This window comes from Ruegeria sp. BG6, from assembly GCF_056538465.1.
Map to the genome: position 1 here is coordinate 1 of NZ_JBQFTB010000014.1, position 53,219 is coordinate 53,219.

A 53,219-nucleotide genomic window follows, 5' to 3' on the forward strand; every position below is an offset into this window, starting at 1 on the left:
CGGGGCCAGAATGTGGCAACGATCCGACATTTCGGAGTGGATATTTTTAATTTAACATTAACAGCTTAGCCGTTACTCCCAAAAGAATCACCTGGGAACATAAGACTGTTGACAATGGCGGTAATTTTAAAGTTTTTGTCTCCAAAAGAGATCAAAAAAAATCGCTAAAACGGAAATAATAGGGGCGTTAACACTCGGTTAATGTGAGGTCTGAAAAAGAATAAATAGTTTTTACGAGTTGACTATGGTTAAGCAAAGCAAAAGGGAGCTATTCCCACCTTTAAACGACGACGAGGTCGAAACGTTTGGGCCGAACAAGAATAGCTCCCTAAAACTTATGATAAGAAAAGCTATATTTGCGGCCCCAATATTGTTGTTTTTTCTTCTACTGGCCTTTTTTCTAAATAGAGCGTCCGTCGCAAGCTATGTATCGATCCTGTAGTAGAAGAAGGCTTTTGCCCTGAGATAGACAATGAGAATCCGCGCTTTTAGACCAAACAGCGAAAGATAGCTCTGTTCGTTCACTCCGTCTGCTGAGCAATCATTCAATTGAAACCGGAGCTCTGCGCCGCAGCAAACGGCCTCTGCGTCTGCACTGCCGTCTTTGGTTCAGCCCTCGACGAATCTCCTCTCTCGTTTCGGCGACGAAAAGATGCGCTTCTTGTGGAACGCGCAATACTCCGGACTTGTCGTACTGGGCCGGCTCAGCGGCCACTTCTGCCACAACCGCTTCAGCAATATCGTCACTCGCCTTTCTGAGGTCCACCTCCCGCAGGTCTTCAAAAACGGCGTTCAAGCACAAAGGCGTCATGACGGCTGATTTGGAAGCCTGCGTCCGTCAGAAGGTTCGAAATTAAGTCTCCATCGCGGAACGAAATCGGCGCCTTCTCCATTGTCGCTTGCGCCAGTGGTCCAAACATAGCCGGCACAATATGGCTGTCACATTTGAGAGTAGCTTCTTTGGTCAGTCGGAAATTGTCTGCTGCCATCAACCTACCTTTCTGGCATTCGCCGATAGTATAGAGTGGTTTATTACTCTGGGAGGCGAGAGTGGATTTCAATCGGAGCAATCAATCCACCGGCGATGTTCCGAACCATGTGTTGAACCTTAAGCGCGGTATCATCGCCCATGATAAGATGAAGACCCAGTGGTGGAGGGCCATCTGCACGGCTTTGCGCGGCAGCCAGATCGGCGAAGAACTGTTTGGCAAATTCAGTGCGGTCGATCCGGTCACTCACCTCGAAACCAACGGACTTCAAAGCAGCCTCATACGTCTCTGGTGATGCAAGTGAGCTTTGATCTGAAGAAAAAGCCCAAGGCGCCGGATAGTCCATTTGTCCCTCTCCGACTAGCATCACATCGTAAATTGCAAAGATTCCTCCTGGCTTGAGGACCCGTTTCGCCTCGCGCGCTATGCCTAGTTTGTCCGCGATGTTCATGCCAACGTGGATCATATAAGCGGCGTCCATGGAACCAGCTTCTATCGGCAAATCGAGCACGCTGCCTTCGATAAGTTGAACCCGATCCGATAACCCTGTCCATTCTGTGAGTGTCCGTCCGGTTTCCACAAACTCAGCGGTCAAATCAACGCCGGTTACGTGCGCTCCGGTAGCTGCCGCGACATAGCGTGCCGGACCGCCGAGACCGCATCCAAAATCGATAACCCGGCTTTCGGGCGTAAGGCCAAGAGCCTTCACAAACGGTTCGGTTGCGAGGCGCCCACCAACGTGAAACTCGTCAACTGGAGCCAAGGCGTCTTGAGAAAATGGTGGGGTTAGGTTCAGCGCAGCGCAACCATCAGAAATCTGCTGGAGCAGGTGTCCGGAATGGTAATGGTGCGCGACTTCATTCGGATTAGTCATTACACAGCCTCTCTAATCGATGCAGTTAGGGTACACGCGGTTATCCGAAATGTCTGCCTTGTCCGCGGTGCGGATGTTCAGCGATAGTTTGATGTCTGTTCTGCTCCTCTTTTCGGAGTTCCATGAACGGTGTAGAAAAAGTCTGTTTACAGCCCTAAGTGCACAATTCGTGGGACCCCCCCCCTTAAAAGTTTCACGCGAAAAAATCTGACTACCCCCACCGGTCCCTAGCTTTTAGCCCTAAGACTTTTGATGCCCCCCCAAGGAGACCTTCATCGAGTTGGCGACGGTGCAGTACCAATGCTCTGTCCTTTGCTGAGAATGACTTCGCCAAAGAACCGAACATACCGATCTGCTTCTTCAGATTTTGGGAAACGTGCCGGCAAAGCAATAGAACCATCCTTTCTCAGCAATTGCGCCAACGCCTCAAAATTGAAGGCGGTCTTGGCAGTTACGAACGCTTCCCATTCACGAAGAGCAGATGCGTCTCTTTCGTCGAACCAATGATACGCACCACCACATGTCGCACCGAGCTTGATTTCTATGTTCTTTCCTATGTTCTTATTTTGCGCGACAACGTTGTCGCCTTTCCGGTACAGGTCTGTCGCCCTTTTGCGTATTTCAATGTCATGTTCAGTGTCGCATTCGGCATCTCGCGGCACGCTGATCTGAAATGTGCGACGAACGCCGCGTCGACGAACACGCGTGATCCAACCGCACACTTCGAGTTCCCGAAGATAACGCTGGATGCTGCGCTCATGAACGCCAAACGCGCTGGCGAGCGTTGTATTTCTGGCCCAGAAGCAACCATTCGCTTTTGACACAAACTGATCGCAGACGAACATTGCAAAGTGCTTGGTTCGTGGTGCCAGATGAGCTGAACTTTGAATTCGCCTCTTCCAATGGTAGCGAAGTTTCGTAAATGGAGCCGTTCGAGCCATTAGCCCTCTCCCCCGACACCTTCGCTTCGCGAAATCATCCACGCATCGAGATCAGAGCGCTTGTAGCGGATGGATCGTAAACCGATCCGAATAAACCTCGGTCCCGTAACGCTACCGATACCCATGCGCAGTTTTGCGAGATAGCTTTGGCTTATTCCGGTGTATTGAGCAGCTTCTTGTGTTGTCAGATAGTGCGCCTGCATGGCCTTGCTCCTTTGAGTATGTCTAGGAACAAAAAAGGCGTAGGTGGCATTTTCGTCATGGGTCGTCAGAAAGAAAGAATCCTTCTAACGACCCACATGTTTTTTCCAGCCTCTAAATGCCGACGTTGGAAGCTCTTCAATACCAAACACCTCGAACATATCGCACAGGAATCGATAGAATGGACCACCTTCATTCATCGCTTTAGGAACTCGGATTGTGTCTGGGTGGCGCTCACAAAGCCTGACACAAGCCGAGACTAAGCGCCAAGCTTCAATTGCCTTCTTCCCGACCGGCTTGCCCTGAGCAGCAGCAGTTTCAGCATCTTTAATCAATTCAATATAGTAGCGAAGTCTCTTGAAGAACTCTACTTCGGCCATCATCGCCTTCCAATGTGGTGTTTCTTCAATTGCATCGTTTAACCAGACGTTACGAACATCAGCCACTTTGTTTTGATTTCGTAAACCACTCCGATTCAATGCGCCGATGCGAAACGCATCACTGACGGGCGTAGGAAGCCGATCCAAGATTTCTCCTGCTTCGTTTAGGCGTGTTCTGAGCCTAGCGAGGTCTTCCAGCGCCTCTTTAGATGACCAGAACTCGTCCAATTCATGAGCTTGGTCGAAATTTAGGTAATGGGCCATCCAGCCATAGCTTTCGTTATCAAAGCGTTCGTACTTATCAAAGTGCTTTCTCAGGAGGCGAATTAACTCCGTATTGAATTCGCTGGGCCCACTATTAAACTCCTCTGGATCTGGCATATCCAATTCAGGTAAGTCGGAATCGACAGGCCAAATCCAATCTCGCTTAGACATTACAATCCACCGCGTTCCTCCTTGTCCTGCGGGTCAATTCCCGACACACAGAATCCATCGCTGGTGTGAGGGCGTCTAGCGACGGCTTCACGTAGCGCTGACCGGTGATTGATAGCGGCGTGTGATTGAGAAGGCGTCCTACAATCTCTTCCAATATTCCAGCCTCCATGGCGACCGTCGCGAATGTCCGACGATGGGAATGAATGGACCATTGCATACGCTGGGGCCCTTTCAAATGGCCACTCGGTGACTTCGGAGAGGGAAAGACCCATTGGTGATGAAGGCCCCGTAAAGGAGCAAGTATCTCGTGATGCACTTGCGATATGGGGAGATCAAAACTGCGCCCGTTCTTGGTCATCGGCAAATGTATGTGATCTTTCTGCACGTTCTTCCATTCGAGCGTCAGTGCCTCGGTTTTGCGAAGCCCTGTGAACAAGAGCAATTCGTAGAATACCCTGTGGATCGGGTTGTAGAGCTCATCAACGGCCTCGCGCCACGCGTTCAAATCCTCAATTATCGAGCCATTTGGTTGTTCCTCAAACCACTCTATGGCCATCGTTGGGCTTTCCGGCAGATCATGCACCCGCCGCGCGTGATTCCAGACTGTCCGAAAGTACTTCAAAGTGTGATTTGCGGAGGACGGTGTCGCGGCCATCGACCTATGGCGCTCAACCACCATGGATTTTGTGATCTCATTCAGCGGCAGGCGTAGCCAATCTTTCAAATGAAGCTCGAACTGCTGCCGCAACCCGGACCGGTGGGCCTCAGACCGAAGCTTTGGACGTGCCAGATAAGTTTCCATAGCTGTATCAAGAGTGGGTGCTCCAATCTGCAGCTGCCTGCCTGCTCCCCTGCCCCAGTCCAACGCAAAACCCAATGCAGTTTGTCGTGCGACGTCCGCAGAGATCAGAGGGTGCCGACCGATTAAAACCCGCCGGGTTTGCCCTCCAACATCTTTCTGGAAGTACCAGGTTTTGGACTGCTTGCCGACGAATAGAACGAGCCCTTTGACCTCGCTATCCCAGTGCTTGGCAGTGCCCTTTTTTGTCTGTGGAACCTTGCGGGCGAAGGTCTCTGTGAGCTTTGGCATTTTGTCAGTTTTTTGTCGGAAGTGAATTGAAACTCAAGGAAACTCGAGGAACGAGTATCAATAAAATAAATACATAGTATGAATGGCTTGGCAACTGCAGGAATGCCTGGGAAGCTCATAACGCTTGCTTGGAAGGCTGAGGTAATAGCCAGTATACGACGCCCGCTCAGCAGGTGGCGGTTTAAGCGATGCATCAGACCGCGTCAAGCGCAGTTCGCCGGGTGGAAATCAAAAAACCTGCCTCAGGCAGAGGGCAGGCTTTCGGACAACCACGTGCAGGATTTCAGGTCAGAAGATATCCGGATCAATGTGTCCGCCTGCAAGGGCGCAGGCGGCAACCCGATCATCCGTGCAGGTGTTGTTGTCGCGGCCACAAGAGCGTCCTGCAAGGGCACACCGACCTGTTCAACCAGGGTTCTGACAGCGGTCGTCAAGTCCAGATCGGCGCCAGCCAAAGTTCCATCGCCAAGGGTCAGCCGCCCATCTGTGCGCGTAATGCGACGCCCCTCCAGATTGAATTCCGTTTGATCCGTTCCAGCCATAGCCATTGCATCACTGACAAGAAAGATCCGGCCGGGTCCGGTTTTGGCAGCCCAGGCGGCCCGCATTACTTCAGGATGCACGTGGATACCGTCGGCAATCAGACCTGCAGACAAACCACCATTGGCCAAGGCGGTGCCGACAAGGCCAGGTTCACGATTGCCCATCTGGCTCATCGCGTTGAACAGATGAGTGACGCAAGATGCCCCAGCTTTGGCATAGCGCTGGCAGGTTTCGAAATCCGCATCGCTATGGCCCAGCGACACCAATGCGCCGACCTGCTTGAGTTCCATGACCTGTTCCAGTGTCACTGCCTCGGGGGCGAGCGTCACTTTCAGGCATGGCAGCAACTCGGCCGCCCTGATCAGCGCATCAAGGTCCGCATCCCCCATGGACCGGATCAAAGAAGCGTCATGCGCCCCTTTTCGGGCAACCGACAAATGCGGTCCTTCCAGATGCAGACCGGCAATGCCGGGAACACCTTTCCGAAACGCCTGAACAGCGGCCTCGATGGCTGCCGCCGTCTTCTCTGCCGTGTCCGTGATCAGCGTCGGCAACAGGTGCGACACACCAAGCCGCTTGTGTGCCGCAGCTATCCGGCCAAGAGTTTCGACGGAGGGGTCGTCATTGAACATCACCCCGTCCCCGCCGTTGATCTGAAGGTCGACATATCCGGGGCTCAGGATATCTCCGCCCAGATCAACGATGACCCCTTCACCGGATGCATCCGATTCGCGCCCAAGAATAGTCAGGTTCCCATCGACGAGCCGCACCGGCCGATCGCTCAGCAACTGCGTACCGTCAAATATTTTTCCGTTTCTGAATGTTATCGCGCTGGCGCTCATACCGTCTCGGTCACTTTCTTCAGATGTCGTGGGGTATCGGGATCAATTCCGCGATTGTCAGCTACGGCTTCGACCATGCCATAAAAGGCCGTGATCGCCGTTATCGGATCTGTCAGCCAGTGATCGGTGCGCACAACCGGCAAAGGTTCGGCCCGTTTGACCTTGTCCGTCGCTGCAAACACGGTCGCTCCTTTTTCTGCCAGCGCATCGGCCGCTTCAGCCGCATTTTGCTCGGCGGCGTCGCGGGCGGCAAACACAATCGTTGGAAACCCCTCGTCGACAATGGAGACAGGCCCATGCAGCACTTCGGCGGCCGAGTAGCTTTCGGCGTGGATTTGGCAAGTTTCCTTGATCTTGAGGGCGGCTTCGTTGGAGATCGCCAGTGAGGGTCCGCGGCCAAGAGTAAACAGCGACCGCCCGTCGATGGCCGCGGCTGCGGCAGACCAGTCACATCGCGCGGCGGCGGCCAGATGATCTGGCAGCGCGTGAATGGCGCGCAACAGCGCACCATCGCCCTTGATCTCGGCCAGCAGCCACAGCCCGGCAACAAGCGATGTTACAAATGTCTTGGTGGCCGCCACGCTCAGCTCGGGGCCCGCGTGGATCGGCAACACCGCGTCCGCCACCTCGGCCAGGCGCGATTCTGTGTTGTTGGTGATCGCCATCGTAAGCGCGCCTGACGCCTTGAGCGATCGGGTCATTCCGACAATATCCGGGCTTTGACCCGACTGGGAGACCGACAGGCACAGCGTTCCGTCCGCTTTCAGATCAACGCCATAAATTGAGCTGACGGAAGGCCCGACCGAAGCCACCGGCAAACCCAGCAGTAGCTCGCTGGCGTATTTCAGATAAGTGCAGACATGATCGGACGAACCGCGCGCCACTGACACCAGAAAACGCGGATCGGCATCGCGCGCCAGTTGGGCCGCCGTTTGGATCTGGGCCGCGCCCTGAGACAGCAGCCGTTCGACCGCGTCGGGGATTTCCAGAATCTCCCGGCGCATTTTTGTGGTTTCTGCGGACATAAGAGTACCGGCCTTTCCGTGTTACAACCGCAATTCGGCTACGAAGTCGTAGGCGTCACCGCGATAGAGGGATCGGGTCAGTTCCGCGACCCGTCCGTTTTTCAGAAATGATATGCGTTCTATGTTCAGCCCTGCCGCCCCTTCGGGAACAGCCAGCAAATCCGCTTCGCGCGCCGCCAGGTTAAGGGCTGAAATCTTCTGCACCGCACGAACCGGGCGATGCCCCAGATCGTCGAGCACTTCATACAGGGATGTGGTCACCTCGATCGGGTTGGGCAGGATGTCCAGCGGCAAGGCTGCCCGTTCCAACGCCAGCGGTCGGCCATCGGCCTCACGCAGGCGATAGATACGGGAAATCTGCTCGCCCTCGGACAGGTTCAGGGCGTTCACTTCCTCGACCGAGGGCTCAAAAACTCCGCGCTCAAGCCATTTCGAGGTGGTTTGCATGCCCCGGCTGGCCATATCTTCGGAGAAGGATGTCAGGTGCGTCAGCGACTGCTCGACACGGGGCAATCGCTGACGGATGAACGAGCCCGAGCCCTGCCTTTGCTCGATGACGCCCTCTTGCACCAGCTCCTGTATGGCCTTTCGGATGGTCACGCGCGAAAGATCTGTTATTTCAACCAGTTCCCGCTCGGAAGGCAGCGAAGAGCCCGGCGGCAGCACGCCGGTATCGACACCTTCCTGCAATCTGCGTCGCAGTTGCACATAACGGGGACCGTTGTCGCGGCCCAGCCACGCGTCGGGGCGCAGGAAATCAGTGATACTCATGCTGAACCTCCCTCGCCAGTTCCAGTGCCCCTGCCAAAGGCTCTCCCAATGGCGGGCGAATGCAGGATTGCATATCCGGCGGCAGATAGTCGGCATAGTGATTTGCAATACCGCCGGTCAGGCAAATCGTAACACCGCTTTGCCAGCCCAATTGACCGGCGGTTTCCACGACATAATCCGCCCCTGCCTGCATGATCCGCACCGCGACGACGTCGCCGTTTCCGGCAGCTTTCGTGACTTGGGGCGCGAGTTCGCCGAACTGAAATGGTGTGGCCCTGCCGGCAAACTGCACGATACCGGGCGCACCCCCAAGATCGGACAACAGGTTTCGCGTCAGGTCGGATCGGGGATGAACGCCATCAAGTGCGCTCAGCGTTCGGGACAAAGCTTGCCGGCCGACCCATTGCGCCGATGCCTCGTCACCGAGAACAGGGCCCCAGCCACCCGCGAACCGCATGACGCGGTTTCGCTGCGACGCCAGGAACGAACCGGTTCCGCAGTGGACCACAACGCCATCCTGCGCGCCCAGCGCGCCCCGAACCGCAGCAGGCCTGTCGTCTTCGACACGCGCGCAGGCAAACCCCACCGCATCTCTAAGTCTTTGCGCCAAAGTGGCATCTGTTACACCGGCGAGGCCGACAAACGCAGGCAGGCCGATCAATGTGCGGGAATCAACGCCAAGCTTTCCCGCCAACGCGTCAAGCCCGGCCCGAATCTGACCCACGGCACCGTTAAAATCCGTCGAAACATTCGCAGAGCCAGCCTCAACCTGACAGACACTTCCCGCAATGGCACAGGCAACGCGGCATCGCGTTCCACCGCCATCCACGGCCAAAACAGCATCTGCGAGGGACTCAGTCATGACAATACCATTATAATACCTTTAAGCATTTTGAAAGACTGAAATAGACCAGAATCAACAAAAACCCGCCAATTGCCCCACCAATCACCAAGAAATCGTGAAGAAAATAAAGTGTTGGACAATTGGTATTAAATAGGTATTGTAAACCGATCAACAGGGGGAATCCTTTGACGCTGCCATCAACAGAACAAGTGCACAGCGCTGCCGCCAACCTGGATTCGGGCGACCTTTCCGCCTCGGCATTGCTATTGGCCGAGGGCCAGATAGCAGCGGCGCAATCCGTACGTGACGCGGCCGACGCGATCGCAAAGGGTGCGCACACAATGGCACGGACGATTCAGGCTGGTGGGGTTCTGCATTACACCGCCGCCGGATCTTCCGGCCTGATGGCCGCAGCAGACGCGCAGGAACTGGGCGGAACCTTTTCGATACCGTCCAACCAACTGCGCATTCATATGGCCGGCGGCCTCCCGACCGGGGTAGAAATGCCCGGTGACGCCGAGGATCTGCAGGACGGGCTTGACCAGGCCCTCAGCGCGTTAAGCAAGCAGGATACGGTCATCGCGGTCTCAGCCAGCGGCTCAACGGCCTATACGGTGGCAGCCATCGAGATTGCCCGCGCGCGCGGCGCCTGCGTGATCGGTATTGCCAACAATGCCGGCAGCCCACTTTTACAGAAGGCCGACATACCGATCCTGCTGGCAACACCGCCCGAACTGGTTTCGGGTTCGACCCGCATGGGGGCCGGAACCGCGCAGAAGATCGCCCTGAACATGCTGTCGACGCTGATGGCACTGGAACTGGGTCATGTTCACGACGGCATGATGGTCAACTTGCACGCCGACAATGACAAGCTGCGCGCCCGGGCCACCGGCATCGTTTGCCGCATCGCCCGCGTCCACAGCGAAACGGCCAACCGGGCGCTGGCGATTGCAAAAGGCGAGGTAAAACCCGCCATTCTGATCGCGGCGCTTGACCTGACATTACTCGAAGCAACCGCGCGACTGCGCAATGCAAATGGAAACCTGAGCGCCGCACTGGCGCAGGACACATGACTGCTAACCAACTGGGAGAGAGAAATGACATATAGAAGTCTGAAACTGGCCTTGCTCGGCTCGACGCTGGCCGCGACCGGCGCCATGGCCGAGGATGTGACGCTGACCATCGAAAGCTGGCGCAATGACGACCTGACTTTGTGGCAAGAGCAGATCATTCCGGCGTTCGAGGCCGCAAACCCGGGCATCAAACTGCAATTCACCCCGTCGGCCCCGGCAGAATACAATGCGGTTCTGAACTCGAAGCTCGATGCAGGTTCGGCCGGAGATCTGATCACCTGCCGTCCTTTTGACGCTTCTCTGGCCCTGTACGAAGCTGGTCACCTGACCGATCTGTCCTCGGTCGAAGCGATGAGCAACTTCTCGGACGTGGCCAAGTCCGCGTGGCAGACGGATGACGGCTCGGCCAGCTTCTGCGTTCCGATGGCGTCGGTGATCCATGGTTTCATCTACAACAAGGATGCGTTTGCCGAACTGGGTATTGAAGTCCCAACCACAGAAGATGAATTCTTTGCCGCGCTCGACAAGATCAAGGAAGACGGCAGCTACATCCCGATGGCGATGGGCACCAACGACCAGTGGGAAGCCGCCACGATGGGCTATAACAACATCGGTCCGAACTATTGGAAAGGCGAAGAAGGTCGACAGGCCCTGATCGCGGGCGAACAGAAACTGACCGATGAGCCGTGGACAGCCCCCTACGCCACTCTGGCACGTTGGAGCCAGTATCTGGGTGACGGGTACGAGGCGCAGACCTACCCCGACAGCCAGAATATCTTCACGCTGGGCCGCGCTGCGATCTACCCTGCCGGTTCGTGGGAGATTGCCGGTTTCAACTCGCAGGCGGATTTCGAAATGGGCGCATTCAAGCCGCCGGTCCAAAATGTGGGCGACACCTGCTATATCTCTGACCACACCGATATCGGCATTGGCATGAATGCTGCCACCAAGCATCCGGAAGCGGCAGAAACCTTCCTGGCCTGGGTCGCAAGCCCCGAGTTCGCCGAGATTTTCGGCAACGCCGTGCCCGGCTTCTTCCCGCTGTCAAACACTCCGGTAGAACTGCAGGACCCGCTGGCCAAGGAATTCGTCGGCTGGCGCGACGAGTGTGAATCGACCATCCGCTCGACCTATCAAATCCTGTCGCGCGGCACGCCGAACCTTGAAAACGAAACCTGGGGCGCATCGGTCGCCGCCATCAAAGGTGCCAGCACCCCCGAGGAACTGGGCGCAGAACTGCAGGAGGGTCTGTCCTCCTGGTACGCGCCGCACCAGTAAGTCTGGCCTCAACCTTACCCGGGCGGCGATGATCGCCCGGGTATACCCGACACTCCATTGAAAGCAGTCCGATGAACCGCCCCCGCTTCCGCTGGCATATCGTTGTTTTTCTGGCACCCGCCGTGCTGGTTTACACCGCAGTGATGATCTTTCCGCTGTTCAACACGCTGCGTCTGGCGCTTTACACCGAGATCGATCAGAGCCGCGTCTTCGTTGGGTTGCAGAATTTCCAAACGCTGTTTTTCGACCCCATATGGTCTGAACAGTTCTGGAACGCATTGGGCAACAATTTCTGGTTCTTCCTGATCCACATGCTGGTGCAGAACCCCATCGGGATCGCTCTGGCCGCCCTGCTCAGCCACCCGCGCCTGCGATTTGCGGCACTGTACCGGTCGGCCATTTTCATCCCCACGATCCTGAGCTTCGTGATCGTCGGGTTCGCGTGGAAGCTTATCCTGTCACCGATCTGGGGCATCGCGCCGTCCATGTTGGACGCCATCGGCCTCAAGTCTCTTTACGCACCGTGGCTGGGGAAAGAGGAATACGCGTTGACCACGCTGGCGCTGATCTCGGTCTGGCAATTCGTGGGCATCCCGATGATGCTGATCTACGCCGCCCTACTGACCATTCCGGAAGAAATTCTCGAGGCCGGAGAGATCGATGGCATCACCGGTGCCGCCGCATTCTGGAAAATCAAACTGCCGCTGATCCTGCCGTCGATCGGGATTATCTCGATCCTGACCTTCGTAGGCAATTTCAACGCGTTTGACCTGATCTATGCGGCCCAAGGTGCGCTGGCGGGTCCGGACTTCTCAACCGACATTCTGGGCACATTCATGTACCGCACATTCTTCGGCTTCCAGTTGCAGCTGGGCGATCCGCATATGGGGTCCGCGATAGCCGGTGCGATGTTCGCCATCATCCTCGTCGGTGTCTGCATCTACCTGTTCGGCATCCAGACCCGGATGCGCCGGTATCAACTATGAGGGCCAAGCGATGAACAAAGCACGTCATAACCCCCTCAATATGTACGCCATGCACGGCGCGCTGATTCTCTACACGTTGATCGCCCTGTTCCCGGTCTTCGTGATCCTGATCAACAGCTTCAAATCCCGCCGCGCCATCTTTCGCGAACCGTTGGCTTTGCCGAATTCGGAAAGCTTTTCGATGATCGGCTATGAGACGGTGATGAAGCAGGGGGATTTCTTCCTTTATTTCCAGAATTCGATGATCGTCACCGTGGCATCGCTGTTCTTCATCCTGCTGTTCGGCGCCATGGCGGCCTATGCGCTGTCCGAATACCAGTTCAAGGGCAACCTGGTGATGGGCCTGTACCTGGCGCTTGGGATCATGATCCCGATCCGCATCGGCACCGTCGCAATCCTTGAGATGATGGTGGCAACAGGGCTGGTAAACAGCCTCTGGGCGCTAATACTGGTCTATACAGCGCAAGGTTTGCCGTTGGCGGTGTTTATCCTGTCCGAGTTCATGCGACAGGTCAGCGATGACCTGAAGAATGCCGGCCGCATCGACGGGCTGTCGGAGTACACGATCTTCTTCCGGCTGGTGCTGCCCCTCGTCCGCCCTGCCATGGCAACCGTGGCCGTGTTCAACATGATCCCGATCTGGAACGACCTCTGGTTCCCGCTGATCCTTGCCCCGGCTGAAGAAACCAAAACGCTGACGCTGGGCAGCCAGGTCTTCATCGGTCAGTTTGTGACCGATTGGAACGCGGTTCTGTCAGCGCTGTCCATGGCGATCCTGCCGGTGCTGATCCTGTACGTCATCTTCTCGCGCCAGTTGATCCGTGGCATCACTTCAGGAGCTGTCAAATGACCCGTGTTCTGATTGCAGGCCTTGGCAATATGGGGCTGAGCCACGCGCTGGCTCACCACCACCATCCCGACGCCCAGATTGTCGGATTGGTGAACCGGTCCGGCCGTGTGGATCACCCTGAGCTTGCTGGTTATCCGGCTTATTCGGACTTCGCAGCGGCGCTGGACGAAGCGAAACCGGATCTGGTGGTGGTCGCCACCTACTCGGACAGTCACGCCGACTACGCCTGCGCGGCGATGGAAGCCGGTGCGCATGTGTTCGTTGAAAAGCCTCTTGCCACCAACGTCGCTGACGCACGGCGCGTGGTTGAAACCGCCACTCGACTGAACCGCAAACTGGTCGTCGGGTATATCCTGCGCCACCACCCTTCATGGATGCGGCTGATTGCCGAGGCGCGTGATCTGGGCGGGCCTTATGTGTTCCGCCTGAACCTGAACCAGCAATCTTCGGGCGCAGAATGGGAGACGCACAAAGCGTTGATGCAGACCACCTCGCCCATCGTTGACTGCGGCGTGCACTATGTCGACGTGATGTGCCAGATCACTGACGCGCACCCTGTCCGCGTGCATGGCATGGGCTTGCGCCTGTCCGATGAGATCGCGCCTGATATGTACAATTACGGTCAGTTTCAGGTGATATTCGACGATGGATCGGTAGGCTGGTACGAGGCGGGCTGGGGCCCGATGATGTCCGAAACCGCGTTCTTTGTGAAAGATATCGTTTCCCCCAACGGGTCCGTTTCGATCACGGACGGCAACAAGGGCGCTTCCGCCGATATCGATGGCCATACGAAAGTCGGCGGGCTGCTGGTCCACACGCCGGAGGGAGACCGCACAATCGAAATGCCCGATGAACCCGGCCATCAGGAGCTCTGTGACGCCGAACAGGCCTATATGCTGCGCGCCATTGCCGAAGACATCGACCTGACTCGCCATATGACCGACGCCGTACAGTCGCTCGCCATCTGTCTCGCCGCGGATGAAAGCATCCGGACCGGCCAACCCGTTTCCCTTGAGGAGCCCGCACAATGACCGCTCTGACCCTGACCAATGTAAACAAGTCCTTTGGCAATGTGCATGTCCTGAAAGACATCACGCTTGAAGTTGAAGAAGGTGAATTTGTCGTCTTCGTCGGCCCATCAGGCTGTGGCAAATCAACCTTGCTGCGTGTGATTGCAGGGCTCGAGGATGCATCCTCGGGCGAAATCAGCATCGGTGGCCAGGAGGTCAACCTTGTTCCGCCCTCCAAACGCGGGATCGCGATGGTGTTCCAGAGTTATGCGCTCTACCCCCACCTCAGCGTGCGCGGAAACATGACGCTGGCGCTGAAACAGGAAAAACAGCCCAAAGCGGTAATCGAGGAACGCGTCGCCAATGCCAGCCGGATGCTGAACCTTGAGCCGTATCTTGATCGCTTTCCGTCTGAACTGTCAGGTGGCCAACGGCAGCGTGTCGCCATCGGCCGGGCGATCGTCCGCGAACCCAAGCTGTTTCTGTTTGACGAACCGCTTTCGAACCTGGACGCCGCGCTTCGCATGAACACAAGGATCGAGATCGCCAACCTGCATCGCGCTCTGGATGCATCGATGATCTATGTGACCCATGATCAGACCGAGGCCATGACGCTGGCCGACAAGATCGTCGTTCTGCGCGACGGTCGGGTCGAACAGATCGGCAGCCCGATGGAATTGTACAATAACCCGGCCAACCAGTTCGTTGCTGGCTTTCTGGGCTCACCCTCGATGAATTTCCTGCCGGAAGATCTGGTCCATGGCGAAGGGCAGAACACCATCGGCATCCGTCCCGAAGACCTGTTCCTGTCCGATGGCGGCCCCTTGGCCGCACGCGTGAGCCACGTGGAAAAGTTGGGCGGCGATACGAATGTCATTGCAAAAGTGGATGAGCATTCGGTGACAGCCCGGTTGTTCGGCCAACATGCCATTTCGGAAGGGGAAGAACTGCACCTGTCGTTCTCTCCGGATAAAGCCTATCGGTTTGACAGCGATGGAATGCGCCTGCGGTGACGCGCGGTGCCAACAACGTGTTCGGATAACCGCCGAGTATAGCGATCGGTGCTATTAGCAACGGCCTTGTCCCATACGCATCGAAGAAGGTTACCGGGGTATTCACTTTTTTAAGCCGCCCCGGACATTTTCACTGGATGACCAATTGTCAGATATCCTCGCCCGGGGGTTCCAGCGGTCCGCCCGGCCCGGCCAGATGACGCTCGGCCAGCCACGGATTTAGAACCAGCGCTTCATCAAGCGCTTCACGCGCCTGATCTATTCTGTGCAACCCAAGCAGTGTCAGCGCCCGGCCGCTGATCGCCGCGACATGGTTGGGCGAAAGCTCGATTGCCCGGTCAAGGTCAACCAGGGCCGCCTTGAAATTAGAACGCAGATAATTTGCGAAAGCCCGTTGATTGTAGCCTTCGGCGTAGGATGGGCAATAATCAATCAACCGATCAAATTCCTGTATCGCGCCTGACAGATCGCGACGTTGGATGCGCGCCATGCCGCGGTCCAGCATGGCTTGTGCATCTTCATCGGGCGCATCCCGCCACAACTCCCACATCAAGCCCGAAATCTCACGCGCGGCCTGTTCGCTTGGTGCCTGTTGAACCTGCGAGATCAGCAGGTCGACGTCTTCGACATGGTCGGGCGCTGGCGGACATTCTTCAGCGTTGGCAACCGAAGCGGCCAGTACGGCAATCAGAGGCAGGGCATGAAGTTTCATCTTCCAATGATGGTGCATCCCGGGGTTTCGTCAACCGATCCTTTCGATGGCCCCTGACAATCCGGTTTCCTTCACGGCCTCCATCGCGACAAAAGTCGATGTATTCGCCACGTGTGGCAGGGACGAGATCTTTTCCGCAAGGACCGCCCGGTATTCAGACATGGACCCTGTGCGGACTTTGAGAAGGTAGTCGAAGTTCGAGGCGATCATATGCGCCTGCTCGATCTCGGCCACCCGGCGCACCGCCGCGTTGAACTCGGCCAATGCCTTTTCTCGCGTGTCAGACATGCTTACCTCGACGAACGCAACATGATCCAGTCCAAGGCGGATAGGATCAAGCAAGGCGCGATAGCCCGTTATGATGCCTTCAGCCTCTAGCCGTTTCAGCCGCGCTTGTGTCGGCGATTTCGACAATCCGATCCGCCGAGCCAGATCCGCGACGGATACCCGTCCGTCCTCTGCCAGAATCGTCAGAATTGACTGATCGAACCGATCAATATCCAAAAAGTCTTTTTGCATCGCACTTACCCGAAAATACGGTCCATTTACCCAAGTATTGCCAATAATCAGGCGATTGTCCCGAAATTTCGACGGTATACTCATCAAAAGCCCGGAGGAAAGATGTCACACAACCTGCGCTCTGTCATCGACAGCCAAACTTATGCTGACCAGGACACTGTACTGGAACGCCTGACCGAACAGGCAAACCTGACGGTTGCCGACCGAAACGCCATATGCGCGGCGGCGGCGCAACTGGTGCGTGATATCCGATCCAGCACATCGCCGGGCATGATGGAGGTGTTTCTGGCCGAATACGGCCTGTCCACGGATGAGGGCATCGCGCTTATGTGTCTGGCCGAAGCCCTGTTGCGCGTTCCCGATGCCGACACGATCGATGCGCTGATCGAGGACAAGATCGCACCGTCGGACTGGGGCAAGCATCTGGGCCACTCCTCGTCCTCGCTGGTCAATGCGTCGACCTGGGCGCTGATGCTGACGGGCAAGGTGCTGGATGAAGACAAGGCCTCGCCCGTGGGTGTGCTGCGCAGTGCAATCAAGCGGCTGGGGGAACCGGTGATCCGAACCGCAGTCGGACGTGCGATGAAAGAAATGGGGCGCCAGTTCGTTCTGGGCGAAACCATCCAGTCGGCCATGTCGCGCGCCAAAGGGATGGAGACGAAGGGTTACACTTATTCCTATGACATGCTTGGCGAAGCCGCCCGGACCGAGGCCGATGCAGCGCGTTATCACCTGTCCTATTCCCGCGCCATCACCGCGATTTCCGATGCCTGCACCCATGACGACATCCGTGCCAACCCCGGCATTTCAGTGAAACTGTCTGCTCTGCATCCGCGCTATGAACTGGCGCAGGAGCAACGGGTGATGGATGAACTCGTTCCCCGCCTGCGCGCGCTGGCATTGCTGGCCAAAGCCGCGGGGATGGGTCTGAATGTGGACGCGGAAGAAGCAGACCGCCTGTCCTTGTCGCTGCAGGTGATCGAGGCAGTCATGTCTGAGCCCGCATTGGCGGGCTGGGACGGCTTCGGCATCGTTGTTCAGGCCTACGGCCCCCGCGCCGGGCTGGTTCTGGATACGCTTTATGAAATGGCCGAACGTCACGACCGCAAACTGATGGTGCGGCTGGTAAAAGGCGCCTATTGGGATACCGAGATCAAGCGGGCTCAGGTCGAGGGCATGAACGGTTTCCCCGTCTTTACTCGCAAAGCCGCAACCGACGTCTCGTACATTGCCAACGCCCGGAAGCTTCTCGGCATGACGGACAGGATTTATCCGCAGTTTGCCACGCATAATGCCCACACCGTCAGTGCGATTCTGCATATGGCCGACGACCAGCCGTACGAGTTCCAGCGCCTGCACGGCATGGGCGAGACCCTGCACCGGATCGTCAAGGACAAAAGCAACACACGCTGCCGTATCTACGCCCCGGTTGGCGCGCATCGCGATCTGTTGGCCTATCTGGTGCGGCGGTTGCTGGAGAACGGTGCGAACTCGTCCTTCGTGAACCAGATTGTGGATGAGGACGTCCCCCCGGAAGAAGTTGCAGCCGACCCGTTCGTATCCATTGAACACGCTGCCACGCCGCTGACCACCGGTCCCGATCTGTTCCAGCCCGAGCGGGAAAACTCGGTTGGGTTTGACCTGCATCACACGCCCACGCTGGACAGGATCGACGCCGCAAGGGACAGGTTCCGGGCCCATCACTGGTACGCACGGCCCCTGCTGTCCGACAACGCTGCGCCCGAAGCGGATGAGCCGGTCATAAACCCGGCGCAACCGATGGACCGGCCCGGAGCGGTTGCCCCCGCCAGCGCAGGCGATGTCGAACTGGCCCTTGCCTCAGCGGCGCCGTGGCAGGCCCCTGCTTCCGAGCGCCGGGAAACCCTGAACAGGGCTGCAGATCTTTATGAAAAGAACTTCGGGGAGCTGTTTGCCCTGCTGGCACGGGAAGCCGGTAAGACCCTGCCCGACGCGGTAGCCGAGCTGCGCGAAGCTGTCGATTTCCTGCGCTATTATGCGGCCAACATTCCCGATGCCAAACCGGCCGGAACCTTTACCTGCATCAGTCCGTGGAATTTTCCGCTGGCGATTTTCTCGGGTCAGATTTCGGCGGCTCTGGCGACCGGCAACGCCGTTCTGGCCAAACCCGCTCCGCAAACGCCGCTGATCGCCCATCGGGCCGTGCAATTGCTGCATGAAGCTGGCGTGCCACGCGACGCCCTGCAATTGCTGCCGGGTGGACCTTCGGTTGGCACAGCTCTCACCTCTGACCCGCGGGTATCCGGAGTGGCCTTTACCGGCTCGACGGCGACGGCACTGAAAATCCGCGCCACCATGGCAGAAAACCTGCGCCCGGGCACGCCGCTGATTGCGGAAACCGGCGGTTTGAATGCTATGATCGTCGACAGCACCGCGCTTCCGGAACAGGCCGTGCAATCCATCATTGAAAGCGCGTTTCAGTCCGCTGGCCAACGGTGCTCAGCCTTGCGCTGTCTCTACGTGCAGGAAGACATCGCCGACGACCTTCTCAAAATGCTCAAGGGTGCCATGAATGCCCTGCAGCTGGACGATCCGTGGCTGATTTCGACTGATAGCGGCCCGGTGATCGATGAAACCGCGCGGCGGGGTATTGCCGGCCATGTGGCCCGCGCCCGCGCCGACGGCCGCGTATTGAAAGAAATGCCCCTTCCGCCCGAAGGCACATTTGTTGCTCCGACCCTGATCGAAGTGTCAGGCATCGCCGCATTGGAGCGCGAGATCTTTGGACCCGTTCTGCACGTCGCCCGCTTCAAGGCCGCCGAAATCGACCAGGTGATCGCGGATATCAACGCGACCGGCTATGGCCTAACATTTGGCCTGCACACCCGGATTGACGACCGTGTTCAACACGTGACCGAGGCGGTGCATGCCGGAAACATCTACGTAAATCGCAACCAGATCGGCGCGATTGTCGGCTCGCAACCATTTGGAGGAGAGGGGCTATCCGGTACCGGCCCAAAGGCGGGCGGGCCAAACTACATGGCGCGATTCTGCGCGCCGGACAGACAGAAAAGCCCGGGTCAATGGGACTCAATCATGACAACGCTGCCCAAACCCGAAGGACAGGCCGCGCCAACTCGGACACGCTCCTTGCCCGGCCCGACCGGCGAATCCAACCGCCTGAGCGAAACACCCCGCGCGCCCCTGCTGTGCATGGGACCCGGTGAAGACGCCGCTCGGGCACAGGCGGATGCTGTAAAGGCCCTTGGCGGCACCGCCATCTGCGCAACCGGCAATCTGGACCTGCACCGGATCGAAAACCTGACCGGGATTTCGGGCGTGTTGTGGTGGGGTGACGAAGAAACCGCCCGGCAAATCGAACGCCTTCTGGCGCGACGGGACGGTCCGATCCTGCCCCTGATCCCGGGCTTGCCCGACCGCGCCCGCGTGTTGGGAGAGCGCCACGTTTGCGTCGATACAACTGCGGCCGGAGGAAACGCGGCCCTTTTGGGGGGTGCGGCGTAAGCATGTCTTGACGCTGGGCCGGGAAAAGCCCAGCGTCGCCCCATGTTTCCGATCCGAGATCATAACCCTTCGGGCCGCACGCCGTACGTCGTCTATATTCTGATGGCGGCCAATATCCTGATTTTCCTCAGCTATGTCGGCGTTATGGACAACGCACGACTGATCAACCAGCTTTACTACGACTATGCAGTCATCCCCGCGCGCATTGCGGACGGGTTCAGCTTTGAAACCCTGGTGACCTCGATGTTCTTGCACGGCGGCTGGATGCATCTGGCGGGGAACATGCTGTTTCTGTGGATCTTCGGCGACAATCTGGAAGACGAGATGGGCCACCTGCCCTTTCTGCTATTCTATGTACTGTCCGGCATCGGAGCAGGCCTGATTCATGTCCTGACCGCGCCAGACTCCATCGTGCCGACCATCGGAGCCTCTGGCGCCATTGCCGGTGTCATGGGCGGTTACCTCTTGCTGTTCCCCAAAGCGCGGGTCGATGTTCTTCTGATCCTGATCATCTATTTCCGCGTCTTCACCATTCCTGCCTTTATCATGCTGGGCATCTGGCTGGGGATGCAGTTTTTGGGAAGCCTGGCCAGCAACCCTGATGAGGGTGGTGTCGCCTACTGGGCGCATACCGGCGGCTTTGTGGTCGGATTGGTGCTGTGCATTCCGGTTTGGCTGCGCCGGGGCGGACCCGGTTTCTGGAACCGTACCCATGGCCACCCGCCCCACCCCGAACACAAGTACAAGCTGACCCAATCCCGCATTCCGAAAGTGCCTCGCAGATGACCAGAATGACAGCCACCTGCCATTGCGGCGCAGTGGAAATCGAGGCCGAGTTTCCTGAAGGCCTGTCCTCGGCCGCCCGTTGTGATTGCTCATTCTGCCTGCGGCGCGGAGCAGCGGCGGTCACTGCGACCACCGAAAGTCTGCGCGTATTAAAGGGTGCTGGGAACCTCAGCCTGTACACCTGGGGCACGCACACGGCCAAGCATCACTTCTGCAAGACCTGCGGCATCTACGTGTATCACCAGCGCCGGTCCGACCCCGCCGAATGCGGCGTCAATCTGGGTTGTATCGAAGGCGGCAATCCCCGCATGCATGGGCCAATACCATGGAACGACGGCGTCAATCACCCGTCTGACAGATCGGAGTGATCCGGGGGGCGCCCCCCGCTCAGGAACGTGATTTCAGCAGCGGCCTTTGTCACAAGGTCTGCCAGTTCCGGCGCACGTGTTTCGTCAAACCGCACCGACGGGCCAGAGACAGATATTCCCGCGCAGGGTTCACCCCGGTCATTGTAGATCGCGGCACCGATGCAGGACATGCCCTCATACCGTTCTTCCCTGTCCAGCGACCAGCCACGCCTGCGCGTTTTGGCCAAATCCAGCAACAACTGCGGTTCGGGCACCTGCGTATGCTGGGTAAAGGCGGTCAGTTCCGTGCCGCGGAGTACTTTTTGCAGGGAAGCTTCCTTCATGGCTGCCAAAATGGCTTTGCCTGTTCCTGATGCGTACATGGGTGTTCGCGCCCCGGGCGGAAAGAAAGCGCGGATCGGGTTCGATGTTTCGACCTGCCCGACAAAGACGACCTCGGCGCCATCCGGTACGGCCAGATTTGCCGTTTCGCCACTGTCCTGCATGAGACGGCGCAAAATGGGACGGCCGATCTCCAAAACACTGTTGCGCCGCAAAAAGGATGCGCCGGTCCGGTAGGCTTCGATCCCGATCATCCATTCCTGCCGCTCATCGTCAAAAGTCACATAGCCATGCTTTTGCAGGGTCGTCAGAATCCTGTGTGTCGTGGCCGTGGGCACATCGATTTCACGGGCCAGATCGCTGAGGGCCGCGCGTTCGAAACGGGCAACCGCGCTCAGAACGCCCAGCGCGCGGTCCAGCGATTGCATGGTCCCGGCAGAACTTTCCTTGAACAGGGATTTTGGTCTGCCGCGTGGCCGCTTTTGATTGTTCATTTCTGTTTCCTGTTCGCAATTTCGCCTGGTCATAGATTGGAAATTTTCAGGCCATATTCCGGCCTACAAATTTGAGAAACTGAAAATCTTATAATTTCAGGGTATTACATATTTAATTGCAAAAATGAAAATATTTTTCAAGAAAATTGCAAGCTGACGCCTGCGCAGTCACAATTCTGACAAAGCGGAGGACTCAGTCATGTCAAACCAGAATCCGGTCTTCATACCCGGCCCGACCAACATCCCCGATCGTCTGCGTCTGGCCATGCATGTTCAGACACAGGATCACCGTGCGCCGGATTTCGTCGAAACCTTTGCCCCCGTGCTGGAGGACACTAAGAAGGTGTTCGGCACCACCGAAGGCAAGATCATCACATTCCCGGCCAGCGGAACCGGAGGGTGGGAAGCGTCGATAACCAACACGCTCAGCCCCGGCAACAAGGTTCTGGTCGCGCGCTATGGCGTTTTCAGCCACCGCTGGATAGACATGTGCGAGCGGCACGGGCTGGACGTGCAGGTCATTGAATGCGCCTGGGGCAGCGGCGCGCCGGCGGATCAGTTCCAAGCTGCCCTTGCTGCAGACACGAACCACGAAATCCGCGCTGTACTGGTCACTCACAACGAAACGGCGACCGGTGTTCGCTCGGACATCGCTGCGGTTCGCAATGCTATGGAGGCGGTCGGCCATCCGGCGCTTTTGATGGTCGATTGCGTCAGCTCGCTTGCCTCGATGCCGTTCGAATTTGATCAATGGGGTGTCGATATCGCCGTGTCGGGCTCGCAAAAGGGGTTCATGCTGGCGACCGGAATGGCGATCCTGTGCGCCAGCCCCAAGGCGTTGGAAGCGATGCAATCCGCGAAACTGCCGCGCACCTTTTTTGACTTCCGCGACATGCTTGCGGCCAACGCATCCGGCGGCTTTCCATATACCCCGCCCCTGCAACTGATCTACGGCATGCGGGAAAGCCTGAAAATGTTGTTCGAAGAGGGGCTCGAAAATGTCTACGCCCGGCACTTCCGTCTGGCCGAGGGTGTTCGCCGGGCCGTGGATGCGTGGGGGTTGAAGCTGGTGGCACAAAGCCCGGATCTGTTTTCGGATACCGTCAGCGCGGTTTATGTTCCGGATGGGTTCGACAGTAACGCCCTGACCGACCACGCCTTCAACGCCTATGGTGTCTCGTTCGGAGTTGGTCTGGGGCAACTGAACGGCAAGGCCTTCCGTATCGGGCATCTGGGATCGCTGACCGACGTTATGGTTCTGTCTGGCCTCGCCACGATCGAGATGGCCATGGCCGATCTGAACTACCCCATCAAACTGGGCAGCGGTGTCGCCGCGGCACAGGATTACTATCGCAGTGGTCCCTCCGGCCATGCTCAGGCTGCAGCGTAGGAGGCGAAGATGCTGGATCAAGTCACCGCAGCCGATCTGACCATCGCCGACATGCGCGCGGCGCATGAGCGGATCAAACCCCATATCCGCCGCACGCCGGTCATGCGTTCGGAATATCTGGATGACCTCACCGGTGCGCAGTTGTACTTCAAATGCGAGAACTTTCAGGAAGCCGGTGCCTTCAAGGTACGCGGTGCGTGCAACGCCGTCTTCGGGCTGAGCGAAGAGAAGGCAACCAACGGCGTCTGCACGCATTCCAGTGGCAACCACGCCCTGTCCCTGTCCTATGCGGCGGGCCGGCGAGGCATTCCGTGCAACGTGGTCATGCCCCGCACTGCACCGCAGGCCAAAAAGGACGCGGTGCGCCGCTATGGCGGTACGATCACCGAATGCGAGCCGTCGACTTCGTCCCGCGAAGCAACGTTTGCCGAAGTACAGGCCCGAACCGGTGGCGAGTTCGTGCATCCCTATAACGACCCCCGCGTCATCGCGGGTCAAGCGACATGTTCGGCGGAATTGCTGGAACAGACGGATGGCGTGGATGCCGTCATTGCCCCGATCGGCGGCGGTGGCATGGTGTCGGGGACTTGCCTGACCGTCTCCAACCTGGCCCCGGAAACCGCGATTTACGCGGCTGAACCGGAACAGGCGGATGACGCATATCGCTCGTTCAAAGCGGGTCGGATCATTGCAGATGACGCGCCCAAGACGGTGGCCGACGGCCTGCTGGTGCCCCTCAAAGAAAACACATGGCATTTCGTTTCAAACCACGTGACCGACATTTTCACCGCGACCGAGGATGAGATCGTCGACGCGATGAAACTGACATGGAAGTACCTGCGCGTGGTGATGGAACCTTCGTCGGCGGTGCCGCTGGCGACCATTCTCAAAAACCCCGAAGTGTTCCGGGGCAAACGCGTCGGGGTGATCATTACCGGCGGAAATGTGGATCTGGACAAGCTTCCCTGGCTGGCAGGGTAAGGAGGATGACAATGAACAAACCTTTGAACATGGACGAACTGGAAGTTGGTTTTGACGTCCCCGCCGCCATTGGCATGGATGAAAGCGAAATCCAGACCCCCTGTCTGATCCTGGACCTTGACGCGCTGGAGCGAAATATCCGCAAGATGGGCGACTACGCCAAGGCACACGGGATGCGCCACCGGGTGCATGGCAAGATGCACAAATCGGTGGACGTTGCCAAACTGCAGGAAGAGCTCGGCGGCGCGGTTGGCGTGTGCTGCCAGAAAGTGTCTGAGGCCGAAGTGTTTGCCCGCGGCGGTATCAAGGACATTCTGGTGTCAAATCAGGTGCGCGACCCGGCCAAGATCGACAGGCTGGCGCGGCTGCCAAAATATGACGCCCACGTCATCGTCTGTGTGGATGACGTCGAAAACGTCGCCGATCTGTCCGCTGCGGCGGTGCGGCACGGAACGGAACTGAGTGTTTTTGTCGAAATCGACTGCGGTGCGGGGCGCTGCGGTGTGACGACAACAGCAGATGTGGTTGCGATTGCGCAAGCCGTGGATACTGCGGACAACCTTAAGTTTCTGGGCATTCAGGCCTATCAAGGCGCAATGCAACACATGGACAGTTTTGACGATCGCAAAGCCAAGCTCGATGTTGCAATTGCCATGGTGGCGAATGCGGTGCAGGGGCTGAAGGCCGTCGGACTGGAACCTGAACTGGTTTCGGGCGGTGGCACGGGGTCTTACTACTTCGAATCCAATTCTGGCGTTTACAATGAACTTCAGTGTGGGTCCTACGCCTTCATGGATGCCGACTATGGCCGGATCCTCGACAAGGACGGCAATCGGATCGATCAGGGGGAATGGGAGAACGCGTTCTTCATCCTGACCAGCGTGATGAGCCATGCCAAAGCCGACAAGGCGATCTGCGATGCAGGTCTCAAGGCCCAGTCAGTCGATAGCGGGCTGCCCTTTATCTATGAGCGCGACGATGTGGAATACATCAAATGCTCGGATGAACACGGGGTGATTTCCGATCCCGAAGGAGCGCTAAAGGTGAATGACAAACTGCGGCTGGTGCCCGGCCATTGCGACCCGACGGCCAATGTCCATGACTGGTATGTTGGTGTGCGCAACGGAAAGGTCGAAACGCTGTGGCCGGTTTCTGCCCGTGGCAAAGCCTACTGACCGGTATCCAATCTGACGGACGGGGCAGTTTGCAATCTGCCCCGTTTGCTACGTTCTTCGCCAACACTCAGGAAAGGCGCAAACGATGTATATCGTTCCCGAAAAGGAAATCGGAGCCCTGATGGGCCGAAAGGAAAGCTATGCGGCTGTCGAACAGGTATTTGCCGCGATGGCGTCTGGGGATGCCTACAACTTTCCGGTTGTGCGCGAAGCCATTGGCCATGCGGATGCGCTTTACGGGTTCAAAGGCGGATTTGACCGGGCAGGTATGACATTGGGCCTGAAGGCCGGGGGATACTGGCCCAACAATCTGGAAACGCACGGAGTGATCAACCATCAGTCCACCGTTTTCCTGTTTGACCCGGATACCGGACGGGCCAAAGCAATGGTTGGTGGCAATCTGCTGACCGCCCTCAGAACCGCAGCGGCCTCGTCCGTGTCAATCAACCATCTGGCCCGGAAGGATGCCAAGGTGATCGGCATGGTTGGCGCAGGGCATCAGGCTGCCTTTCAACTGCGGGCGGCGCTGGAACAGCGCAAGTTTGAAAAGGTCATCGGCTGGAACCTGCATCCGGAAATGCTGCCCAATCTCGCCAAGGTTGCCGAAGACGCGGGATTGCCGTTCGAGGCCGTGGACCTGCCAGGTCTGGCCGAAGCGGATGTGATCATCAGCATCACGTCGTCCTTTGCGCCTTCACTACTGTCGCAACATGTGTCGGATGGCACGCATGTCGCGTGCATGGGCACCGACACGGTTGGGAAACAGGAAGTGGAAACGGATCTGATCATTCGCGCCAGTGTCTTCACGGACGAAGTCGCGCAGGCGGTGACGCTGGGTGAGTGCCAGCACGCGGTCGCGGCTGGGGCAAAATCCGAAAAGGACATTCGGCAGATCGGCGAGGTCATCAACGGCACGCATCCGGGCCGCACCTCGGCAGAAGAGGTCACGTTATTCGATGGTACAGGCGTGGGCCTGCAGGATTTGGCCGTCGCCAGTGCGGTGGTCGATCTGGCCATCGAAAGCGGCGTCGCCATCGAAGTCGATTTCTGAAACGAGAAACGCGCCCTGATTGGGGCGCGTCATCGAAAATTTCGCTGCGGCGGGAATGTTCCGTTATCCCCGGATCACCTTGGCGAAACTGTCAAAGATCGGCTCGTTGGCGCAGATGACTTCGCCGTCGGACAGAATTTCGCCCTCAGGGTCCAGCGCCTGAACCAGCCCACCCGCTTCTTTCACGATGATGATGCCTGCAGCCAAATCCCAGGCGTTCAGGCGGCGTTCCCAAAACCCTTCGTACCGGCCAGCCGCGACATATGCCATGTCCAGCGCAGCGGCGCCCCAACGGCGCACACCGGCGCAAGCAGGCATCAGCCGGGCCAAATCCTGCAACGTCGCAGGCAAATCGGAACGACCGCCAAACGGTAGACCCGTGGAAAACACGGATTCGATCATGCGGTGCCGGCCCGAAACCCGGATACGATGGTCATTCATCCATGCGCCTTCGCCCTTTTCGGCAAAGAACATCTCGTCCTTGGCCGCATCGTAGATCACACCGGCGACGATCTTGCCCTTGTGTTCCAGCGCGATGGAAATCGCCCAGTGCGGAAGGCCGTGCAGAAAGTTGGTTGTACCGTCCAGTGGGTCCACAATCCAACGACGGGTCGGATCTTCGCCGTCGATCGAACCGCCCTCTTCCGCCAGCCAGCCATAGGTCGGACGCGCGCCGAGCAGTTCCTCTTTCAGGATCGCTTCGGCCGCAATATCGGCCTTGGAAACAAAATCTCCGGCACCCTTCATCGACACCTGCAGGTTCTCGACTTCACGAAAATCCTTGACCAAAGAACGCCCCGCCTTGCGCGCGGCCTTGATCATGATGTTGAGATTTGCACTGCCAACCATTGTGTATGGGCTCCTGTCCGGTCAAACCGCGCGTATACTGATGCATTGCGCCGTTGCCAAGAGGGTTGATGCGCATAGCAGCCTACCAAGCCGTGCATGATCCGCCGCACACGTTCAAACTCAATTATCAGAAATTCCGGAGCACCAGCGTTTTGAAGGTTTGTTGTCCCGGCTGTGAACTTGAACACAGACACCTCGACAACGGCCGTGTTTTTTTGAAGCTGCTCAACAGAGTTTTCTCAACCGTTAATTAGTTCAAATTTCCGTTTTCCATTACCCGCGTGCAATGCACGCATCTGACAAATTTTAGGAGTATTAGTATGACGACATATCACGAGTTTCCGCGACAGGACATTGACCAGCTTGTAGAAACCGCACGTGCGCATTTTTCGGAAATGGACCTTTCGGCCGCGCCAACTAAGGAAATGATGCACGAAGCGACGCCGATGATCCTGGGTGAAACCTGTATTTCGGTCGAAGTGGAAAATGGCAAAATCTGCCTCAAAATTCCGATTGTCGACAAGAAGGTGTGCTTTCCGATCCCGCCGTCTATCCCCAATGGGACGGCCGCCAAAGCCTGCGTTAAAATCTGTACCACACTGGGCTTTCCAACCGGTGCCTGCGTGACCATCACGGCACTTGGTATCCAAGTTGTACATCAGTGTTTCGGCAAGTGTTGACAATTCTTCGGGGCCTTGCGATCGCGAGGCCCCTGCTAACAATTCCGGCATTCCCTTTCTGGCCCAAAAATCATTGCGCCTGAAGCCTTCGTGCCTCGGTCCGGGCCAGATTGACCAGTTCCTGCACAAACGGTTTTTCCAGATCTTCTGACCGGACCGCCGCGTACAATCTGCGCGTGATCCCTTCGCTGGTCAGGGGCCGGGTGACGTAGTCCGAGTTGTACTTGACCTCGCGCACAACCCAGTCCGGCAGAACCGAAATACCGCGGTTTGAGGCCACCAGCAGCAGGATGACGGCTGTCAGCTCCACCTGCCGGATCGATGCAGGCTCCACGCGGGCGGGTATCAGCAACTGGCTGAACACGTCCAGCCGTGTGCGTTCGACCGGATATGTGATCAGGGTCTGACCGCGAAAATCCTCGGCCTCGATAAATTCCTTTTGCGCCAACGGATGCGCCGAAGCAGCGACAAAAACCGCGTTGTAGTCGAACAGTTCCACGAACTCGACACCCGGCAGGTCCTCGGGGTCGGAAGAAACAACCAGGTCGACCTCTTCTTTCTGCAAAGCCGGAAGCGCGTCAAAGGCCAGGCCCGGGCGAATGTCCACGTCGACATCCGCCCAGGATTTCCGGAATGATTCCAGCACCGGAAACAGCCATTCGAAACAGGCGTGGCATTCGATTGCGATATGCATGCGCCCGGTTCGTCCGTCCCGAAGCGACGAAAACTCGTGCTGGGCTGCCTCAACCTGCGGCAGGATCTGTTCGGCCAGACGCAACAGGCGTACACCCGCCGCCGAAAGCTTCATCGGTTTCGAGCGGCGCAGGAACAATTCAACACCGGCCTGATCTTCTAACCCCTTGATCTGATGGCTTAACGCAGACTGGGTAATGTTCAATTGATCTGCAGCCCGCGCCAGTCCACCGCAATCATGGATCGCCTTGATCGTACGAAGGTGTCGGAATTCAATGTGCATTGCTGTTCGACTCATGTTGTTCTTGAATTATATGAGTTTGTCTCACATAGCGGGACGTGGCACAAGGGATCCAGGTTGTTAAGACGAGGCCACCATGACCAAGCCAGATATCTCATTCGAGTTCTTTCCGCCGCAGACGCTCGAAGCTTCCTTTCGGTTGTGGGACACGGTTCACATTCTAGCACCGCTGGCACCACGATTTGTCTCCGTCACCTATGGTGCAGGCGGCACCACACGCGAACTGACACGCGATGCCGTGGCGACCCTGCACAAGTCGCTGGATCTGCCGGTTGCCGCGCACCTGACCTGCGTCGATGCCTCGCGTCAGGAAACCCTGGAGATCGCCGACACGTTTGCCCGCGCGGGCGTTCAGGACATCGTTGCCCTGCGCGGTGATCCGCCCAAGGGTCAGGATCAGTTCGTTCCGCACCCGGACGGGTTCGCAAGCTCGGTCGAGCTGATTTCCGCGCTGGCCGAAACCGAGATGTTCTCGATCCGTGTCGGCGCCTATCCAGATATCCACCCAGAATCCTCCAACGCGCAGGCGGATATCGATTGGCTCAAGGCCAAACTGGACGCAGGCGCGGAAGAGGCCCTGACGCAATTCTTCTTTGAGGCCGAAACCTATTTCCGGTTCCGCGACGCGTGCGAAAAGGCCGGCATCGACAAACCCATCGTGCCCGGCATCCTGCCCATCGAGAACTGGAAGGGCGCACGGAATTTTGCCCGCCGCTGCGGAACGCGCATTCCGGCCTGGGTCGAAAACGCTTTCGAAAAGGCCGTGCGTGATGATCGCGAAGACCTGCTTGCGACGGCAATGTGCACAGAGTTGTGCTCGGACCTGCTGGAGGGCGGCGTGGACAAACTGCATTTCTACACGCTCAACCGCCCCGAACTGACCCGTGATGTCTGCTTTGCGCTGGGAATTACGCCGAAAACTGAGTTGCAGAACGTCGCCTGACCCGGTTGGCACGTTCCATTCTGCCCCTGTTTGGCCACCGCCAGACAGGGGCTTTTTTTCGAAACTTCCTTTATTTCGGACGGGATGCCCCTTCCAGGTGCGCCTGACGGACAATCCAAGATGGAATTGCCGCATTGTTCCCGCAACGCCTTAAATTTACCTGTAAATTTGACAAAGCCACGAAGCTGCTCAATGTGGTTTCAGTGTAGTGTTTAATGAGTGATTTGAGTATGGAGCCTGCTGACAAGATCAGGGCGCGCCAGGATGCTTTGGCACATCTCGGCCTGGACCCGTCTGCTAATTCCGATGACATCCGCGAGGCGTGGCGACATATCGCGTTTCATGCCCATCCGGACCACACCGAAGGTGACAGTTCCGGCTTTGCCAATGCCAAGGCGGCCTATGATCTGCTGCGCCGAGAGGGCATGGTTGCAAAAGGGACTGCCGGGTCGGCCGCCCGAAAGCCGCGCCGCCCGAAAATTCGCAAACGGGTCATCGAACTGGATGCAACCGCAATCGACGCCTGCCGGGATATGCTGCGCAACGTCCTGTCGCAATCGAAGGAATCAAATGCTGATCCGGTTTCCTCCGGAAAAGGTGCCCAATCTGCATTGTCCGACCACATCCCCGAGGCTGTCGGGTGCAATGGTCGGCATCTGACTTATTTTGTGACCTCCTCAGTTTGCGAAGGGGCAAACCGCGTGGCCCTGCCTACAACGGTCCTGGCCGGTTGCCGGCACGCCGAAACCGAGGTTTTGAGTTTTCAGTCGAAAGAGTCAGGCGCAGGAGAGGTTGTGGTTCCTGACGCAATCATGGCCCGCAAGTTTCCCGGTGCCAAAAGTGTCAGGATCCGGTTCGAATCCGATCAGCGCACACGCGACGATTATTGCATGGCAAGTTGAGCCCTTGCCGCAAAGCCAAAGCCCGGCATCGGTGGGGAGCCGGGCTTTGGTGATTTAAACAGGTAAGGCTCAGTTTGTTACAGGGCCTTCCGAAGTGAACTTTGGGATCACACTGGTCGAGGCGGCGTCGGGTTCGATACCCGGCCAGTTGCCTTCGGCCAGATTGATGTTGCCGGGCACGTCCTCTTCCCAGAACCCGACCACAACATCGGTAATGTTGAGGTACAGCTTGTCATCCACGATGCGCCACAGGTTCGGATTGCCCGGGACTTTGCCGCCTTTGGAAACGCCATAGGCGCAATGTCCGTCATATTGCGGAGCGTAATAGGCAGGATTTTCAAGGAACTTGTCGCGGTTTTCTGCGCTTGAAAAGGCCCACGTGGCACCATTGTATTCTGCCGTGAAGTTTGCGTTGCCGCGAACGGCTTCGGGCTGAGACTGCCCGACCGGAACCTGATCCAGGCCGCGATAAGCGACAACGTCGTAGCCCGAGACGGCAAATCCGGTTCCGTCAATATACTGATCACCGGCAAAGGCGGGCACGGCCAGGGTCAGCGCGGTGGCAAGGGACAAGGCAAAGCGTTTCATGTCATAAATCCTATTGGGTCCGGGGTTAGCAGGATCGCCCGTTTGGCGGGTCTGGTCAGAGAATAGGCAATACACGGTCAAAACATAGCCCCGCTCGCGCCGCTGTGAGGTCGGATGAGATTTCGTGACGGGTTTTGCAGCCATTGTTACAAAACAGACCTGTTAACCGGGGTTGGACTCTGCCGATTGCAATATTAGCTGTTGGGATGTCGGACAATTCCTCCCACTTTGCTGAGAAAGGCAAGATAGAGATGAGCGAGCAACCCACCTATGAACCCCCGAAGGTCTGGACATGGGACAGCCAAAGCGGCGGACAATTCGCCAATATCAATCGCCCGATCGCAGGCGCGACCCATGACAAGGACCTTCCGGTCGGTCAGCATCCCCTGCAGCTTTATTCGCTGGCCACGCCCAACGGGGTCAAGGTCACTGTCATGCTGGAAGAACTTCTGGCGCTGGGGCACAAGGGTGCCGAATACAATGCGTGGCTGATCAATATCGGTGAAGGGGATCAGTTCAGTTCAGGATTTGTCGAGGCCAACCCGAACTCGAAGATCCCGGCCCTGTGGGACCGGTCGGGTGACAAGCCGGTGCGCGTGTTCGAAAGCGCCTCGATCCTGTTCCATCTGGCCGAGAAATTCGAAGTGTTTCTGCCCAATGAAGGGCCTGAACGCACGGAAGTCATGAGCTGGGTGTTCTGGCAGATGGGAAGCGCGCCCTATCTGGGCGGCGGGTTCGGCCATTTCTATGCTTACGCGCCAGAGAAATGGGAATATCCGATCAATCGGTTTGCAATGGAAACCAAGCGGCAACTGGACGTGTTGGACCGGGAACTGGCCAACAAGACCTTTATCGCGGGCGAAGACTATACCATTGCCGATATGGCAATCTGGCCGTGGTACGGGCAACTGGTTCTGGGCCGCCTTTACAGCGCAGCCGAGTTCTTGGACGTTGATTCCTACAAGAACCTGATGCGTTGGGCCAAGGCGGTCGATGCGCGGCCGGCGGTACAGCGAGGCCGCATGGTAAACCGGGCGTTTGGCGAGCCACACACGCAGTTGCACGAGCGTCACGACGCCAGCGATTTCGAAACCCGGACGCAGGACAAACTGGAACCTGCCGCCGAATAGTCTTGCCGCCCTGCCCGTCACGGTAGGGAGCATCCGGCTACTGAATTACTTAAGAATTGGCGGCCGTTCGGGATCACTACCGGGGGCAGAGCGCCCGACATCACGCTTTTCGGGCTGCGGCAGATCAAACCGCAGCCCGACTTTTTCCAACCTTAACGTGACTTGGTCCCCGGGCGCGAAAAAGCCGACATCCATCGCGCCAGCTTCGATTCCGGAAAATGTCAGCGCTTCGGACGCGGCTTTGGCAAGGGCCGGTTCTGCGCCTTCGACCGCCCCGACAAAACCCAGCAAATGACCAGATGCTCCGCTGGCCGATCTGGTTCCGGCCAGGAAAGCAGCCTGCGCCAACCCCACCGCCGTCGCCAGTTTGGCATCAAGGGCAGTCAGCAGTTCATCCGGTAGACCTGCCGGGGGAAGGAACTCGGCGAGTTGTTCCTGAACCTCTTGCGGGGAATGCTGAAGGGTCTCCGTCAGCCATCCCAAAGCCTCTGGCGGGATCAGCATCGAGGACTGGGCGACCTCGAGGTTGAGCCCCAGACCAATTCGCTGCCCTGCCAGCAGCGATGACAGAACCCGCCCGGACAGGGCGACATAAGGAACAGGACGATCTGCAAACCGGGCAAGCCGGTCTTCGCGATCAAACGCCAGCACAAAACGTCCGTCCGCCACATCGAACACCTCGGGCGAGACGTTATCGTCCCGCGCTTCTTCCGTCAGCAGCAGGAACAGTTCAGCGTCTGCCAGTCGTTCAAAGAACTTCAGCCGGGCTGCGTCATCCTGCGGGGCAGCCTCCATCGCGGAATGGGCGGCATCCAAGGCCGTTGTCTCAGTCATTCAGAACCTCTTGCACCCTGGCGCGCAGAACCGGCAGCAGGTCTGCCTCGAACCAGGGGTTCTTTTTCAGCCATGCCGTATTGCGCCAGGACGGATGAGGCAAGGCAAAGACCTGCGGCGCGTGGTCTCGCCAGTTCCAGACCGTCTCTGTCACGGACGTACGCGTACCCAGATGGTAGGTATGGGCATGGGCACCGACCAGAACGGTCAGCGGAACCGCTCCCAATGCCTGCATGACTCTGTCATGCCAAGTCTCGCCACAGATTGCGGGCGGCGGCAGATCGGCCTTGCGCGCATCATAGCCGGGGAAACAGAAAGCCATCGGAACGATTGAAACACGGGATCGGTCATAAAACACGCTCTCATCAATCCCCAACCAGTCGCGCAATCGGTCGCCCGAAGGGTCTGTGAAGGGACGACCTGCGTCATGCACCCGCGCGCCCGGCGCCTGTCCTGCAACGAGGATCGGCGTTCCGGGACGGAACCAGACTACCGGGCGTGGCTCATGCGCGGTCTGCGTCGCGGCAAAACGCGCTTCGCAGATCCGGCAGGACCGGATTTCCTGGGCAAGAGTGGTCATCTGGTGGCAGCACTTCCTGAGACAGGTTTCCAAACGGGCTTCGCTGAAAGATAGAGACCGCGCGCGCCTGCGCCAACTGCCGTTATATCACAAAAGCCACAGCACCTTGTGGGGCGCATTGATCATTTGTTTCACAATTCGACATAATGTAGCCAACAAGAACTCGTAAACGATGCGTTCTTTCATCGAGGAAAGACCGCAACTCCGAAGCGAAACAGGCCAGCAATGCTTGAATTCGAAAATGTCAGCAAGTCCTTCTGGACCGGCACCCGGCGCAAGGTGATCCTTGATCGTGTTTCCTTTCGGATCGAACTCGGCCGCTCGGTTGGGATACTTGCACCCAACGGAACCGGAAAAACCACGCTGATCAACATGATGGCCGGTCTGGAAAAACCTGACGAGGGGGTGATCCGCCGCGAATGCAAGGTGTCCTTCCCAATGGGGTTTACCGGAGGGGTTTCCGGCAAGATGTCGGCGCTGGAAAACTCGCGCTATATCGCAAAGATCTACGGCATGGACCCCGACTATATCGAGGCATATTGCCAATGGCTGTGCGGTCTGGGCGAATACTTCAACCAGCCGCTTGCGACCTATTCATCCGGCATGCGGGCCCGGTTCACGTTTGCGCTGATGCTTGCGCTGGACTTCGACATGTACCTGATTGATGAGGGCATGCCCGCCACAACCGATGTCGAATTCAACAAGAAAGCGGGCTCGATCCTGAAAGAGAGATTGCGCACCACAACGCTTGTGATTGTGTCGCATTCTCCAACCACTCTGGAAAAATTTGCGCGTCAGGCAGCGGTTCTAGTGGACGGGCAGCTTTACATGTTCGAAACCTTGGAAGAGGCAAAACAGTTATATGACTACCAAACCCAAGGCTAGAAAATACAACTGGCGCCGAAAACGCCAAGGCGAAGGTACACCAGATGCGCGCGCAGATGCGATTTCGCGTATTCGAAGTGCGACTCAACCACCCGAAGCGGCCAACAGTAAACAGCCCGGAACTGAACTGGACGAAATCAAGCGCGAGGGGCTGACCGGGCGCCAGTTGCGCATGGCACGACGGCTGGCACAGAAGAACGGGCTGGCGGCCACGTCGGATTATGACGCGGTTCGCCTGTTGCGCAAAAAGGGGATCGACCCTTTTCAGGGTAACAACCTGCTGGATCTGGCGGCTGCGGGTAACAAGGACGAACAGGGCACGGCTCAGGTCGAGGACAAGGTAACAGTCCACTTGCCGCAAACTGTCGGAGAGAAATCCCATCCCCTGCCCGGCCCGGAGTGGAGCCCGACTGAACGGCGCAACTATGAGATCAGCCAGATCCAGAAAGAGGTCGCCCGGCGTCGCAAACGGAAATTGTTTACCCTGTTTGCCCGTCTGGCCGCGTTTGTGCTGCTGCCCACATTTGTTGTGGGGTATTATTTTTACCGCGTAGCGACCCCGATGTATGCCAGCGACTCGGCGTTTTCGATCCTGCAGGCCGACGGCGGCGGCGGCTCGATTGGGGGCCTGCTTTCGGGAACGCAGTTTGCCACAGCACAGGACTCGGTCGCGACGCAGGAGTTTCTGGAATCCAAGGATGCCCTGCAACGTCTTGAACGCGATACCGGCTTTGCTGAAATCTTTAAGCAGGACTGGATCGACCCGGTGCAGCGGCTTTCCCCCGACGCCAGCCTGGAAGAGACGTACAAACTGTACAAGCGCATGGTGACAATCGGCTACGACCCCACGGATGGAATCGTCCGGATGGAGGTTGCGGCCCCGGATCCGGATATCGCCGTTGATCTGTCGAACCGGCTGATTTCCTATGCCGAAGATACAATCAATGGCCTGACCGAACTGAAACGCGAAGACCAGATGCGGGACGCCATGAAGGGGTTTGAAACCGCTCAGGAAGAGCGGCGCAAGGCTCAGGAAAAGCTGATCGAACTGCAGCTGGAAGGCGCGGTGCTTGATCCCGAAAACGTTCTGGCGGGACTACGCGGCCGGATCAACGAGATCGAGATCTTGTTGCAGGACAAGGAACTGCAACTGGCTGCCCTTCTGGACAACCTGCGGCCCAACAAGGCCAAGGTCGATGGCGTTACCGCCGATATCGAACGGCTTGAGGCCGTACTGGAGGAACTGAATGCCGAGATGCTGGATGCCTCGGCAGGCGAAAACTCGCTGGCGCGGCTCAGTGTCAGGATTCAGATGGCGCAGGCCGATCTGGCGGCCCGGGACATGATGCTGCAAACAGCCATGCAGCAAGTGGAAACAACGCGCACCGAAGCCAACCGTAAAGTTCGGTACCTGACAGTCTCGGTCAACCCCGTCCCCAGCCAGGAACCCAGCTATCCGCGCAAGTTCGAAAATACGATTTTGGCTTTCCTGTTGTTTGCTGGTATCTACCTGTTGATCTCGCTTACCGCGTCGGTCCTTCGTGAACAGGTATCCTCGTAAGACATATGAAACATGTAAAAATCTCCGACCTGACGGTTGGCAACGATCTTCCGCTGACCGTCATCGCCGGCCCCTGCCAGCTTGAAACCGCCGATCACGCCCGGATGATCGCAGGCACCATGAAAGAAGCCTGCGATGCCGCAGGCGCGCAGTACGTTTTCAAGGCCTCCTATGACAAGGCGAACCGCACCTCGTTGTCCGGCAAGCGCGGCATGGGCATCGATGCCGGGCTGAAGGTGCTGGACGACATCCGCAGCTCGATGGGCATCCCTGTACTGACGGATGTCCACACCGAGGCCCAGTGCGCAGTCGCGGCCGAGGCGGTGGATATTCTGCAAATCCCCGCCTTCTTGTGCCGACAGACCGACATGTTGCTGGCCGCTGGTGAAACCGGCAAGGCCGTCAATGTCAAAAAGGGTCAGTTCCTGGCGCCGTGGGAGATGGGCAATATCGTCGACAAGATCGAAAGCACCGGCAACCAGAACATTCTGCTGACCGAGCGCGGCACATCCTTTGGCTACAACACGTTGGTGGCCGACATGCGATCACTGCCGCAAATGGCCAAAACCGGCTATCCGGTCGTGATGGATGCCACCCATTCGGTTCAACAACCCGGCGGCAAGGGCGGCTCGTCCGGCGGGCAAAGGGAATTCGCGCCGGTGATGGCCCGTGCGGCGGTTTCGCTGGGCGTCGGCGCCGTGTTCATCGAAACCCACCAGGACCCGGATACCGCGCCGTCCGACGGCCCCAACATGATTCCGCTGGACCAGATGGGACAGCTAATTGCCACATTGATGCGTTTTGATGCGCTGGCCAAAGAAAACCCGATTCAGATTTAACGATTGAGAAGAATTATGACCAAACCCACGCCTGAGGTGACCCCTAACACCTGGAGCTTTCTGCGCGATGCGATGATCAAACCCACCGGGTTCCGCGAATATGACGCCCGCTGGAAATACCCCGAGGAAATCAACCTGCCCGGCATGACCGCGCTTGGTCTGGGGCTAGGTACGCAGATGCGCAGACGCGGGATTGAACCGGTGATTGCAGTGGGCAACGATTACCGCGACTATTCTCTGGCGATCAAGAACGCGCTGATCCTGGGGCTGATGCAGGCGGGTATTCAGGTCAAGGATATCGGCCCGGCCCTCAGCCCGATGGCCTATTTCGCGCAGTTTCATCTGGACGTGCCTGCCGTGGCGATGGTCACGGCCAGCCACAACCCGAACGGCTGGACCGGCGTCAAGATGGGCTTTGACCGCCCCCTGACCCATGGTCCGGATGAGATGTCCGAGCTGCGCGATATCGTCCTGAATGGCGAAGGTATCCCGCATGAAGGTGGATCCTACGAATTCGTCGATGGCGTGAAAGAGGCGTATATCGATGATCTGGTTGGCGATTTCAGAATGTCTCGCCCGCTGAAAGTTGTGTGCGCCACAGGAAACGGGACGGCATCGGCCTTTGCCCCTGAAATATTCGAGCGGATGGGCGTTGAGGTCGTGCCTAGCCACAACCGGCTGGATTACACCTTCCCGAACTACAACCCCAATCCCGAAGCCATGGAGATGTTGCACGACATGTCCGACACTGTGAAATCCAGTGGCGCCGATCTGGCGCTTGGGTTTGACGGGGATGGCGATCGATGCGGTGTGGTCGATGACGAGGGTGAGGAGATTTTCGCCGACAAGGTCGGCGTCATCATGGCCCGCGATCTGGCCAAGCTTTATCCCAATTCGACCTTCGTGGCCGACGTGAAGTCCACTGGCCTGTTCGCCAGTGATCCAGAGCTTCGGGCGCATGGCGTAAAGGCGGATTACTGGAAGACCGGCCACAGCCACATGAAGCGCCGCGTGAAAGAGATCAACGCCCTGGCCGGGTTCGAGAAATCGGGCCATTACTTTCTGGCTGAACCAATTGGTCGTGGCTACGACTGCGGCATGCGCGTGGCGGTCGAGATCTGTAAACTGATGGACCGCAATCCTGATCAGAGCATGTCTGACCTGCGCAAGGCGCTGCCAAAAACGTGGTCGACGCCGACCATGTCACCCTATGCAGCAGACACCGAGAAGTACGATATCCTGAACCGCCTGGTCGACAAACTGGTCGCCAAGGCCGACGCTGGTGAAAGTTTTGCCGGACGTGCGATCAAAGAGGTGGTTACCGTCAACGGTGCCCGTGTCATTCTGGACAACGGCAGCTGGGGTCTGGTACGCGCCTCTTCGAACACGCCCAACCTTGTTGTGGTTTGCGAAAGCAGCGAGAGCGAAGGCGAGATGCGCGCCATATTTTCGGATATCGACGCGGTCATCCGTACTGAACCGGGCGTCGGCGATTACGATCAGACCATCTGATGTAACAACCGGGGCGCGGATCGCGCCCCGGGTTATTCTGACCTGGCCGTCATTTCAGTCCGCGCCCAGCAGTTTCAGCAGACCTTTTTTGGCCTCTTCCTCAAGCTTGTCCTTGATGGCATCTTCGATCTGGTCACTGTCCGTAATCGTTGTGTCCAGTTCGCCGCCGACTTTTTCAAAGACCTTCTGCTTGGCGTCATCTTCAAGCTTTTTGAGTTCTGCATCAGCCGCGGCCTCGATCACCTTGCTAAGGTCCGGCCGGATCGAGGGGTTGCTCCATGGCCCCTGTATCCGCACAGGCACGGCAATGCCTTGACCCGAATTTGCCCGCAATGCGACCGGGGTGAACAGGTAATCGATGTTCCGGGCACCCAGCCCGACAAGGCCTTTTCCATCCGCCCGGTAGTTGTCCAACAACATCAGCAGATCATTGTTGGTCAGCGTGCCCTGATCCATCGTGAACGTGGCCGACAGGCTGTTGAACACCGTCGTGCCGCCCGTGCCCTGCCCCCGGCCCATCAGACGGTCGAGATCGATACCTGCGATTACCCCTTTGCCAACATTGACGCCCCCTTTTCCGCTGAGGGATCGCATGATCTGGTCTTCGGTTTGCCCGACGCCCAGAAACTCGAGCGTTCCCGATCCGGTGCCCGAAAGCCGTTCGATCCCGGCCAGCGTTGAGAGCATCTGCTTCAGGTCAATCCCGTCAGCCCTAACGTTGCCGCCCACCGACAGCCCGTTCCGGTTGTTGACCACCATCTGCCCGTTCAACTGTCCTGAGAACAAGGTGGCCGGGTGCATTTGAAACACAGCCCGCGCGCGATCGAGGCTCATGGTCAGATCGCTTTGGCCGAATGTCATTCCAGGAACCGCAATCGAGGTGGCCGTCAGGCGGATATTGCCGTTGGCCAAAGCCAGGGCTGATGCATCAATCGGGTCTTTGGACCAACCCGTGTCAGGCGCAGATGCACTGGTTGCTCCACCACCGGTGGAGGCATCGGTGCCGGCAATCTGAGACAGATCCAGATCACCCGCGCTCAGCCGGGCCGTGATCTGAGGCGGATCGGAAATGACAAGGTCCGCCTCGCCAGTCAGGCGGTTGTTGTCCAGAATTGCGGTCATATCCCGCAAGGCGACCCGACCGTCGCTGGTATAGGTCATCTGACCGGATACATTCGCCACACGCCCAAGCCCCTGCGGCACATATGTTCCGGCCTGCCCGAAGGCCGCCAGCATTTTCTCGGTGTTTGACGATTTGACCTCAAGCTGGCCGTCCATTTCCCCGGCCAGGTTGACCCGGCCGTCAAACCCGATCTGGCCACCCGGTGCCTTCAGCAACATCTCCAACGCGGTCACGTCTCCGGACGAAAATGCGGGTAGGTCGGGTATTTTCAGATCGACCTTCACGGTGCCGCCGGGCACCGCCATGCTGGCCTCCATCACCATTGGGGCGGTGACTTCGGGCCAACTGGCCGACAAATCGACATTCGCGAAATCCATCGTTGTGACACCGTTTTCGACGTAGATCAGCCGCACACGGGTCAGTTCCAGAAACTCCAGCGTGACCGCGCCAGCTTCGGCATCCGGCGCAGATCCCCCGGGATCGCCACCCGAAATGGCAGCCGTCGCAGTGCCAAGTTCCCAGTTTGCGCGCCCATCCGAAACTTCCAGTCGAAGAACCGGGTTTTCTGCCGCGACCCGTTTGATCCTGATGTCACCAGACAACAACGCCGCTGCATCGACACCGACCATCAGGCGTTCCGCGCTCAGCATTGGTTCTGGCCCGGCCCATGCAGCGTTACCAAACGTGACGGGCCCGGTTTCCATTCCCAGAACCGGCCAGAAGGACAGGTTGACGTCTCCGGACAGGTTCAGGTCGCGACCTGTCTGCGCCCGAACCTGCTCGGCCAGAATCGACCCCAGTTTTTCGCCCGGCATCAGCAGCAACGCGCCAATCACCAGCCCGATTACGGCAACGAATACGAACAGGATCCGCAACAACCACTTCATCTTTCTGCTCTCCGCCTTTTTGGCTTTTCTTTGCTTGAGATCATTCAAATCAAAAGCGGGATTTGCAAGGGGAAGCGTTCCCCACTATATGCCGCGCCATGAGCACGAACCCGCCAAACCTCCGCCCCGACCTGGCACCTGCCGCCCGGATCATCGATACGCCCCGTCCAAACCAGCCGACCATCGGTATGGTGTCCTTGGGCTGCCCCAAGGCTTTGGTCGATAGTGAGCGTATCCTGACCCGCCTGCGTGCTGAAGGGTACGGCATTTCGCCCAACTATTCAGGGGCCGATGCCGTCATCGTGAACACATGCGGGTTCCTGGACAGCGCCAAGGCTGAATCGCTGGATGCAATCGGCGAAGCGTTGGTGGAAAATGGCAAGGTGATCGTGACTGGCTGCCTAGGCGCGGAACCGGACTACATCCGCGAGCATCACCCGCGGATCATGGCCGTCACCGGCCCACATCAATACGAACAGGTGCTGGATGCCGTGCATTCGGCCGTTCCGCCCGATCCGGACCCGTTCGTCGACCTGCTGCCTGCCTCGGGCGTCAAACTGACACCACGCCACTACAGCTATCTGAAGATCTCGGAAGGCTGTAACCACAAGTGCAAATTCTGCATCATCCCTGACATGCGCGGGAAACTGGCCAGCCGCCCGGCCCATGCGGTGCTGCGCGAGGCGGAAAAGCTGGTTGAAAGCGGTGTGCGCGAGTTGCTGGTAATCTCGCAAGACACCTCGGCCTATGGGCTGGATCGCAAATACGACGTCAACCAATGGAAAGACCGCGAGGTACGCAGCCACATCACCGATCTGGCGCGCGAGCTGGGACGGCTAGACGCCTGGGTACGGCTGCATTACGTCTATCCCTACCCGCATGTGCGCGAACTGATCCCGTTGATGGCGGATGCTGGCTGCAATGTTCTGCCCTATCTGGACATCCCCTTTCAGCACGCCCATCCGGATGTTCTGAAACGCATGGCCCGCCCGGCCGCTGCGGCCAAAACACTGGATGAAATTGCCGCGTGGCGCGCGACCTGCCCCGACATCACCCTACGTTCGACCTTTATCGTGGGTTATCCGGGCGAGACCGATGCCGAATTCCAGGCCCTGCTGGACTGGATGGACGAAGCGAAACTGGATCGCGTCGGCTGCTTTCAATACGAAAACGTAGACGGCGCCCGGTCCAACGACCTGCCGGATCACGTTCCTGCTGACGTCAAACAGGACCGTTGGGAGCGATTCATGGAAAAGGCACAGGCAATTTCAGAGGCCAAGCTGGCGGCCAAGGTTGGTCAGGCGATTGAGGTCATCGTCGACGAAATCGACGAAGACGCCGCCACATGCCGCACGAAAGCAGACGCGCCCGAGATCGACGGCAACCTGTTCATTGACAAAAACTTCGAATCCCTGAAACCCGGTGACATCGTTTCTGTCGAGGTCGACGAGGCCGGAGAATATGATTTGTGGGGAAAACTGGCCTGACCAAAAGACGTCAATCGCCGTGACTACCGGCAATTGGGACATTCAGATCAGGGCGCGGATTTGCAGGCGGCCCTGAACAGGACCGCCTGCGAAAGGCTTATTGGGAAACTGGATTACAGACAGTCTGACCCGCTTCGGTTGTGGCCAGTTCATAACCTGCCGGACAGCTCGGAGAACCGTATTTGTCATAGTCAGGCTGGATATAGACCGGGGCCGGCTCTTCCTGCTGAGAGCAGGCGGTCAGAATAAGGGCAAACGCACCTACGGCTGCGAGTTTCAGTTTCATGTCCGTCAATCCTCTATTACTTTTCTGATATTGCCCGGTTTTTCGGGCCAATCTCAGAATAAGAGTTGGCGGGCGTTCTGGCAACTAAACAGATCACAAATTCGTTATTTCGGGCAGAGTTACGCTGGTAAAGGCGACCACGAGCGCTGAAAATTCCACAACCGCTACCCTTTTCGGGCCTGTGTTCTAAACTATTGAAATGACATCAGCCAACAACGGAGCAGCCAAATGTCCGACAGCCCGATCATTGCCCAGAAAGGCCCTTATCCGGTCGAAGTGACCGAAGGAAAAAGCTATTTCTGGTGCGCCTGCGGTACGTCCAAGAAACAACCTTTTTGCGACGGATCTCACAAAGGAACCGGGCTGGAGCCGGTGAAATACACTGCCGAAGCAACGAAGAAGGTGTTCTTCTGCGGCTGCAAGCAGACATCGAAACCACCATTATGCGACGGCTCACATTCGCGTCTGTGAAAACTTTCTAAGCGCCTCAAGAGCAGAGGCGTTTGCGCAGAAATCAGGCGCCTTTTCCGGTGTGGACTGCTGCGTTGCCAGCCATAACTCACATTTGCTGCTACAATCCGCTGCCCGGCACCGAGTAACGATTTCGGCAAATCCGTGGGGCGACAGTTTCCCTTCGGCCATCGCATCCGAGAACGAAACCCCGATGATCCGTGCGGTCGATCGGGTAAGCCAGAAATGCTTGTCGATATCTCCCAGTCTGTCCGAAGCCATCACTTGCATCCTTTTTGCCGGGCTTTCAGCACCGCAAACTGAGCCTTGTTCATACAGATTTCAGGGGCGTTGGACGCGTCTTCGCAGCGGTCCAACCATTCAGGACAGGCACTGGCCCAGTTACAGCCCCGGCATCGCTGCACCATGTTGCTCCAGTCCCGCTGGGTCAGGTGCCCGCCCTTATGCGCTGCGGCGATGTCTACGCCGGTCGCCTGCCCCATGCGCAGGACCAGTCGAAGATGGGTCATGATGTGTCCCAGTGGTGACATGGTACATCCGGCCGCTCAGGGTTTCAGTTTGTTCAGCAACTCCTGATTTCGGCAGTATTCCGGCGTCTGGCTTGTGGCTACCGCTTTGGTCAGGAAGTTCTCGCAATGGCCGGGATTGGGGCAATCGGTGCAGCGCAGAACGGCATCGGAAATCGCGTCGATCGAAACCTGGCCAGCGATCGCGGCTTCTTCCAGATCAACTCCGACAGTTGTGGCCATCTGGTCCAGAAGACCGGCATGGCGTCGCAATGTGTTTCGGCTGAGCATTACGCATCCTTTCCCGTTCGCGTTACAAGAAAGGATATCGCACCCGTTCGCGTCAGCCTTTGACCCAGGTCAAAGTGCCGCCGCCTGATGATCCAGATAGGCGCGCGTCGCATCCTGCACGCGCCGAAAGCGATCGCCCCCCAGTTTTTTCCCGCCGTACCAGCGCGTTACTACGATCAGATGGCTGTCCAGACCTGCCCGCTCCATCATTCGCAGGATCACCATTCCGGCCCCGCTTTCGCCGTCATCCGCTTTGAGCGCACCGGTCGGCAGTACCGCAGCCCAGGTATTGTGCGTGGCTTTCGCATAGTTCTTGTCAGATTTCAGCTCACTCAAAACCGCATCGATTTCATCCCGGGTCTTAACTGGCGCACCGGATACCGCATATTTCGAACCGCGATCTGTCAGGATCACGCCCATCCGGACAAGCGATGTCATGGGGTCAGCCCCAGTTGCCGGGCGGTTTCCTGAACTATCTGCACACGCTGCGCGTTAGGTGGATGGGTGCCAAGAAACTTGTCACCCGGATCAGGAATGCGATTGAAATACACTGCCCCCACCAAGGGGTTGTATCCCGCCCTATAGGTAATGACGGTGCCCAGTTGATCGGCCTCAAGCTCGAAATCCTTCACATAGGCCTGCACACCGACCTGTGCCCCCAATTTCTGCCAGGCTTCGACATCAGCGTCATCTCCTCCGTCGAGGCGCGCGAGGTCACCGAAAATCACCGCGCTTTCCTGCGAATTGTTCGACTGCCTGGCAAGGTGACCCAAAACGTGATGCGCGGCCTCGTGCCCCATGACAAACGCCAGTTCGTCGGCGTTCTTTGCTGAATTGATCATGGTCTGTGTGAAAATGATCACCGGTTGCCCGTCATCATCCAATGTCTGAAACGCGTTTTCTGGGGCCCGTGGGTTCAGATCCACCATGATCGTAAAGTCGCAGTTCCGGTTGCCCGGCTGTCGCAAGCATTCAGCGCGCGCCGCTTTGCCGACTGCTCGGCTGATTTCGCGGAATTCTGCGGACGAGACCCGAGAACCCGGGCTTTCGCTGTCCCAATCCTCGGCAGGCAAAACGCGCAAAGTACCGGCTTCGCAGGCCGCCAGCAGAACAGAAACCAGCAAAAATGTCAGGCGGCGCATCAGTAATCCTTTGGACCGGTCATACCGTATCGCAACCATAGCGTGCCACGCCGGGAACGGCCACGTCTGATTGGCAGTCAATGGGTTGCATTACCTGCGTTGGCCCTGCACTTTGCTTTTATGTTTTCGATTGAGCATGAATTCGACTCGACAGTCATTACCCTGGTGGACGAAGGCGAAAAGCCTTTGAACGAAGATGTCGTTATCAACAGTTTCGCAGAATGCGTGACGCTTGAACAATTGGATCCGCGCACGGACCAGGTTCAGAAAATTACCCTGTCACCCGAACAGGTGCGCGACTTGGCGGCGGCGCTGGACCTGCCCGAGGGGGTCTATCAGATACGCGAAACGCCACCTCAGGGATCATAGACAAAGATTTTGTCACGAGCGGTCTGACCGTGCTTCAGGATCAAGGCAGACGCCGAAATCCCCATGGATTGCGCCAAAAGCTTCCGAACCGCCTTGTTTGCCCTTCCATCTTCAGGTGCGGCGGTGACACAGACACGCAGAATGGTGCCGTCCACCGCAATGCTGTCACGCGCTGCTTTTGGAGTAACCCTGACCGAAATCTGTTTGCCCGGCACGGCAAGTGCGCTCAGATCCAGTAAATTTCGCAGTTTTGCTTTGGCCATCCTGCTTCCCTGTTCGCAACACCCTTGCATGAACGGGGACAGAGTGAAATTGATCTGACACCAAAACAGCTTGCCCTTGAATCAGAGGCAGTGCCACCCAAGATACAAACTGCCTATGTAAAGGAAGTTAACATATGCCTCTCAAGAATCAGGCTGCTCTGGAGTTTCTGCAAATCCGCCGCTCACGTCCGGCCAAAACGCTGATCGCACCGGCCCCGACGCGGGAAGAGCTGATGCCTCTGCTTACGGCCGCGGCTCGCAGTCCGGATCATGGCAAGCTCGAGCCCTGGCGTTTTCTTGTGTTGGAAAAAGGGGCGATGGCCCGTCTTTCGGAGCTGACCGGGGACTGCGGCGCTCGACTGGGGAAATCGCCTGAAGATATTTCCAAGGCCCGCAGCCAGTTCGACATGGGTCATCTGGCCGTCGCTGTGATCGAGGTTCAGAAACCATCGGAAAAAATTCCCGCCATCGAGCAGACCTACTCCGCCGGAGCGGTCTGTCTGGCGCTTTTGAACGCCGCGCTGGCCGCCGGCTGGGGCGCGAACTGGCTGTCAGGCTGGCAAGTCCATGACCGCAAGTTCTGCAAGGACGCTCTGGGCCTGGCCGATCACGAGCGTGTAGCGGGCCTGATTCACATCGCGACAGAAGGAGCGGAACCACCAGAGCGCCCGCGCCCGGATGTGACCGCGCTGACGCAATGGGTTGTTGAATGATTATTTTTCAGTCATTCTTTCTGGCGCTCGGCCAGATCGGAGACCCGAGATTCCGCAAGGTCCTGCTGCTGGGCGTCGGCTTGACTTTCGCATTGCTGGTCGTGGCTTATGCCGGTTTCCTGTGGCTTATCAATGCGCTTGTCGGCGACCAGGCCACTTTACCCTTGCTGGGTGAGGTCACGTGGCTGAACGATCTGCTCAGCGTGTCCTCTCTGCTGTTGATGATGGTACTGTCCGTGTTTCTGATGGTGCCCGTCGCCTCGGCCATCACGTCGATGTTTCTGGATGAGGTCGCGCAGGCCGTCGAGGACAGGCACTATCCCAATCTGCCACCGGTTGCAGGAATTCCGGTAGCCGAGGCGTTGAAGGATACAGTGAACTTTTTGGGCGTTCTGATCGCGGCCAACCTGCTGGCGCTGGTTCTATACGTGATCTTCACGCCGCTTGCCCCGTTTATCTTCTGGGCGCTGAACGGATTCCTGTTGGGGCGTGAATACTTCACTCTGGCAGCGATGCGCAGGCTGGGCCGCGATGGCGCGCGCAAGCTGCGCGCTAGGCATTCCGCAACCATCTGGATAGCCGGCACGTTGATGGCAATTCCGCTGTCAGTGCCGCTTGTAAACCTGCTGATCCCCATTATCGGAGCAGCCACGTTCACGCATATCTACCATCAACTGTCAGCCACGGACTTGTAAGGGCTATCCCTGGCGGTCAAGCTGGTTCAGCCAGTCGAAATCCTGCACCGAGATCACGCCGGACACGATGATACCGGCGATGATGGCCCACAGGACGGCCGAAATCCCGGTGGTGATCCACATCTTTTTCTTCATGTGATGCACTTCCGGAGCACCCGCATGGGTGCCCGGAACGATCTCGCCCAGATCGCCCTGCGTTTTGATCCGGATGGGCAACACCACCAGCAAGGTCATGAACCAGATGACCGCAAACAAAACAATCGCTGCCGTGATCGTCATATCAGATCCTCCGAGGCTGTGGTCAGACCTGCTCGAGTTCGACCAGACATCCGTTGAAATCCTTGGGGTGCAGGAACAGAACAGGTTTGCCGTGGGCACCGATCTTGGGCTCTCCCGACCCCAGAACACGGGCACCGGTTTCCTTCAGGTGGTCACGAGCGGCAATGATATCTTCGACCTCGTAACACACATGGTGAATGCCGCCTGCAGGGTTCTTTTCCAGAAACCCGTTGATCGGGCTGTTTTCGCCCAGCGGATAGAGCAGTTCGATCTTGGTGTTCGGCAACTCGATGAAAACGACGGTTACACCGTGGTCCGGTTCATCCTGAGGCGCCCCCACCTTTGCGCCCAGCGCGTTACGGTATTGCGCGGATGCGGCTTCGAGGTCCGGAACGGCGATGGCGACGTGATTCAAACGTCCGATCATTGTGCTCTCCTGTCGTTTCTGCGTTGCAGCGTTTATGGGCGCAGACGATCAAAAGGGCAAGGCGCGACGGCCCTGCCTCGGTATTGCCCTCCGGCGTCAAACACCCAGACACCAGCGCATGACCGCCTTTTGCGCGTGAAGACGGTTTTCGGCCTCATCAAAAATGACCGAGTTCGGGCCATCCATAACCTCGGACGTGGCTTCCTCTTCCCGGTGCGCCGGCAGGCAATGCATGAACAACGCGTCGGGTTTGGCGTGGGCCATCAGTTCGGCATTGACCTGATAGGGGCGCAGCAGGTTGTGACGGCGTTCCTTGGCCGACTGGGAATCGTGCATCGAGACCCAGGTGTCGGCGACCACCAGATCGGCACCTTCAACCGCTTTGTAGGGATCACGTTCGACCACGATCTTCGAGCCCTTCTGACGGGCAAAGCCCATGAACTCTTCTTCCGGATCGAATTGAGCGGGTCCCGTAAACGTCAGATCGAAGCCGAACTGGCCTGCAGCATGCAGGAAGGAAGCACACACATTGTTGCCGTCGCCTGTCCAGACCACCTTCTTGCCGGCGATGGGGCCGCGGTGTTCTTCAAACGTCAATACGTCCGCCATGATCTGGCAGGGATGGGTGCGATCTGTCAGACCGTTAATGACGGGGACATCCGAGTACTCGGCCATTTCGGTCAGAATGGTTTCGTCAAAGGTCCGGATCATGATCATGTCGACGTAGCGCGATAATACACGGGCGGTGTCGGCGATAGTTTCGCCATGGCCCAATTGCATATCCTTGCCGGACAGAACCATGGTCTGCCCGCCCATCTGGCGCACTCCCACATCAAACGACACGCGGGTTCGGGTCGAAGGCTTTTCGAAGATCAGCGCGACCATGCGATCCTTGAGAGGCTGTTCATCGTCATGAGCCGCCTTGGGGCGGCCGAGGCGCGCCTTTTTCATGGCGTCGGCTTGGTCGATCATGCTGCGCAGGGCTGCTGCATCGGTTTTATGAATGTCGAGAAAATGGTTCATTTCATTTCGCTTTTGGCTGTCGGACGCCGGGGGCCAGCCCCCGGACCCCCGGAGTATTTGGGAAAAGATGAAGATCAGGCGGTTGCGAGACTGGCTTCGACCTGTCGGGCGGCTTTTTCCAGGCGGATCATGGCCTGCGCGATATCGTCCTCGGTCAGCGTGAGCGGCGGCAGGAGTCGAATGACGTTATCGGCGGCAGGGACGGTGATGACCCCGTTGTCATAGCCGGCATTCACCACGTCCATGTTTGTCGGCTTGCATTTGAGGCCCAGCATCAGACCGGCACCGCGCACTTCTTCGAACACGTCAGGATGATTGGCGATCAGGCTTTCGAGTTTCTGGCGCAGCAGGCCGGCCTTGCGGTTCACGCCTTCGAGGAAGGCCGGTGTGGCGACCTGATCGATCACTGCACAGCCTACCGCGCAACCCAGCGGGTTGCCGCCATAGGTGGACCCATGTGTGCCCGCTGTCATGCCGTTCGCCGCATCCTCGGTTGCAAGCACAGCACCCAGCGGGAAGCCCCCGCCAATACCCTTGGCAACCAACATGATATCAGGCGTGATACCCGCCCATTCATGAGCAAAGAGCTTTCCGGTACGGCCGACACCGCATTGCACTTCGTCCAGGATCAGCAGGATTCCGTTATCGTTGCAGATCTGGCGCAGCGCCTTGAGTTCCGCATCCGGAACCGGGCGAATGCCCCCTTCGCCCTGAACGGGTTCGATCATGATCGCGGCTGTATGTTCAGTGATGGCGTTTGTGACACCGTCAAGATTGCCGAAGGCTACATGAACGAAACCGGGCAGCAGCGGACCGAAGCCCTTGGTCATCTTCTCTGACCCTGCGGCGGCGATACCTGCCGAGGAACGCCCGTGAAATGATCCCTCGAAGGTGATGATCTCGACCCGGTCCGGCTGATCTTTGTCATAGAAGTGCTTCCGAGCCATCTTGACGGCCAGTTCACAGGCTTCGGTGCCGGAATTGGTGAAGAATACGGTATCCGCGAATGTGTGTTCGACCAGTTTGTCGGCCAGCGCCTGCTGTTGAGGGATCTGGTACAGGTTCGAAACATGCCACAACGCGTGTGCCTGATCCGTCAGAGCCGCAACCAGTGCCGGATGCGCGTGACCCAGCGCGTTCACCGCGATCCCGGCGCCGAGGTCCAGAAAACGTCGGCCGTCCGCCTCGGTCAGCCAGGCACCTTCGCCTTTCACGAATGAAAGCGGTGCGCGATTGTAGGTCGGCAGAACGGACGGGATCATCGGATCATCCTTTTCAGATTGGTTAAGCCCCGTGAGTGATACACGAAGGCCGGTTTCGTCAACTGATTTGGTGGAGATTGCGCTGATTTGAACAGCACAAAGGATCAACAGGGCCGGTTACGCGGTCAGGCGTCGGCGTCGGAGGCGCAGGATATGTGCGTGTTTGATCATGCGGGCCGTATAGCGGGACCTTCGATTTCTGAAAACCCCGAAATTAAGTGGATCGCATAATTTCACTCTGACACAAGCATAGGCACTTGTCATTTCGCCCTGCGTCGCGCACCGCTGAACCATGACCCCGGCGCGCCAAAACCCAGCCCTTGCGGCTATTCTCATTTTTGTTGCCAGCGCGCTGATCGCGGGCACAACACTGCTGGCCAAGGCGCTGGGCACCGATACGCTTGGTCCGGCGCTTCATCCGATACAGATCAGCCATGGGCGGTTTCTGTTTGCCTTTGTCGTGATCATCAGCGCGGTCGTCGCGCTGCGTCCGAACCTGCGGCGACCGCATTGGGGGCTGCATGTCGGGCGGACCAGCTTTGGCTGGTTGGGGGTCACGCTGATGTTTGCCTCGGTCGCGTATATTCCAATAGCGGATGCGACTGCGATTTCCTTCCTGAACCCGGTCTTTGCGATGATGCTTGCTATCCCTCTTCTGAAAGAGGGGGTCGGTCCCTGGCGCTGGCTGGCGGCAGCGGTGGCCCTGACAGGCGCGCTGATCCTGTTGCGCCCCACGCCGGCCAGTTTTCAGCCCGCAGCGCTTTTGGCGTTGACGGCGGCTGCGGTGATCGGGATGGAGCTGATATTTATCAAGAAACTCTCAGGTCGTGAAATTCCGATCCAGATTCTGCTGGTGAACAACTCTATGGGGCTGGGTATCGCAACGGTCGCGGTAATTGCGGTTTGGCAGCCGCCCACCCCTGCACAATGGGTCGCTCTGGCGGGGATCGGTGGGCTGATGGCCTGTGCGCAAGCCTGTTTTGTCAACGGTATGGCCAGGGCTGACGCCTCATTCGTGGCGCCGATCAGCTACGCGACCCTGATCTTCGCCGCCCTGTACGATTTTGCTGTTTTTGGTGTGATTCCGGATGCGGTCAGCTTGGCAGGCTCGGCCATCATCCTGACCGGCGCCCTGATTCTGGTCTGGCGCGAGGCCCGCGCGCGGCACTAAAAATATCCGGAAACTTCCGACGTTTTTGGCCCGAGGGCGACCTCGGTGTCGCAAATCTTCACGACACCTGATCCGAGACCCGCATTCTGGTCGAAATTGTTTGTTGTTTAGAGAGATTACGCGATGCACGAACGCCGAATCCCGGAATGGGTCCGCCATGCTCCTGCCCCGTCGGTCCGCGAGTTCGGACTGCTTGCGGGTTTTGAGGCAATTGTTCGCGGCATTCTGATTTCGGTCTTTCCGCTGGTGATGTATCGCGCGCTGGGCGACGCGTCTTCGGTTTCCTTTGTGTATTTTCTGGTGGGGATCGTGTCGCTGACGGCCGGTCTGATGGTGCCATTCATCATTCGCTTCATTCCGCGGCGCTGGGCGTACACCATCGGTTGCGTGATGTTCATGGTCAGCGCTGTTCTGGCCATCGAGGGCAGCCCGACCGCCGTGGTGACTGCCTTGGCCATAAACACGGTGGCGACAGTTGTGACATTTGTCTGCTTTAACGCTTACGTGCTGGATTACATCAGCAAAATCCAACTTGGACGCTGCGAAACCAGCCGCATGTTTTACAGCGCGCTGGGCTGGACCGGCGGACCGATGGCCGGCGTATTGCTGATGGAACTATGGGCACCAGTGCCTTTCGTGATCAGCGCGGTCGCCTCTTTTGGCATGCTGATCCTGTTCTGGAGCATGCGCCTGGGCAATGGCAAACTGATCACCAAGGCGCGCGGACCGGCAACCAATCCACTGGCGTTTCTGCCTCGTTTCTTCTCCCAGCCCCGGCTGGTGGCCGGATATCTGTTTGCGATGATCCGCTCGTGCGGCTGGTGGATCTATGTGGTCTACCTGCCAATCTTTGCCATTCAGAACGGGCTGGGTGAGCAGCTTGGCGGCATTCTGCTGTCGGGAACCAATGCAATGCTGTTTGTCGCCCCATTGATTCTGCGCTGGGTCCAGGCGCGGTCTTTGCGGGCTGCGGTTCGGACGGGTTTTGCCGCCTGTGGGGTCTGTTTCGTCGTCGCCGGGGCGGTGGCGGGATGGCCCGTTGCGTCGGTTGCGGCGCTGGTTTTGGGGTCGGTCTGGCTGATCGTGCTGGATATCTGCGCCGGATTGCCGTTTCTAATGGCCGTGAAACCGTCAGAGCGGACCGAGATGTCAGCTATCTATTCCAGCTACCGGGACGTATCAGGCATTCTGACGCCGGGCGTGGCCTCACTGGTACTTCTGGCTACGCCGGTTGCAGGCGTGTTTGCGGCCGGCGGCGTTGCCCTGTTTGGGGCATGGGCGGTAGCGGCACGGTTGCACCCCAGGCTGGGACGACCCCGGGTCCCGTTGCAGCCGGGTGCGCTGGCCGAAGCCGCCTAGGCCTTTAGCCGATATCCTGTGCGCAGCATCTGCCAGGTCAGCGCGCCTATCAGGCCGGTTGCGCCTGCGCAGACGGCCATACCCAGCCACGGCGAACTGTCGGACACGCCGATCATCCCGTAACGCAACCCGTCAATCAGATAAAAGACGGGATTCAGATGGCTCAGGCGGTTTAGCACCGGTGGCAAGGCTTCGACGGAGTAGAAGGTGCCCGACAAAAAGGCCAACGGTGTGACAATGAAATTGGTGATCGCCGCCATCTGGTCAAATTTGTTGGCGAAAATTCCGGCAAGCAGCCCGAGTGCCCCCATGAAAGCGCCGCCAAGCAGCACAAAAATCAGCGCTATCAGCGGATGGTGCGGCACCAGCCCCAGGACCACCGCCAGCGCGATGGCGACAACGCAGGCTATCAATACGCCACGTGCGATGCCGCCGGCCAGATAGCCCAGCAATATCTCCAGCGGCGAAAGCGGAGGCATCAGAGTGTCGACAATGTTTCCCTGCACCTTGGCGATCACCATCGAGGATGATGTGTTGGCAAAGGCGTTCTGAATGACTGTCATCATCATGATTCCGGGGGCCAGGAAGGTCAGGAACGGCACACCCATCACGTCCGGCCTGCCGGGGCCGATAGCGATATTGAAGATCAGCAGGAACAACCCCGCGGTCACCAGCGGGGCCAGCAAAGTCTGCGTCCACACCGCCAGAAAGCGCAGGGTCTC

59 protein-coding genes (1 of these 59 running past the window's edge) are annotated in these 53,219 nt (G+C 58.0%); 28 read left to right on the forward strand and 31 right to left on the reverse strand.

Going from position 1 to position 53,219, the window contains the following annotated elements; all coding sequences use genetic code 11:
- Positions 1–779: 779 nt before the first annotated feature.
- From ACR0JW_RS19575 to ACR0JW_RS19620, 10 genes are all read right to left on the reverse strand, one after another.
- On the reverse strand, positions 780–989 hold the full coding sequence (locus tag ACR0JW_RS19575) for a hypothetical protein (RefSeq protein ID WP_170609771.1): 210 nt from the start codon (positions 987–989) through the stop codon (positions 780–782).
- A 43-nt stretch (positions 990–1,032) separates the two neighbouring features.
- Positions 1,033–1,863, reverse strand: a complete 831-nt coding sequence (locus ACR0JW_RS19580; RefSeq protein WP_170609769.1) for a class I SAM-dependent methyltransferase — start codon at positions 1,861–1,863, stop codon at positions 1,033–1,035.
- A gap of 272 nt (positions 1,864–2,135) precedes the next feature.
- Positions 2,136–2,708, reverse strand: a complete 573-nt coding sequence (locus ACR0JW_RS19585; RefSeq protein ID WP_480714339.1) for a helix-turn-helix domain-containing protein — start codon at positions 2,706–2,708, stop codon at positions 2,136–2,138.
- Between the two features lie 95 nt (positions 2,709–2,803).
- Positions 2,804–3,007, reverse strand: coding sequence for a helix-turn-helix domain-containing protein (locus ACR0JW_RS19590; protein ID WP_170609766.1), 204 nt, complete (start codon positions 3,005–3,007; stop codon positions 2,804–2,806).
- 84 nt (positions 3,008–3,091) lie between these two features.
- A complete protein-coding gene (locus tag ACR0JW_RS19595) occupies positions 3,092–3,820 on the reverse strand; it encodes a hypothetical protein (protein ID WP_480714340.1) in 729 nt (242 codons plus the stop codon).
- Positions 3,813–4,910, reverse strand: a complete 1,098-nt coding sequence (locus tag ACR0JW_RS19600; RefSeq protein WP_480714341.1) for a tyrosine-type recombinase/integrase — start codon at positions 4,908–4,910, stop codon at positions 3,813–3,815. Before ACR0JW_RS19600 ends, ACR0JW_RS19595 begins: the two co-directional genes overlap by 8 nt.
- Positions 4,911–5,152: 242 nt before the next feature.
- The gene (gene nagA, locus ACR0JW_RS19605) at positions 5,153–6,295 is read right to left on the reverse strand and encodes an N-acetylglucosamine-6-phosphate deacetylase (protein WP_480714342.1); all 1,143 of its coding nucleotides are present in this window, start codon (positions 6,293–6,295) and stop codon (positions 5,153–5,155) included.
- Positions 6,292–7,320, reverse strand: coding sequence for an SIS domain-containing protein (locus ACR0JW_RS19610; protein WP_170609759.1), 1,029 nt, complete (start codon positions 7,318–7,320; stop codon positions 6,292–6,294). Before ACR0JW_RS19610 ends, nagA begins: the two co-directional genes overlap by 4 nt.
- A 21-nt stretch (positions 7,321–7,341) precedes the next feature.
- Positions 7,342–8,091, reverse strand: coding sequence for a GntR family transcriptional regulator (locus ACR0JW_RS19615; protein WP_170682051.1), 750 nt, complete (start codon positions 8,089–8,091; stop codon positions 7,342–7,344).
- Positions 8,078–8,953 (reverse strand): BadF/BadG/BcrA/BcrD ATPase family protein, encoded by an 876-nt coding sequence (locus ACR0JW_RS19620; protein ID WP_170682052.1) that lies wholly within the window; start codon positions 8,951–8,953, stop codon positions 8,078–8,080. Before ACR0JW_RS19620 ends, ACR0JW_RS19615 begins: the two co-directional genes overlap by 14 nt.
- Positions 8,954–9,120: 167 nt before the next feature.
- Here ACR0JW_RS19620 and ACR0JW_RS19625 point away from each other — a divergent pair, with 167 nt between their 5' ends.
- From ACR0JW_RS19625 to ACR0JW_RS19650, 6 genes are all read left to right on the forward strand, one after another.
- Positions 9,121–10,008, forward strand: coding sequence for an N-acetylmuramic acid 6-phosphate etherase (locus tag ACR0JW_RS19625; RefSeq protein ID WP_170682053.1), 888 nt, complete (start codon positions 9,121–9,123; stop codon positions 10,006–10,008).
- 24 nt (positions 10,009–10,032) lie between these two features.
- Positions 10,033–11,286 carry an ABC transporter substrate-binding protein gene (locus ACR0JW_RS19630; RefSeq protein WP_170682054.1) on the forward strand — a complete coding sequence of 418 codons (1,254 nt, stop codon included), beginning with the start codon at positions 10,033–10,035 and terminating at the stop codon, positions 11,284–11,286.
- 71 nt (positions 11,287–11,357) lie between these two features.
- Positions 11,358–12,272: a carbohydrate ABC transporter permease gene (locus ACR0JW_RS19635; protein WP_170609749.1), complete on the forward strand. Its 915-nt coding sequence runs from the start codon at positions 11,358–11,360 to the stop codon at positions 12,270–12,272.
- Between the two features lie 10 nt (positions 12,273–12,282).
- Positions 12,283–13,122: a carbohydrate ABC transporter permease gene (locus tag ACR0JW_RS19640; RefSeq protein WP_170682055.1), complete on the forward strand. Its 840-nt coding sequence runs from the start codon at positions 12,283–12,285 to the stop codon at positions 13,120–13,122.
- Complete coding sequence (locus ACR0JW_RS19645; RefSeq protein ID WP_170682056.1) at positions 13,119–14,153, forward strand: Gfo/Idh/MocA family protein; 1,035 nt, start codon at positions 13,119–13,121, stop codon at positions 14,151–14,153. Before ACR0JW_RS19640 ends, ACR0JW_RS19645 begins: the two co-directional genes overlap by 4 nt.
- A complete protein-coding gene (locus ACR0JW_RS19650) occupies positions 14,150–15,145 on the forward strand; it encodes an ABC transporter ATP-binding protein (RefSeq protein ID WP_170682057.1) in 996 nt (331 codons plus the stop codon). The genes ACR0JW_RS19645 and ACR0JW_RS19650 overlap by 4 nt, the downstream gene beginning before the upstream one ends.
- A 148-nt stretch (positions 15,146–15,293) precedes the next feature.
- On the opposite strand, the gene ACR0JW_RS19655 is transcribed toward ACR0JW_RS19650, so the two are convergent.
- Together ACR0JW_RS19655 and ACR0JW_RS19660 are read right to left on the reverse strand one after the other, a co-directional pair.
- The gene (locus tag ACR0JW_RS19655) at positions 15,294–15,857 is read right to left on the reverse strand and encodes an outer membrane protein assembly factor BamD (protein ID WP_170682058.1); all 564 of its coding nucleotides are present in this window, start codon (positions 15,855–15,857) and stop codon (positions 15,294–15,296) included.
- A 30-nt stretch (positions 15,858–15,887) separates the two neighbouring features.
- Positions 15,888–16,376: an Lrp/AsnC ligand binding domain-containing protein gene (locus ACR0JW_RS19660; RefSeq protein ID WP_170682059.1), complete on the reverse strand. Its 489-nt coding sequence runs from the start codon at positions 16,374–16,376 to the stop codon at positions 15,888–15,890.
- A 102-nt stretch (positions 16,377–16,478) separates the two neighbouring features.
- Between ACR0JW_RS19660 and putA the strand changes: the two genes are divergently transcribed.
- Genes putA through ACR0JW_RS19675 form a run of 3 tightly spaced genes read left to right on the forward strand, consistent with a single transcriptional unit; the run spans position 16,479 to position 21,034 of the window.
- A complete protein-coding gene (gene putA, locus ACR0JW_RS19665) occupies positions 16,479–19,880 on the forward strand; it encodes a bifunctional proline dehydrogenase/L-glutamate gamma-semialdehyde dehydrogenase PutA (protein ID WP_480714343.1) in 3,402 nt (1,133 codons plus the stop codon).
- A gap of 42 nt (positions 19,881–19,922) precedes the next feature.
- Positions 19,923–20,666: a rhomboid family intramembrane serine protease gene (locus tag ACR0JW_RS19670; RefSeq protein WP_480714344.1), complete on the forward strand. Its 744-nt coding sequence runs from the start codon at positions 19,923–19,925 to the stop codon at positions 20,664–20,666.
- Positions 20,663–21,034, forward strand: a complete 372-nt coding sequence (locus tag ACR0JW_RS19675; protein WP_480714345.1) for a GFA family protein — start codon at positions 20,663–20,665, stop codon at positions 21,032–21,034. The genes ACR0JW_RS19670 and ACR0JW_RS19675 overlap by 4 nt, the downstream gene beginning before the upstream one ends.
- Here ACR0JW_RS19675 and ACR0JW_RS19680 read toward each other — a convergent pair.
- Positions 21,010–21,849, reverse strand: coding sequence for an IclR family transcriptional regulator (locus ACR0JW_RS19680; RefSeq protein ID WP_480714346.1), 840 nt, complete (start codon positions 21,847–21,849; stop codon positions 21,010–21,012). The two genes, ACR0JW_RS19675 and ACR0JW_RS19680, sit on opposite strands and share 25 nt — an antisense overlap.
- A 199-nt stretch (positions 21,850–22,048) precedes the next feature.
- On the opposite strand from ACR0JW_RS19680, the gene bhcA reads away from it, so the two are divergent.
- The 4 genes from bhcA to bhcD all read left to right on the forward strand — a co-directional run bounded on the left by bhcA (position 22,049) and on the right by bhcD (position 26,446).
- Positions 22,049–23,239, forward strand: a complete 1,191-nt coding sequence (gene bhcA, locus ACR0JW_RS19685) for an L-aspartate--glyoxylate aminotransferase BhcA (protein WP_170682063.1) — start codon at positions 22,049–22,051, stop codon at positions 23,237–23,239.
- Between the two features lie 9 nt (positions 23,240–23,248).
- Complete coding sequence (bhcB, locus tag ACR0JW_RS19690) at positions 23,249–24,220, forward strand: beta-hydroxyaspartate dehydratase BhcB (protein ID WP_170682064.1); 972 nt, start codon at positions 23,249–23,251, stop codon at positions 24,218–24,220.
- Positions 24,221–24,231: 11 nt separating this feature from the next.
- On the forward strand, positions 24,232–25,395 hold the full coding sequence (bhcC, locus tag ACR0JW_RS19695; protein WP_480714347.1) for a 3-hydroxy-D-aspartate aldolase BhcC: 1,164 nt from the start codon (positions 24,232–24,234) through the stop codon (positions 25,393–25,395).
- Between the two features lie 85 nt (positions 25,396–25,480).
- A complete protein-coding gene (gene bhcD, locus ACR0JW_RS19700; RefSeq protein WP_170682066.1) occupies positions 25,481–26,446 on the forward strand; it encodes an iminosuccinate reductase BhcD in 966 nt (321 codons plus the stop codon).
- 63 nt (positions 26,447–26,509) lie between these two features.
- Here the strand turns inward: bhcD and ACR0JW_RS19705 are convergent, their stop codons facing one another.
- Positions 26,510–27,295, reverse strand: coding sequence for an inositol monophosphatase family protein (locus tag ACR0JW_RS19705; RefSeq protein ID WP_170682067.1), 786 nt, complete (start codon positions 27,293–27,295; stop codon positions 26,510–26,512).
- Between the two features lie 320 nt (positions 27,296–27,615).
- On the opposite strand from ACR0JW_RS19705, the gene ACR0JW_RS19710 reads away from it, so the two are divergent.
- The gene (locus ACR0JW_RS19710; RefSeq protein WP_170682068.1) at positions 27,616–27,975 is read left to right on the forward strand and encodes a hypothetical protein; all 360 of its coding nucleotides are present in this window, start codon (positions 27,616–27,618) and stop codon (positions 27,973–27,975) included.
- A gap of 70 nt (positions 27,976–28,045) precedes the next feature.
- On the opposite strand, the gene ACR0JW_RS19715 is transcribed toward ACR0JW_RS19710, so the two are convergent.
- A complete protein-coding gene (locus ACR0JW_RS19715; protein WP_170609713.1) occupies positions 28,046–28,951 on the reverse strand; it encodes a LysR family transcriptional regulator in 906 nt (301 codons plus the stop codon).
- Positions 28,952–29,045: 94 nt separating this feature from the next.
- Here ACR0JW_RS19715 and metF point away from each other — a divergent pair, with 94 nt between their 5' ends.
- Both metF and ACR0JW_RS19725 read left to right on the forward strand, forming a co-directional pair.
- Positions 29,046–29,912: a methylenetetrahydrofolate reductase [NAD(P)H] gene (metF, locus tag ACR0JW_RS19720; protein WP_170682069.1), complete on the forward strand. Its 867-nt coding sequence runs from the start codon at positions 29,046–29,048 to the stop codon at positions 29,910–29,912.
- Between the two features lie 215 nt (positions 29,913–30,127).
- Positions 30,128–30,814 (forward strand): J domain-containing protein, encoded by a 687-nt coding sequence (locus ACR0JW_RS19725; protein ID WP_480714348.1) that lies wholly within the window; start codon positions 30,128–30,130, stop codon positions 30,812–30,814.
- A gap of 69 nt (positions 30,815–30,883) precedes the next feature.
- Here ACR0JW_RS19725 and ACR0JW_RS19730 read toward each other — a convergent pair whose 3' ends face one another.
- A complete protein-coding gene (locus ACR0JW_RS19730; RefSeq protein WP_170682070.1) occupies positions 30,884–31,402 on the reverse strand; it encodes a YHS domain-containing (seleno)protein in 519 nt (172 codons plus the stop codon).
- A gap of 251 nt (positions 31,403–31,653) precedes the next feature.
- Between ACR0JW_RS19730 and yghU the strand changes: the two genes are divergently transcribed.
- Complete coding sequence (gene yghU, locus ACR0JW_RS19735) at positions 31,654–32,532, forward strand: glutathione-dependent disulfide-bond oxidoreductase (protein WP_170682110.1); 879 nt, start codon at positions 31,654–31,656, stop codon at positions 32,530–32,532.
- A gap of 45 nt (positions 32,533–32,577) precedes the next feature.
- Here the strand turns inward: yghU and ACR0JW_RS19740 are convergent, their stop codons facing one another.
- Together ACR0JW_RS19740 and ACR0JW_RS19745 are read right to left on the reverse strand one after the other, a co-directional pair.
- Positions 32,578–33,366 carry an SseB family protein gene (locus ACR0JW_RS19740; protein WP_170824800.1) on the reverse strand — a complete coding sequence of 263 codons (789 nt, stop codon included), beginning with the start codon at positions 33,364–33,366 and terminating at the stop codon, positions 32,578–32,580.
- The gene (locus tag ACR0JW_RS19745) at positions 33,359–33,946 is read right to left on the reverse strand and encodes a uracil-DNA glycosylase family protein (RefSeq protein WP_480714349.1); all 588 of its coding nucleotides are present in this window, start codon (positions 33,944–33,946) and stop codon (positions 33,359–33,361) included. Before ACR0JW_RS19745 ends, ACR0JW_RS19740 begins: the two co-directional genes overlap by 8 nt.
- A gap of 225 nt (positions 33,947–34,171) precedes the next feature.
- Here ACR0JW_RS19745 and ACR0JW_RS19750 point away from each other — a divergent pair, with 225 nt between their 5' ends.
- From ACR0JW_RS19750 to ACR0JW_RS19765, 4 genes are read left to right on the forward strand one after another with little or no spacing between them, the layout of a single operon-like run.
- Entirely contained in the window at positions 34,172–34,831 is a 660-nt protein-coding gene (locus tag ACR0JW_RS19750; RefSeq protein ID WP_170609701.1) for an ABC transporter ATP-binding protein, read from the forward strand.
- Positions 34,809–36,392, forward strand: a complete 1,584-nt coding sequence (locus ACR0JW_RS19755) for a KpsE/RkpR family capsule polysaccharide export protein (RefSeq protein ID WP_480714350.1) — start codon at positions 34,809–34,811, stop codon at positions 36,390–36,392. The genes ACR0JW_RS19750 and ACR0JW_RS19755 overlap by 23 nt, the downstream gene beginning before the upstream one ends.
- A 5-nt stretch (positions 36,393–36,397) precedes the next feature.
- Complete coding sequence (gene kdsA / locus ACR0JW_RS19760) at positions 36,398–37,231, forward strand: 3-deoxy-8-phosphooctulonate synthase (RefSeq protein WP_170682075.1); 834 nt, start codon at positions 36,398–36,400, stop codon at positions 37,229–37,231.
- Between the two features lie 15 nt (positions 37,232–37,246).
- Positions 37,247–38,743: a phosphomannomutase/phosphoglucomutase gene (locus tag ACR0JW_RS19765; protein WP_170682076.1), complete on the forward strand. Its 1,497-nt coding sequence runs from the start codon at positions 37,247–37,249 to the stop codon at positions 38,741–38,743.
- Positions 38,744–38,797: 54 nt separating this feature from the next.
- On the opposite strand, the gene ACR0JW_RS19770 is transcribed toward ACR0JW_RS19765, so the two are convergent.
- Positions 38,798–40,753 (reverse strand): AsmA family protein, encoded by a 1,956-nt coding sequence (locus ACR0JW_RS19770; protein ID WP_170682077.1) that lies wholly within the window; start codon positions 40,751–40,753, stop codon positions 38,798–38,800.
- A 98-nt stretch (positions 40,754–40,851) separates the two neighbouring features.
- Here ACR0JW_RS19770 and rimO point away from each other — a divergent pair, with 98 nt between their 5' ends.
- Positions 40,852–42,240 (forward strand): 30S ribosomal protein S12 methylthiotransferase RimO, encoded by a 1,389-nt coding sequence (gene rimO, locus ACR0JW_RS19775; protein ID WP_170682078.1) that lies wholly within the window; start codon positions 40,852–40,854, stop codon positions 42,238–42,240.
- 97 nt (positions 42,241–42,337) lie between these two features.
- Here rimO and ACR0JW_RS19780 read toward each other — a convergent pair whose 3' ends face one another.
- Positions 42,338–42,526: a hypothetical protein gene (locus ACR0JW_RS19780; RefSeq protein ID WP_170609689.1), complete on the reverse strand. Its 189-nt coding sequence runs from the start codon at positions 42,524–42,526 to the stop codon at positions 42,338–42,340.
- A 228-nt stretch (positions 42,527–42,754) separates the two neighbouring features.
- Between ACR0JW_RS19780 and ACR0JW_RS19785 the strand changes: the two genes are divergently transcribed.
- Positions 42,755–42,997: a CDGSH iron-sulfur domain-containing protein gene (locus ACR0JW_RS19785; RefSeq protein WP_170682079.1), complete on the forward strand. Its 243-nt coding sequence runs from the start codon at positions 42,755–42,757 to the stop codon at positions 42,995–42,997.
- On the opposite strand, the gene ACR0JW_RS19790 is transcribed toward ACR0JW_RS19785, so the two are convergent.
- The 5 genes from ACR0JW_RS19790 to ACR0JW_RS19810 form a co-directional block, all read right to left on the reverse strand.
- Entirely contained in the window at positions 42,980–43,258 is a 279-nt protein-coding gene (locus tag ACR0JW_RS19790; protein ID WP_170682080.1) for a DUF6455 family protein, read from the reverse strand. The genes ACR0JW_RS19785 and ACR0JW_RS19790 overlap by 18 nt on opposite strands.
- Positions 43,258–43,527: a DUF6455 family protein gene (locus ACR0JW_RS19795; protein WP_170682081.1), complete on the reverse strand. Its 270-nt coding sequence runs from the start codon at positions 43,525–43,527 to the stop codon at positions 43,258–43,260. The genes ACR0JW_RS19790 and ACR0JW_RS19795 overlap by 1 nt, the downstream gene beginning before the upstream one ends.
- A gap of 15 nt (positions 43,528–43,542) precedes the next feature.
- Positions 43,543–43,794, reverse strand: a complete 252-nt coding sequence (locus tag ACR0JW_RS19800; RefSeq protein WP_170609681.1) for a DUF6455 family protein — start codon at positions 43,792–43,794, stop codon at positions 43,543–43,545.
- 69 nt (positions 43,795–43,863) lie between these two features.
- Entirely contained in the window at positions 43,864–44,232 is a 369-nt protein-coding gene (locus tag ACR0JW_RS19805; RefSeq protein WP_170682082.1) for a YigZ family protein, read from the reverse strand.
- On the reverse strand, positions 44,229–44,936 hold the full coding sequence (locus tag ACR0JW_RS19810) for a M48 family metalloprotease (protein ID WP_170682083.1): 708 nt from the start codon (positions 44,934–44,936) through the stop codon (positions 44,229–44,231). The genes ACR0JW_RS19805 and ACR0JW_RS19810 overlap by 4 nt, the downstream gene beginning before the upstream one ends.
- Positions 44,937–45,056: 120 nt before the next feature.
- Here ACR0JW_RS19810 and ACR0JW_RS19815 point away from each other — a divergent pair, with 120 nt between their 5' ends.
- Entirely contained in the window at positions 45,057–45,305 is a 249-nt protein-coding gene (locus tag ACR0JW_RS19815) for a hypothetical protein (RefSeq protein ID WP_170609675.1), read from the forward strand.
- On the opposite strand, the gene ACR0JW_RS19820 is transcribed toward ACR0JW_RS19815, so the two are convergent.
- Positions 45,293–45,568 (reverse strand): DUF167 domain-containing protein, encoded by a 276-nt coding sequence (locus ACR0JW_RS19820; protein WP_170682084.1) that lies wholly within the window; start codon positions 45,566–45,568, stop codon positions 45,293–45,295. The two genes, ACR0JW_RS19815 and ACR0JW_RS19820, sit on opposite strands and share 13 nt — an antisense overlap.
- Before the next feature lie 134 nt (positions 45,569–45,702).
- Here ACR0JW_RS19820 and ACR0JW_RS19825 point away from each other — a divergent pair, with 134 nt between their 5' ends.
- Both ACR0JW_RS19825 and ACR0JW_RS19830 read left to right on the forward strand, forming a co-directional pair.
- A complete protein-coding gene (locus ACR0JW_RS19825) occupies positions 45,703–46,281 on the forward strand; it encodes a nitroreductase family protein (protein ID WP_170682085.1) in 579 nt (192 codons plus the stop codon).
- Positions 46,278–46,976, forward strand: a complete 699-nt coding sequence (locus tag ACR0JW_RS19830; RefSeq protein ID WP_170824797.1) for an EI24 domain-containing protein — start codon at positions 46,278–46,280, stop codon at positions 46,974–46,976. Before ACR0JW_RS19825 ends, ACR0JW_RS19830 begins: the two co-directional genes overlap by 4 nt.
- A 3-nt stretch (positions 46,977–46,979) precedes the next feature.
- Here ACR0JW_RS19830 and ACR0JW_RS19835 read toward each other — a convergent pair whose 3' ends face one another.
- The 4 genes from ACR0JW_RS19835 to ACR0JW_RS19850 form a co-directional block, all read right to left on the reverse strand.
- The gene (locus tag ACR0JW_RS19835; RefSeq protein WP_170609668.1) at positions 46,980–47,255 is read right to left on the reverse strand and encodes a DUF1467 family protein; all 276 of its coding nucleotides are present in this window, start codon (positions 47,253–47,255) and stop codon (positions 46,980–46,982) included.
- Between the two features lie 22 nt (positions 47,256–47,277).
- Positions 47,278–47,682, reverse strand: a complete 405-nt coding sequence (mce, locus tag ACR0JW_RS19840; protein ID WP_170682087.1) for a methylmalonyl-CoA epimerase — start codon at positions 47,680–47,682, stop codon at positions 47,278–47,280.
- Positions 47,683–47,778: 96 nt separating this feature from the next.
- Positions 47,779–48,705, reverse strand: coding sequence for an ornithine carbamoyltransferase (argF, locus tag ACR0JW_RS19845; RefSeq protein ID WP_170609664.1), 927 nt, complete (start codon positions 48,703–48,705; stop codon positions 47,779–47,781).
- A gap of 74 nt (positions 48,706–48,779) precedes the next feature.
- Complete coding sequence (locus ACR0JW_RS19850) at positions 48,780–49,967, reverse strand: aspartate aminotransferase family protein (RefSeq protein ID WP_170682089.1); 1,188 nt, start codon at positions 49,965–49,967, stop codon at positions 48,780–48,782.
- Positions 49,968–50,259: 292 nt separating this feature from the next.
- Between ACR0JW_RS19850 and ACR0JW_RS19855 the strand changes: the two genes are divergently transcribed.
- Positions 50,260–51,138, forward strand: coding sequence for a DMT family transporter (locus ACR0JW_RS19855; protein ID WP_170682090.1), 879 nt, complete (start codon positions 50,260–50,262; stop codon positions 51,136–51,138).
- A 123-nt stretch (positions 51,139–51,261) separates the two neighbouring features.
- A complete protein-coding gene (locus tag ACR0JW_RS19860) occupies positions 51,262–52,497 on the forward strand; it encodes an MFS transporter (protein WP_170682091.1) in 1,236 nt (411 codons plus the stop codon).
- On the opposite strand, the gene ACR0JW_RS19865 is transcribed toward ACR0JW_RS19860, so the two are convergent.
- Positions 52,494–53,219, reverse strand: the 3' portion of a protein-coding gene (locus ACR0JW_RS19865; protein WP_480714351.1) for an ABC transporter permease. Its footprint extends 81 nt past the window's final position; 726 of the gene's 807 nt are visible here — the last part of the coding sequence; its start codon lies off the right edge, out of view; its stop codon occupies positions 52,494–52,496. The genes ACR0JW_RS19860 and ACR0JW_RS19865 overlap by 4 nt on opposite strands.

What these genes read in the sequence shown, in the direction of transcription:
- ACR0JW_RS19615 (WP_170682051.1), bottom strand. Translation starts at nt 8,091, where the DNA reads ATGAGTATCACTGATTTCCTGCGCCCCGACGCGTGGCTGGGCCGCGAC.
- ACR0JW_RS19705 (WP_170682067.1), bottom strand. Translation starts at nt 27,295, where the DNA reads ATGGTTGGCAGTGCAAATCTCAACATCATGATCAAGGCCGCGCGCAAG.
- ACR0JW_RS19585 (WP_480714339.1), bottom strand. Translation starts at nt 2,708, where the DNA reads ATGTTCGTCTGCGATCAGTTTGTGTCAAAAGCGAATGGTTGCTTCTGG.
- ACR0JW_RS19835 (WP_170609668.1), bottom strand. Translation starts at nt 47,255, where the DNA reads ATGACGATCACGGCAGCGATTGTTTTGTTTGCGGTCATCTGGTTCATG.
- bhcD (WP_170682066.1), top strand. Translation starts at nt 25,481, where the DNA reads ATGTATATCGTTCCCGAAAAGGAAATCGGAGCCCTGATGGGCCGAAAG.
- ACR0JW_RS19825 (WP_170682085.1), top strand. Translation starts at nt 45,703, where the DNA reads ATGCCTCTCAAGAATCAGGCTGCTCTGGAGTTTCTGCAAATCCGCCGC.
- ACR0JW_RS19680 (WP_480714346.1), bottom strand. Translation starts at nt 21,849, where the DNA reads ATGAACAATCAAAAGCGGCCACGCGGCAGACCAAAATCCCTGTTCAAG.
- ACR0JW_RS19575 (WP_170609771.1), bottom strand. Translation starts at nt 989, where the DNA reads ATGGCAGCAGACAATTTCCGACTGACCAAAGAAGCTACTCTCAAATGT.
- ACR0JW_RS19645 (WP_170682056.1), top strand. Translation starts at nt 13,119, where the DNA reads ATGACCCGTGTTCTGATTGCAGGCCTTGGCAATATGGGGCTGAGCCAC.
- ACR0JW_RS19730 (WP_170682070.1), bottom strand. Translation starts at nt 31,402, where the DNA reads ATGAAACGCTTTGCCTTGTCCCTTGCCACCGCGCTGACCCTGGCCGTG.
- ACR0JW_RS19620 (WP_170682052.1), bottom strand. Translation starts at nt 8,953, where the DNA reads ATGACTGAGTCCCTCGCAGATGCTGTTTTGGCCGTGGATGGCGGTGGA.
- mce (WP_170682087.1), bottom strand. Translation starts at nt 47,682, where the DNA reads ATGATCGGACGTTTGAATCACGTCGCCATCGCCGTTCCGGACCTCGAA.
- ACR0JW_RS19755 (WP_480714350.1), top strand. Translation starts at nt 34,809, where the DNA reads ATGACTACCAAACCCAAGGCTAGAAAATACAACTGGCGCCGAAAACGC.
- ACR0JW_RS19800 (WP_170609681.1), bottom strand. Translation starts at nt 43,794, where the DNA reads ATGCTCAGCCGAAACACATTGCGACGCCATGCCGGTCTTCTGGACCAG.
- ACR0JW_RS19750 (WP_170609701.1), top strand. Translation starts at nt 34,172, where the DNA reads ATGCTTGAATTCGAAAATGTCAGCAAGTCCTTCTGGACCGGCACCCGG.
- bhcC (WP_480714347.1), top strand. Translation starts at nt 24,232, where the DNA reads ATGAACAAACCTTTGAACATGGACGAACTGGAAGTTGGTTTTGACGTC.
- ACR0JW_RS19670 (WP_480714344.1), top strand. Translation starts at nt 19,923, where the DNA reads ATGTTTCCGATCCGAGATCATAACCCTTCGGGCCGCACGCCGTACGTC.
- ACR0JW_RS19830 (WP_170824797.1), top strand. Translation starts at nt 46,278, where the DNA reads ATGATTATTTTTCAGTCATTCTTTCTGGCGCTCGGCCAGATCGGAGAC.
- ACR0JW_RS19850 (WP_170682089.1), bottom strand. Translation starts at nt 49,967, where the DNA reads ATGATCCCGTCCGTTCTGCCGACCTACAATCGCGCACCGCTTTCATTC.
- ACR0JW_RS19595 (WP_480714340.1), bottom strand. Translation starts at nt 3,820, where the DNA reads ATGTCTAAGCGAGATTGGATTTGGCCTGTCGATTCCGACTTACCTGAA.
- ACR0JW_RS19715 (WP_170609713.1), bottom strand. Translation starts at nt 28,951, where the DNA reads ATGCACATTGAATTCCGACACCTTCGTACGATCAAGGCGATCCATGAT.
- ACR0JW_RS19810 (WP_170682083.1), bottom strand. Translation starts at nt 44,936, where the DNA reads ATGCGCCGCCTGACATTTTTGCTGGTTTCTGTTCTGCTGGCGGCCTGC.
- ACR0JW_RS19805 (WP_170682082.1), bottom strand. Translation starts at nt 44,232, where the DNA reads ATGACATCGCTTGTCCGGATGGGCGTGATCCTGACAGATCGCGGTTCG.
- ACR0JW_RS19780 (WP_170609689.1), bottom strand. Translation starts at nt 42,526, where the DNA reads ATGAAACTGAAACTCGCAGCCGTAGGTGCGTTTGCCCTTATTCTGACC.
- ACR0JW_RS19660 (WP_170682059.1), bottom strand. Translation starts at nt 16,376, where the DNA reads ATGCAAAAAGACTTTTTGGATATTGATCGGTTCGATCAGTCAATTCTG.
- bhcA (WP_170682063.1), top strand. Translation starts at nt 22,049, where the DNA reads ATGTCAAACCAGAATCCGGTCTTCATACCCGGCCCGACCAACATCCCC.
- ACR0JW_RS19740 (WP_170824800.1), bottom strand. Translation starts at nt 33,366, where the DNA reads ATGACTGAGACAACGGCCTTGGATGCCGCCCATTCCGCGATGGAGGCT.
- ACR0JW_RS19745 (WP_480714349.1), bottom strand. Translation starts at nt 33,946, where the DNA reads ATGACCACTCTTGCCCAGGAAATCCGGTCCTGCCGGATCTGCGAAGCG.
- ACR0JW_RS19820 (WP_170682084.1), bottom strand. Translation starts at nt 45,568, where the DNA reads ATGGCCAAAGCAAAACTGCGAAATTTACTGGATCTGAGCGCACTTGCC.
- ACR0JW_RS19765 (WP_170682076.1), top strand. Translation starts at nt 37,247, where the DNA reads ATGACCAAACCCACGCCTGAGGTGACCCCTAACACCTGGAGCTTTCTG.
- bhcB (WP_170682064.1), top strand. Translation starts at nt 23,249, where the DNA reads ATGCTGGATCAAGTCACCGCAGCCGATCTGACCATCGCCGACATGCGC.
- ACR0JW_RS19655 (WP_170682058.1), bottom strand. Translation starts at nt 15,857, where the DNA reads ATGAAACTTCATGCCCTGCCTCTGATTGCCGTACTGGCCGCTTCGGTT.
- ACR0JW_RS19770 (WP_170682077.1), bottom strand. Translation starts at nt 40,753, where the DNA reads ATGAAGTGGTTGTTGCGGATCCTGTTCGTATTCGTTGCCGTAATCGGG.
- ACR0JW_RS19790 (WP_170682080.1), bottom strand. Translation starts at nt 43,258, where the DNA reads ATGGCTTCGGACAGACTGGGAGATATCGACAAGCATTTCTGGCTTACC.
- nagA (WP_480714342.1), bottom strand. Translation starts at nt 6,295, where the DNA reads ATGAGCGCCAGCGCGATAACATTCAGAAACGGAAAAATATTTGACGGT.
- ACR0JW_RS19860 (WP_170682091.1), top strand. Translation starts at nt 51,262, where the DNA reads ATGCACGAACGCCGAATCCCGGAATGGGTCCGCCATGCTCCTGCCCCG.
- ACR0JW_RS19710 (WP_170682068.1), top strand. Translation starts at nt 27,616, where the DNA reads ATGACGACATATCACGAGTTTCCGCGACAGGACATTGACCAGCTTGTA.
- ACR0JW_RS19580 (WP_170609769.1), bottom strand. Translation starts at nt 1,863, where the DNA reads ATGACTAATCCGAATGAAGTCGCGCACCATTACCATTCCGGACACCTG.
- ACR0JW_RS19725 (WP_480714348.1), top strand. Translation starts at nt 30,128, where the DNA reads ATGAGTGATTTGAGTATGGAGCCTGCTGACAAGATCAGGGCGCGCCAG.
- ACR0JW_RS19675 (WP_480714345.1), top strand. Translation starts at nt 20,663, where the DNA reads ATGACCAGAATGACAGCCACCTGCCATTGCGGCGCAGTGGAAATCGAG.
- ACR0JW_RS19815 (WP_170609675.1), top strand. Translation starts at nt 45,057, where the DNA reads ATGTTTTCGATTGAGCATGAATTCGACTCGACAGTCATTACCCTGGTG.
- ACR0JW_RS19795 (WP_170682081.1), bottom strand. Translation starts at nt 43,527, where the DNA reads ATGTCACCACTGGGACACATCATGACCCATCTTCGACTGGTCCTGCGC.
- ACR0JW_RS19610 (WP_170609759.1), bottom strand. Translation starts at nt 7,320, where the DNA reads ATGTCCGCAGAAACCACAAAAATGCGCCGGGAGATTCTGGAAATCCCC.
- ACR0JW_RS19630 (WP_170682054.1), top strand. Translation starts at nt 10,033, where the DNA reads ATGACATATAGAAGTCTGAAACTGGCCTTGCTCGGCTCGACGCTGGCC.
- ACR0JW_RS19590 (WP_170609766.1), bottom strand. Translation starts at nt 3,007, where the DNA reads ATGCAGGCGCACTATCTGACAACACAAGAAGCTGCTCAATACACCGGA.
- ACR0JW_RS19650 (WP_170682057.1), top strand. Translation starts at nt 14,150, where the DNA reads ATGACCGCTCTGACCCTGACCAATGTAAACAAGTCCTTTGGCAATGTG.
- ACR0JW_RS19785 (WP_170682079.1), top strand. Translation starts at nt 42,755, where the DNA reads ATGTCCGACAGCCCGATCATTGCCCAGAAAGGCCCTTATCCGGTCGAA.
- ACR0JW_RS19640 (WP_170682055.1), top strand. Translation starts at nt 12,283, where the DNA reads ATGAACAAAGCACGTCATAACCCCCTCAATATGTACGCCATGCACGGC.
- argF (WP_170609664.1), bottom strand. Translation starts at nt 48,705, where the DNA reads ATGAACCATTTTCTCGACATTCATAAAACCGATGCAGCAGCCCTGCGC.
- metF (WP_170682069.1), top strand. Translation starts at nt 29,046, where the DNA reads ATGACCAAGCCAGATATCTCATTCGAGTTCTTTCCGCCGCAGACGCTC.
- kdsA (WP_170682075.1), top strand. Translation starts at nt 36,398, where the DNA reads ATGAAACATGTAAAAATCTCCGACCTGACGGTTGGCAACGATCTTCCG.
- ACR0JW_RS19600 (WP_480714341.1), bottom strand. Translation starts at nt 4,910, where the DNA reads ATGCCAAAGCTCACAGAGACCTTCGCCCGCAAGGTTCCACAGACAAAA.
- yghU (WP_170682110.1), top strand. Translation starts at nt 31,654, where the DNA reads ATGAGCGAGCAACCCACCTATGAACCCCCGAAGGTCTGGACATGGGAC.
- rimO (WP_170682078.1), top strand. Translation starts at nt 40,852, where the DNA reads ATGAGCACGAACCCGCCAAACCTCCGCCCCGACCTGGCACCTGCCGCC.
- ACR0JW_RS19635 (WP_170609749.1), top strand. Translation starts at nt 11,358, where the DNA reads ATGAACCGCCCCCGCTTCCGCTGGCATATCGTTGTTTTTCTGGCACCC.
- ACR0JW_RS19855 (WP_170682090.1), top strand. Translation starts at nt 50,260, where the DNA reads ATGACCCCGGCGCGCCAAAACCCAGCCCTTGCGGCTATTCTCATTTTT.
- putA (WP_480714343.1), top strand. Translation starts at nt 16,479, where the DNA reads ATGTCACACAACCTGCGCTCTGTCATCGACAGCCAAACTTATGCTGAC.